The following is a 49301-nucleotide window of genomic DNA, read 5'->3' as shown; positions in this document are numbered from 1 at the left end:
GCGCGCCCGGCTCGCCTCTGGGCCCGGCGGGCCCGGCGGCGCCTCTCGGTCCGGCCGCGCCGGTCCAGCCGCGCGGGCCTGCCGGCCCGGCCGGTCCGCGCGGCCCCTCCAGCCTCTGACGCTCCCAGCGGTCGAAGTCGCGCACGGCGAGCGAGCCGTCGCGGACCTTCGACGAGGTGACGGCGTCGTCGCGCAGCTGCGCCGTCCCGACGCTGTCGCGTGGCAGCTGGACGGCCGCGTACGAGACGCCGCCGAGCGCCACGAACAGCGCGATCGTCGCGACGACGTTGGCATAGCTGAGACGGCGCGCGAGCATGCGCGGCAGACCCCTCATCGACTCCTCCTCGGTTGGCGACGTGTGGCGGGCCTCCCGATCCCATCCATGCGCCAGCATATGGAGTGACGATCAACCGGTGCGCAGTTGAACGCTGGGCGCGCTCGTGTGGGCGGCGTGTCAACGGGTCACAGCGGGTGTCGCGCCGTTTCGTCCCCCGACTCCCTATACTCCTGCGACCCATGCCCCGTATCTGTCATGTCTGCAACAAGGGTCCCGCGTTCGGCAACAGCCGAAGCCACTCGAGAGTGGCCACGAAGCGGCGGTTCGACCCGAATCTCCAGCGGATTCGCATCAACGACGACGGCACGGCCCGTCGCGTCTACGTCTGCACGCGCTGCCTGAAGGCCGGCAAGGTCATCAAGGCGTAGGGGCCGGCAAGCCCGGCTCCCGCCTGTGTCCGACCCCAGCCTCCTTCGTTTTCGAGCTGTCGTAGACGCCGCGCTCGCGCAGCTCGAGTCGCGGCGTGACGAGGTCAACGACCTCAACGTCTTCCCGGTCGCCGACGGCGACACCGGCGACAACATGGCGCTCACGCTGCGCGCCGTGCTGCAGGAGATCGACCGCCTCGCGGCGGCCGAGCAGGACCGCACGATCGACGAGATCGGCCGCGATGAGATCGTCGCATCGGTCGCCCGCGCCGCGCTGCTCGGGGCACGCGGCAACAGCGGCGTCATCCTCTCCCAGCTGATCCGCGGCGCCGCCGAGGAGCTCGCGAGCCGCCCCGGCGAGCTGGTCGACCCCGTTCTGATCGGCGCGGCGATGGCCCGCGCCGCCGAACAGGCCTACGGCTCCGTGCGCGAGCCGGCGGAGGGCACGATCCTGACTGTCGTGCGCGAGATGGCGCACCGGATCGCGACCGAGCTGGCCCACATGCCGCAGACGCGGCTGGACCCCGACTCCGCGCCCGACCAGCAGGACGCGCTGATCGCCGACGTGCTCGAACGGGCGCTCGACGCCGGCCAGCAGTCGGTCGCGCGCGGGCCGGAGCTGCTGCCGATCCTGCGTGAGGCCGGCGTCGTCGACGCCGGCGGCTACGGCCTCACGGTCCTCTTCGCCGGCGTCGTCGCGGCGCTGCGCGGCACCGACCCGCCGGAGCTGGAGCACCATCGCGCGGCGCGCGTGACGCGTCCGCAGCACGAATCCTCGACGTACCGCTACTGCACGAACTTCGCCGTCACCGGCAACGGCCTCGACGCGCGCGCCTTCGTCCCGGCGCTGGAGGCGATCGGCGACTCCGTGCTCGTTGTCGGCGACGCGCAGACACTGAAGGTCCACGTCCACACCGACGATCCCGACGCCGCCACCGGCGCCTTCGCCACGGCCGGCTCGATCTCTCACCTCGACGTCGCCGACATGCACGCGCAGGTCGAGGAGCGCGCCGACCGCCTCGCCGCCGCGGCCGCCGAGGCGACCGACGGCGCCGTGCCCGCGACCGCGCGCCCGACGGCGCCGTGCGGCGTGCTCGCGGTCGTCTCCGGCGACGGCATCCGCCGGCTCTACGAGGGCCTCGGGATCCACGTGCTCGACGGCGGCGCGACGCTCAACCCGTCGACCTATGACCTGCTGGCCGGCATCCACGCCGTCGCCGCCGAGCAGGTCGTCGTGCTGCCGAACAGCTCCAACGTCTTCATGGCGGCCGAGAGAGCGGCCGAGCTGTCGGAGAAGCAGGTCGCCGTCGTGCGCTCGCGCTCGCAGCAGGCCGGGCTGGCCGCGGCGGTCGCGCTCGACCCCGCGCGCGACGCCGCCGGCAACGCGCAGGCGATGGAGGCGGCGCTGGAGCGCGTGCGCACGGGCGCGGTCGCGCCGGCGGCGCGCGACGACGCCGGCGGCCGCTTCCGCGCCGGCGAGGCGATCGGCTTCCTCGGCGACGAGCTGGTCGCGTGGGGCGAACCGGCCGCGACGCTGCGCAGCGTGCTCGCCGGGCTCGGGGAGCACGCAGAGCTGATCACCTGCATCGTCGGCGACGGCGCCCCGCTCTCAGACGGCGACGTCAGCGAGCTGGCGAGCGTCGCGGGCGACCGCATAGAGCTGGACCTGCAGCCCGGCGGCCAGCCGAGCTACTGGTGGCTGCTGTCGGCGGAGTGACAGCCGAGCAGCGCGGCGCGCGTGCGCGCCGGCAGGCCGCGCGGCCGCGCTCTGCATGCCGCTCTCCGCGTCGCGAAGCGGCGCACCTCCTGCCAACCGTCGTCGCGGTCCTCGCGCACGAGGATCGCCCACGGCAGCTCGGGACAGCCCGGCGTCTCGATCCGGCGCAGCGACCCCCACGCGGAGCGCTTCGCCACCAGCGCGCTGAAGCAGGTCCAGCGCGGCTGCATGATCTCGACGGCGATCCGGTGCGTCTGCGCCTCGCTCGCCCGCTGCACGGGGCTCTGCGCTCCGGCGGCGAGCGCGACGGCGGCGGTGAGCGCGAGCAGCATCGGGCGAGTATGACGCTCGCTGCCGCGTGAGCCCGCGCGCCGCGACCGGCCGCGCCGCAGCGACGCCGCCCGCATCGCCATAGTTGTCGGCGCCGCCATGACGTTCAGACCGACCGCCTTCGCGAGCGCCGAGCCGCTCGACGACGCCCAGCTGCGCGCGGCGCCCGTGCGCCTGCCGCGCCCTTCGCGCCTGTCCGAGCCGCTTGACGCGCCCGGTCCCAGAGCGCAGAGAGCGCTGGAGACGCTCGGCGTCACGACCGTCGGCGAGCTGCTGAGCCACCTCCCGCGCGCCCGTGGCGAGGCGCGCACGGTCGAGGGACTGGTCGAGGAGGAGACGGCGACGATCCTCGTCGAGGTCCGCTCGATCACGTCGCGGCCGGTCCGCCGCCGCGGGATGCGGCCGCTGGTCGAGGCCGTCGTCGCTGATCAGACCGGCCCGCTGAAGGTGACCTTCTTCAACCAGCCGTGGCTCGTCGAGCGCTACCGCCCGGGGATGCGCCTGATGCTGACCGGCCGGCTCGGTCAGCGCTCCTTCAAGGTCTCCGCGCACGCGCCGACGACGCAGCAGGTCGCCGGCGTCGACCAGATCGCCCAGTACCCGGCCAGCGAGGGGATCAGCTCGGTCCAGCTGCTTGCGCTGGCGCAGGAGCACCGCGACGCGATCGACGACACGGTCGAGCCGCTGCCGGCGCGCGTGCGGCTCGCCGACGCGCTCCCGGACCGCCACGACGCGCTCACCGCCGTCCACTTCCCGACCGCCGAGCGCGATCCGGTCGACGGGCGGCGCCGGCTCGCCTACGACGAGCTGCTGCTGCTGCAGCTCGGCCTGCTGCGGCGCCGCGCCCAGCGCGAGCGCTCCTCCAGAGCGCCACGGCTCGACGGCCCGCGTGAGCTGAGCGCGCGCTGGCTCGAATCAGGCCTCCCGTTCGCGCCGACCGGCGACCAGCAGCGCGCGATGGAGGAGATCGAGCAGGACCTCGCGCGCGACCACGCGATGCAGCGCCTGCTGATGGGCGAGGTCGGCTCCGGCAAGACCGTCGTCGCGCTGTTCGCGCTGCTGCGCGCGGTCGAGCAGGGCTGGCAGGGCGCGCTGATGGCGCCGACCGAGACGCTCGCCGAGCAGCACTTCGCGACGATCCAGGGGCTGATGGGCGGCGACGCGCTGCAGATCGGCCTGCTGACCGGCTCGACGCCCGCCGCGCGCCGCAGAGACCTGCTCGGCAAGCTCGCCAGCGGCGAGCTGTCGCTGCTGGTCGGCACGCACGCGCTGATCGAGGAGGCCGTCGTCTTCGCTCGTCTCGGCGTCGTCGTCGTCGACGAGCAGCACCGCTTCGGCGTGCGCCAGCGGGCCGCGCTCGACGCGAAGGCGCCCGCCGGGCTGACGCCGCACGTGCTGCACATGACCGCAACGCCGATCCCGCGCACGCTCGCGCTCGTCGAGCACGGCGACCTCGACCACACGGCGTTGAGAGAGCTGCCGCGCGGCCGTCAGCCGATCGAGACGCACGTCGCCGGCGGCGAGCGCGCCCGCGAGCGCGCCTACGAGCGGATCCGCGAGGAGCTGCGCGAGGGGCGCCAGGCGTTCGTCGTCTGCCCGCTGGTGGGGGAGTCGGAGGCGCTGCAGGCGCGCGCCGCCACGGAAGAGTTCGAGCGGCTGCGCAGAACGGAGTTCAAGCAGTTCCGCGTCGTGCTGATGCACGGCCAGATGCGGCCGAGAGAGAAGCAGGAGGCGATGGCCGAGTTCGCCGCCGGCGGCGCCGACGTGCTCGTCGCGACCTCCGTGATCGAGGTCGGGATCGACGTCCCGAACGCGACCGTGATGCTGGTCGAGGACGCCGAGCGCTACGGGATCTCACAGCTGCACCAGCTGCGCGGCCGCATCGGGCGCGGCGCACACAAGTCGCTCTGCCTGCTGTTCGGGCCGCAGGACTCGGCGCGGCTGAGAGCGCTCGCGGCCCACGGCGACGGCTTCCGCCTCGCCCAGATCGACCTGGAGCTGCGGCGCGAGGGGGAGATCGTCGGCGTCCGCCAGCACGGCGAGGCCGCCTACAAGATCGCGATCCTGCCCGACGACGCCGACCTGCTGGAGCGCGCCCATGCCCGCGCCGAGCAGCTGCTGGCGGCCGACCCAGACCTCCAGGCGCCCGAGCACGCGCTGCTCAGAGACGCGCTGGCCGCCGTCTTCGGGCCCGACGCGATGGCCCCGCTGGCTGCCTGACGATGCGCATCGTCGCCGGCCTCTACCGCGGCCGCCGCATCGCCGCCCCGCCGGGCGACGAGACCCGGCCGACGAGCGACCGCGTGCGCGAATCGCTCTTCTCGATCCTCGGCCCGCTCGATGGCGCGCGCGTGCTCGACCTCTTCGCCGGCTCAGGCGCGCTCGGCCTCGAAGCGCTCTCGCGCGGCGCCGCGCACGTCACCTTCGTCGACGGCGCCAACCCCGCGATCAGAGCCGTAAGGGCAAATCTGGAGGCGCTCGGGGTGGCCCGCGAGGCGGCAGCGGTGCGGCGCCAGGATGCCCGTGCATTCGTGCGTGCAGCACGAACGGCGGGTCACCAATACGATCTCGTCCTTCTCGACCCTCCATACCGCCTCGCGCCCGAGCTGGGACGCGAGCTCTCGCCGGCGCTCGCGGAGCTGATCGCCGCAGGCGGCAGGATCGTGTGCGAGAGCGACCGTCGCGCGCCGCTCGGGTTGGAGCTGCCCATGACCGACGAACGCCGATACGGCGACACACTCATTCGCATCCATGAACTCGACTAACCGCATAGCCGTCTGCCCGGGCTCCTACGACCCGGTCACCAATGGCCACCTGGACGTCATATCGCGCGCCTCGCGAGTCTTCGACGAGGTCGTCGTCAGTGTCGTGAACCTGCCGATCCGCAAGGGCAGAACGCTCTTCACGGCGGAGGAGCGGATCAGTTTCATCGAACGCGCGACCGAGCATCTCGACAACGTGCGCGCCGAGGCCTTCAGCAACCTGGTCGTCGACTTCGCCAGAGGTATTGGCGCGACGGCGATCGTCAAGGGGCTGCGCGCGATCTCCGACTTCGAGTACGAGTTGGAGATGCACCAGCTCAACCGCCGCCAGGCGCCGAACATCGAGTCCGTGTATCTCATGGCCTCGTCGCAGTACAGTTTCCTCAGCTCCTCCGGCGTGAAGGAGCTTGCGACGTTCGGTGGGAACATCGACGATCTTGTCCCCGACTATGTGGCCGTGCGCTTGAAGGAAGAACTCAGCCGGTGACGAAACAGAGGTTCCGATGGATGTCCTGGTCCTGATCGACAAGCTGGACGACCTCGTCCACAACGCGAAGCCTGTGCCGCTGACCGACCAGGTCCGCGTGGACAAGGAGGAGATCTACGATCTCCTCGACCAGATGCGTGCCACGATCCCGGAAGAGATCAAGCAGGCGCGCTGGATCGTCAAGGAGCGTCAGGAGATGCTCGCCGAGGCCAAGCGCGAGGCCGAGCGGATCCTCAGAGAGGCGCGCGAGCGCCAGGATCGCCTGATCTCCGAAGAGGAGGTCACCAAGCAGGCCGAGCGCGGCGCCGAGGACATCATCGAGGACGCCCGCGCCCGCGAGCGCGAGATCCGGCTCGGCGCAGAGGACTACGCCGACGAGATCCTCAACACGCTCGAGGTCAACCTGTCGAAGTTCATCGCGGCCGTGCAGCGTGGCCGTGAGCGCCTGCAGGGCAAGGACGAGCCGGCGGAAGTCGGCTAGAGCGAACCTGTCTGAGCGATGTCCGCGTCGATCGAGATCCTCGACACGGACATCACCGCGCTGGTCGTCGACGCGATCGCCAACGCCGCCAACACGCAGCTGCAGCACGGCGGCGGCGTCGCGGCCGCGATCTCGAAGGCCGGCGGGCCGTGGGTCCAGCACGAGAGCGACGCGATCGCGCCGATCGGGCTGGGCGAGGCGGCCGAGACCGGCGGCGGCCGGCTGCCGGCGAAGTGGATCATCCACGCCGCCACGATGGAGCTCGGCGGCCCGACCTCGGCTGAGGTGATCCGCGCGGCCACCGCGGCGACGCTGATCCGCGCCGAGGAGCTGGGCGTGCGCTCGCTGGCATTGGTCGCCTTCGGCACCGGCGTCGGCGGCTTCTCGCTGGAGGAGGCGGCGCGGATCGAGCTGGAGGAGGTCTTCCGCCACCTGGAGGAGACGCCGACCAGCTCGCTGGAGCGGATCGTCTTCGCCGTCCGCGGCGGCGACGCCCACGCCGCCTTCAGCGCGGCGCTGGATCGCTGACGCGCCGCGCCGCCCGCCCGCCCGCCCGCGCGCTCGGCTCGCGCGCTGACGCGCCCTCTCCTGACCGCCGGCCTCATGCCGCCGCCCGCCGCGCCGATAGTCCTGGATGCGAGGGCTGCAACGGCGGTTGCGTTCTGTCCGCGGCCCGCGCAACGCTCACTCGATGTCCGCGATCTGGCTCCTCATCGGTCTTCTGCTCGGCGCTGCCGCCGTGCTGCTGGCGCTGCGCTCACGCGCGGCGACCGCGCGCCGCGCCGAGAGCGTCGAGGCGATCGTGGCCCCGCTGCACGACTCGCTCAGACGCGTCGACGAGCAGCTCGCGGCGCTCGACCGCGACCGCGCCGTCCAGCGCGGCGCGCTGCAGCAGCAGCTGCGCGAGCTGGTCTCCGCGCAGGAGCGCCTGCGCGGCGAGACCGCCGGGTTGAGCGCCGCGCTGCGCCAGCCGCAGGCGCGCGGGCGCTGGGGCGAGCTGCAGCTCAGACGGGTCGCCGAGCTGGCGGGCATGCTCGGCCACTGCGACTTCAGCGAGCAGCGCAGCGTCGCCGCCGACGACGGCCTGCTGCGACCGGACCTGATCGTCCACCTGCCCGGTGGCAAGCAGGTCGTCGTCGACGCGAAGGCACCGTTGCACGCCTTCCTCAACGCCTACGAGGCGACCGACGAGACGACCCGCACGCACGAGCTGGCGCAGCATGCGCGGCTGCTGCGCGAGCACGTCCGCAAGCTGTCGGCGAAGGCGTACTGGGCGCAGTTCGACAGCGCGCCCGACTTCGTCGTGCTGTTCCTGCCCGGCGAGCACTTCTGGACGGCGGCGCTCGAAGCCGATCCGTCGCTGCTGGAGAGCGGCGTCGAGGACGGCGTCCTGATCGCGACGCCGACGACGCTGATCGCGCTGCTGCGCGCGGTCGCGTACGGCTGGCAGCAGGAGACGGTCGCGCAGTCCGCGCGCGAGATCGCGACGCTCGGCCGCGATCTGCACCGCCGCCTCGGGACCTTCGCCGCTCACCTCGACAGAGTCGGCGCGCGGCTGCGTGGCGCCGTCGGCGCCTACAACGACGCCGTCGGCTCGTTCGACAGCCGCGTGCTGCCGAGCGCGCGGCGCTTCTCCGACCACGGCGTCATCGGGGTCGAGCAGGAGCTGGCGCCGCTGACGCCGGTCGACCTGACCGCGCGCGAGCTGCACGCGCCGGAGCTGCGGGAGCCGTCGCACCGCATCGCCACCGACGATCGCCTCTTCGCCGATGCCCACGGAGCGCTCGATGCCCGACGCTGACCGCAGATCGCTGGCGGAGCGGCTGCGGCTGCGCCGCACGACGGCCGGCGCCTGGCAGGAGACGCCCGCCGCCGTCCCGATCGACGACGCGCTCGCCGCCGCCGCGCTCGCGCGCGAGGCGCTGACGCCGTTCGGCTACAAGCGCCCGGCGAGAGAGCTGCTGGAGCAGTTCGGCGGCGACACGCCCGACGCCCCCCGCCGCGCGACCGCGGCGCTGGCCCTTGCCGGCGTCGCCGCCGACCCGCCGCTGGAGGGCGCCGAGCCGTTCCAGTGGATCCAGCTCCGCCGCGCCGCCGCCTCGACGCCAGCCGCCACGCCTGCACCCGCCGCCACCCCCGCCGCGCTCGCACCCACCGCCACCCCCGATGCGCGTGAATCTGTGGTTGCTCAGCAACCACAGCTTCACGCGCATCCCGCACAAGCGCCACCGGAAGAGCCGCCGATCCCACCGCGCCGCACCTCCTGGGCGATCCGCACGGCGGCCAAGCACGCGCCGACCGGCCCCGTCACGCGCGAGCGCAGAGTCGCGGCCGGCGCGCTGGGGCTCGGGGCGCTGCTGGTCGTGATGATCGCGGCCGTCGTCCTGCGCAGCGTCGTCGGAGACGGCGGCGGCACCGCCGACGCGCTCCCGACGACGACCACGGCCGCCGCTGTCGTCGCCGCGCCGGCGCCGAAGACCACGCCCGTCAGGCCATCGCGTCCCGCAGCGACGACGCCAGGCACCAGAACATCGCCCGGCACCAGCACCGCCCCCGCGCTGCCGCCGACGATCACGGCGCCGACGCCCGCGCCCAGACCCCGGCCGCGGACCGTGCGGCTGGTGATCGCGCCGACCGAGCCCTCCTACGTCTGCATCGCCGACGGCGACACGAGCGCGACGCTCTTCGAGGGGATGCTGACCGGCCGTTACGCGGTCACCAGACCGAGTCTGATCCTGCGCGTCGGCGTCGCGACCGCGCGGATAGGGGTCGACGGCAGACGGCTGACGATCAACAGCGCTCCGAGCGCCTACCGGCTGACCCCCGGAGGGGTCGCGGGCCTGCCGGACGACAGACCGGTTTGCGGAGCTTGACCAAAATCGCTGGACGCGCCGCCGACCAATAGGGTTCGGCGGCGCATGACGCGACTCGGCAGCGTGATCTCCGACGCCGGCGGCATTCGTGCCCCGCGCGACCGCGCCGCCCAGTTGCGCGCGGAGCTGCTGGACGCGTTCACCGACGGTGCGCATGAGCTGGAGCAGGCGCGCTCCGGCTATCCGCCGGCGGCGCCGGTGCCGGTCGCGATAGCGGCCGAGAAGGAGCGGCTGCTGGCGGTCGCCCCGGTCACGCCGGCGCTGCGGGCCGACCCCGACGCCGTCGTCGAGCGGGCGTGGGTGCTTGTCGCGGCGCTCGTCGGCGCGATCGTCGAGGGGGCGGAGGCGATGGCGCCCGGCGACCCGCGCGACCTCGCGCTGCACGTCGGCAGCTGGGAGGGCTGGCTGGCGCTCTCCTTCCCGCTCAGCGGCGGCGACCTGTTCGAGCACGTCGAGTTCGCGGTCGAGTTCTTCCCCGACCAGCTCGAAGCGGTCGACCGGCTGAGAGCGGCGGCGTACGGCGTGCCGGCCGCCGCGCTGGCCGACGTCGAGGACCTGCGCCCGCCGATCGGCGAGCTGCACCCGCTGCGGATCGCCGAGGCGGTCGCGCGCTTCGGCGGCCACCCGGCCGACGCCGCGTCGCTGCGCGAGCACGACGAGGACGTGATCGGCGTGCTCGACCCGACCTCCGACGTCGCCCGCCCGCACGACGACGCCGACCGCGGCCGTCGCGTCGCCCGCCGCATCCTTCAGCGCCTGATGGGTATGGGGAAGTGGGGTGGGTACCACACCGAGATCAGCCATCTGGCCCGCGGCTTCGCCGGCCACGACCGCGCGCTCGCGCTCGCGATCGGCGAGCGCCTGCTCGACGCCGGCCTGCTGCTGGAGAAGCCGAGCGTCGGTCAGCGCCACGTCTTCCTCAACCCGCGCCGCGCCGCCGAGATCCACGCGCTCGTCGAGCGCGGCGAGACGCCGCGCGGGCTGGAGCTGCCGTGAGCGCGCGGCCTGCGCGGGCCCCGATCGGCGCTCCGCTGTGACGGTGAACATGACGCCTGCGTCACAAACTGACACGCGCCCCTCACCGTTCGTGGTTGGATACGCAACGTGTTGAGAGAGATCCCGCATCAGGCGTTCATCGCCAAGACCCTGTTCAGCTCGGGGCTGCTCGGCCCGACGCGGCCCGACCGGCTCGCGAAGGTCGGCGTCGCGCTCAAGCGCTGGGGCACGACCTCGGCCGGCGCCTTCGCCGTCGCCGCCGCCCGCACGCCCGACCAGCCGGCGATCGTCGACGAGCTCGGCACGCTCAGCTACGGCGAGCTGCACCGCCGCGCGAACGCGCTCGCCAGCTCCTTCAAGGCCCAGGGGCTCGGCCCCGGCGACGCGATCGCCGTCATGTGCCGCAACCACCGCGGCTTCATAGACGCCTCGGTCGCGACCGCGCGCCTCGGCGCGAACGTGATCTACCTCAACACCGCCTTCGCCGCTCCGCAGCTGGCCGAGGTGATCGAGCGCGAGAGAGCGGCCGCGATCGTCTACGACGAGGAGTTCGCCAACATCGTCGAGCCGGTCCGCGCCGGCCGCAAGAGCTTCATCGCCTGGCATGACGGCGAGAGCGTCAACGGCGACCTGCTGCTGGAGGACCTGATCGCCGCCGGCGACCCGGCCGGCGTCGCGACGCCGAGAGAGCCCGGGCGCGTGATCATCCTCACCTCCGGCACGACCGGCGCCCCGAAGGGCGCCAAGCGCAGCGCCGCCGGCCTCGGCGCCGCCGCCGCGCTGCTGTCGAAGATGCCGCTGAGAGCGCGCGAGACGACGCTCGTCGCGGCGCCGATCTTCCACACCTGGGGGCTGGCGCACTTCACGCTCGGGGTGCCGCTGGCCTCGACGATCGTGCTGCGCCGCAGGTTCGACCCGGAGGGGACGCTGCGCGCGATCGCGCGCCACAGAGCGACGGCGCTGGCGGTCGTGCCGGTGATGCTGCAGCGGATCCTCGAGCTGCCCGACGACGTCTTCGCGAAGTACGACACCTCCTCGCTGCGCGTGATCGCCGCCAGCGGCTCGGCGCTGCCGGGTCCGCTCGCGACGCGCGTGATGGACCGCTTCGGCGACGTGCTCTACAACACCTACGGCTCGACCGAGGTGGCGTGGGCGACGATCGCGACGCCCGAGGACATGCGCGCCGCGCCCGGCACCGCGGGCCGCCCGCCGCACGGCACGCGCGTGCGGCTGCTCGACGAGGAGGGGAGAGACGTCCCCGCCGGCGAGACCGGCCGCATCTTCGTCGGCAACGAGCTGCCGTTCGAGGGCTACACGGGCGGCGGCGGCAAGGAGATCATCGACGGCCTGATGTCCTCCGGCGACGTCGGCCACTTCGACAGCGCCGGGCGCCTGTTCGTCGACGGCCGCGACGACGACATGATCATAAGCGGCGGGGAGAACCTCTTCCCGTCGGAGGTCGAGGACCTGCTCGCCGGCCACGCGAAGGTGCGCGAGGTCGCGGTCGTCGGTGTCGCCGACGAGGAGTGGGGCCAGCGGCTGAAGGCGGTCGTGGCGCTGAGAGCCGAGGGCGAGTGCACCGCCGAGGAGCTGCAGGCGTACGTGAGAGCGAACCTCGCCGGCTTCAAGGTCCCGCGCGAGATCGTCTTCGTCGACGAGCTGCCGCGCAACGCGACAGGCAAAGTCCTGAAGCGCGAACTCCGCTAGACCACCGCGCGGCTAACATCGAAGGCATGTCCGAACGTGCCGAAAACAGCTTCGACCTCGCGCCGCTGCGCCTCTCCTCCGGGGAGGCGAGCGTGGTCGAGCTCGAGGTCGCGATCCCCGAGTTCGACCTCAGCGGCCAGGTCTACGAGGTGCGGCCGCCGGTGCTGCCGGTGAGGCTCGACGTCTCGCGCACGACCGGCAACGGCTACGCGCTGCGGCTGCGTTTCGTGGCAGAGATGGCCGGCCCGTGCATGCGCTGCCTGGAGCCCTCGGCGAACAGCTTCAAGGTCGATGCGCGCGAGGTCGAGCAGCCGGGCGCCAGAGACGAGGAGCTCGACAGCCCCTACGTCGACGACGAGGTCGTCGACGTCGGCCAGTGGACCAACGACGCGCTGGCGCTGACGCTGCCCGCCCAGCTGCTCTGCAGAGCCGACTGCGCCGGCCTCTGCGCCAAGTGCGGCGAGAACCTCAACGACTCGCCCGACCACGCTCACGCGGCCGAGCCCGACCCGCGCTGGGCGAAGCTGCGCGAGCTGGAGCTGTAGGCGCGCCCTGATCGACCGGTGCGCGGCGCGTCAGCGCGCCGCGACCCTCCGGCCTGGTACATTCTCCCGCTCTATGGCCGTCCCGAAGCAGAAGCAATCCCACGCGCGCACGAACAAGCGCCGCTCACAGCACAAGATCACGGCGCCGTCGACGCAGGCGTGCCCGCAGTGCCACAGCCCCCGGCGGCCGCATCGCGTCTGCCCGGTCTGCGGCACGTACGCCGGTCGTGACATCGTCACGACCGCCGGCGACACCGACGCCTGATCAACGCGCGAGCCGTGCCTCCGATCACGGTCGCCGTCGATGCGAACGGTGCCGACCTCGGACCTTCCGAGGTCGCGGCCGGTGCTGCCATCGCAGCCGAACGCGGCACACGCGTGCTGCTGTTCGGTCCTGCCGCTGAGATCGGCGACGTACCCGAAGGCGTCGAGGTCGTCGATGCGCCCCGCTCGATCGCGAAGGCGCCCGATCCGGCACTGGCCGTGCGCGGCACGCCCGACGCGTCGATCGTGCTCGCCACGAAGGCAGTCGCCGAAGGCCGCGCCGACGCGCTCGTCTCCGGCGGCTCGACCGGCGCCGCTCTGGCCGCCGGCCTCTTCAACATCCGCCGCGCCCGCGGCATCTACCGGCCAGCGCTCGCGCTGCCGATGCCGGTCCCGGGCGCGCCCGTGCTGCTGCTCGACGTCGGCGCCTCGGTCGAGGTCCGCCCCGAGCACCTCGTCCAGTTCGCCTTCATGGGCGCGGCCTTCGCCCAGTCGGTGATGGGCGTCGAGGCGCCGCGGATCGGCCTGCTCTCCAACGGCGAGGAGCCCGGCAAGGGCACCCCCGACGTGACCGCCGCCCATGCCCGCCTGGTCGAGACCGGCGGCCGCATCAACTTCATCGGCAACGTCGAGGGGACGCAGGTGACCGAGGGCGTCGCCGACGTCGTCGTGATGGACGGCTTCACCGGCAACGTCACGCTGAAGCTGATCGAGGGCGTCTCCAGCAAGCTGATGCGCTCGATCAGAGAGACCGCGATGCAGACGCCGCGCGGCCGTCTCGGCGGGCTGCTGCTGCGCAAGCCGCTGAAGTCGCTGCGCGAGACGCTCGACCCCGAGCTGGCCGGCGGCGCCTACATGCTCGGCCTGCGCCGCACCGGCGTCGTCGCGCACGGCCGCTTCACGCGCACCGGCTTCGCACGCGCGATCGAGGTCGCCGAGCGGGCGGTCAGAGAGGACGTCGTCAGTCGCACGCTGACCGCCCTCGACGCGGCCGGCGCGCTGCGGCAGGCGCCGTCGTCCGACGCCCCGGCTAGCGTCCAGTCGTCATGACCCGCGAGGAGATTCTCACCCTGATCCGCAACCACCTGGCCGACGAGCTCGCGATCGAGCCCGCCCGGGTCCAGGAGGAGACGCGCTTCCGCGAGGACCTCGAGGCCGACTCGCTCGACCTCTACACGCTCGTGCAGGAGCTGGAGGACACCTACGGCGTGAAGATGTCCGACGAGCAGGCGGCAGGGATCCTCTCGGTCGGCCAGGCGGTCGACTTCGTGCTCTCCTCAGGGGTCGCGGACCGCGGATCCGGGGCCTGAGCGCTGCGCCTGCTCGCTGAACTGCTCGACCGGCTGCCAGACGACCTGGCGCGCCAGGTCTTCACCCACTCGTCGTGGACTGACAGACGCTCAGACTCCTACGAGCGGCTCGCCTTCCTCGGCGACAGCGTCCTCGGCCTCGCCGTCACGACGCACCTCTACCCGCGCCTGGAGGCCGAGCGCTACGGCGCCGGCCGGCTGACGAAGATCCGCGCCCAGGCGGTCTCGGGCAGATCGTGCATGGAGGTCGCCGAGCGGCTCGGCGTGCCCGAGCGGCTGCGCACCGCCGCGCCTGACGGCGTCGGTCAGAACGCCGAGGCGCTCGTGCGGACCGAGCGGGTGCTCGCGTCGGTGATCGAGGCCGTGATCGGCGCCGTCTACCTCAGCAACGGCTACGACGTGACCGCCGACGCGGTCGTCGAGGCGTTCGAGCCCGAGATCTCACGCGCGCTGGAGCATCCGGTCGACTTCAAGTCGGCGCTCCAGGAGAGATTGGCCAGGCGCGGCGACGTCGTCGCCTATTCGGTCTCCTCCGAGGAGGGCCCGCCGCACGACCGCATCTTCCAGGTCGTCGCCGAGGTCGCGGGCAGAGAGGTCGGCAGCGGACGCGGCCGCAGCAAGAAGGACGCCGAGCAGGAGGCGGCCCGCGCGGCCTTGGACGCGATGGGAGCATAGGAACCGCCGATGCACCTCAAATCGCTCACGCTGAAGGGCTTCAAGTCGTTCCCCGACCGCACCAAGCTGGCGTTCGGGCCCGGCGTCAGCGTCGTCGTCGGCCCCAACGGCTCGGGCAAGTCGAACGTGACCGACGCGGTTCTGTGGGCGATGGGCGAGCAGTCGCCGCTGGCGATCCGCGGCCAGTCGATGCAGGACGTCATCTTCGGCGGCGGCCACGGCCGCAAGGCGAGTCAGTCGGCCGAGGTCGAGCTGGTGCTCGACAACTCAGACGGCACGCTCGACATGGAGTTTGCGGAGGTCTCGATCCTGCGCAGACTCGACCGCTCCGGCGACGGTGAATACCGCCTCAACGGCGCCCGCTGCCGTCTCGCCGACGTGCTGGAGGTGCTCTCCGACACCGGCCTCGGCAAGGAGTCGCATTCGGTCATCTCGCAGGGCCGCGTGGAGGCGATCGTCACCTCCAAGCCGAAGGATCGCCGCCTGCTGATCGAGGAGGCGGCCGGCCTCGGCAAGCACCGCAAGCGTCGTCGCCGCGCCCAGCTGAAGCTCGCCAGGACGCAGGACAACCTCGACCGCGCGCTCGACGTCGAGCGGGAGGCGCGCTCGCGGCTGCGGCCGCTCAAGCGCCAGGCGGAGGCGGCCGAGCTGCACGAGCGGATCGAGCGCCAGTCGCTGGAGGCGCGCTGGGAGCTGGGCCGCGTCGCCGCGCGCGCGACGCGGCTGGAGCTGGCGCAGGCCGAGGAAGCCGTCGCCGCCGCCCGCACCCGCCGCGACGAGGCCGAGCAGGCATTGAGCGCCGTCGCCAGACGCCGCGAGGAGGCCGAGCAGGCGCTGCAGGCGCGCAGCGAGCAGCGAGAGGAGCTGTCGGGCCGCGCCTACCGCGCCCGCAGCGCCAACGAGCGCGTCGGAATGCGGCTGGAGGCGGTGCGCGCGACGGCGCAGTCGCTGAACGAGCGGATCGTCCGTCACGAGGCCGAGCTGGTCGCGCTGCGCGAGCAGGCCGCGGCCGACGTGATCGACCCGGAGGCGGCCGGCCGCGTCAGATCGCTGCAGGAGGAGCTGGAGCGGCTCGAACGCGACCGCAGAACCGAGCTGGAGCGCGAGCTGGCCGAGCTGGAGGCGAGACGATCGACGGCCGCCGCCGAGGTGCAGCGGCTGCGCGCGGTCGTCGAGGAGCGCAGAGCGGTGCTCTCGGCGGCCGAGCAGAGAGCCGACGCCGCCCGCGCGGCTCGGCGCGAGGCTGAGAAGGTCGTCGATCTCGCCCGCCGTGAGGCCGCCAGAGTCGGCGGCCAGCTGGCGGCGGCCAACCAGTTCCTGCGCTCGCAGGCCGGCGCCCCCGGCGGCGCACCCGCGCTCGCCGACAGACTGGAGGTCGACGGCGGCTTCGAGCTGGCGCTCGCCGCCGCGCTCGACGGCCGCCTGCGCGCCGCCGTCGTCGCCGACCGCGCTCAGGGGATCGCGCTGCTGGAGAGAGCCGGCCGCGACGGCGGCTCCGCGCTCGTGGCGCGACCCGCCGCCGCGGACGCTGCCGCCGCCACGCCCGCCGACGCCACGACCGCCGCCTCCGCCGATGCCGCCTCGCCTGCCGCCGACGCCGCCCCGCCCTGCGACGGCGCCGAGCGCCTGCTCGACCACGTCCGCGGCCCCGCCGAGACGCTCGCGATCGCGACGCCGCTGCTGCGCGACACGTGGGTGGTCGAGGACGTGACGGCCGTTCCCGAGCAGTTCGCCGGGATCGCCGTGACGGCCGACGGGCGCGTCTGGAACGGCGCGCTGCGGGTCCTGCGCCAGGTCCCCGGCGGCGGCGAGGAGCGCGTCCTGGCCGAGCGCAACCGCCGCGACGCGCTGATCGCCGAGAGCGAGAGAGCCGCGGCGGCAGAGCAGGAGGCGCTGCAGGCCGTCGAGGCCGCCTCGACCGGCATCGGTGCCTTCGACGCGACCCGCGACGAGGCCGAGAGAGCGCTGCGCGAGAGCGTCCGCGCGACCGACGAGGCGGTCGAGTCCGAGCATCGTGCGCGGCTGCTGATCGAGCAGCGGCGCAAGGCCGAGGACGCCGGCCCGGGCGCGATCCGCCGCGCCCAGATCGAGGCCGAGCTGGCGGCCGAGCGCCGTCTCGCCGAGCGGGCCGAGCGCGAGCGGGCGGAGCGCAGCGGGCGGATCGCCCAAGCCGAGGCGCGCCTCGCCGGCGAGCAGGCGGTCGTCCCGCAGGCCGAGCGGCTGGTCGAGGTCTTCGCCGAGCTGGCGAGCGCGATCGCCGCTCGTGTCGAGCTCTTCGACGCCGAGCTGGCCGCCCACCGCGCCGCCGGCGAGCACGTCGCCGTCGAGCTGCGCTCCTGCGCCCGCGAGGAGGCCGAGCTGCAAGGGCGGCTCAAGCGCGACGGCGAGGCGGTCACGTCCTCCGAGGTCCGCGCGCAGCAGGCGCGCGACCGCTCGCAGGACGCCGAGGCGGAGCTGACGGCGCTCGCCGAGCGGCTCGGGCTCGCCCCGGAGCCGGCCGAGCAGCCGCTGCCCGACGAGGAGCGCGCGGCGCTGGCGCAGCGGATCGAGAGACTGGCGAAGCGGCGCGACCAGCTCGGCCCCGTCAACCCGCTCGCGAAGGACGAGTACGACGAGGCGATGGCGCACGTCGAGGAGCTGGAGCGCCAGCGCAACGACCTCGAGTCGGCGCTGCGCGAGCTGAACACGCTGATCAGAGACACCGACCGGCAGATCCGCGAGACCTTCGAGGAGACCTTCAACGCCGCCGCGAGAAACTTCGAGGAGCTGGCGCAGCAGGTCTTCCCCGGCGGTCGCGGCAGATTGCGGCTGGTGCGCGAGGACGCCGGCCCGCGGCCGGTGATCGGCGGCGTCAGCGACGACGCGAGCGAGGCCGAGGCAGCCGCCGACGCGGCCGAGACCGACGCCGACGTCGACGAGCGCGATGACGAGGACCTGCACGGCGTCGAGATCGAGATCACGCCGGCCGGCAAGTCGATGAAGCGGCTGACGCTGCTCTCCGGCGGCGAGAAGTCGATGACCGCGCTCGCCTTCCTCTTCTCGGTCTTCCTCGCCAAGCCGTGCCCGTTCTACATCCTCGACGAGGTCGAGGCGGCGCTCGACGATCTCAACATCGACCGCTTCCTGAGACTGCTGCGCAGCTACCGCGACCGCGCGCAGTTCATCGTCGTCACGCACCAGAAGCGCACGATGGAGGCGGCCGACAGCCTCTACGGCGTCTCGATGGGGGGCGACGGCATATCGAAGGTGATCTCGCGCAGACTGCCGCCGGAGCAGGCGGCGGAGGCGGAGACCGCGGGCTCGGCCGCCTAGCCGAGCGCTTTCTCGAACCAGTGGGTGGCGAAGGGATTGCCGTTGTAGTCGGCGATCTCGACGTACCCGGTCGCGTGGTAGAGCGCGACCGCCTCGGGCTGCACGGCGTTCGTGTCGAGCCGCACCCGCGCGTGGCCGAGCTCGCGCGCCAGCGCCTCCAGCTCGCCGAGGATCGTCCGCGCGATCCCGCGCCGCCGCGCTCCCGGCACGACGTACATCCGCTTCACCTCGCCGAGCCCGGTCGCCAGCGTCCGCACGCCGCCGCAGGCGACCGCGACGCCGCGATCCTCCGCGAGCAGGAAGGCGCCGCCCGGCGGCTCCAGCTCGTGCGGCTCGACCCAGCTCGCCGGCCGCCGCCCGACCGGCGGCTCGACCGGCGAGAACGGCCGCCCGCGCCCGACCAGCTCGGCGCCGTAGGCGCGCAGCAGCCGGGTGGCCTCGGGCGCGCCGGGGCTGGCGCGCCGTATGCGGATGGGGGAGGTCTGCACATTGGTATCGTCGCCGATCCTCATGGCACGCGACTGGCAGGACCTCTTCATCATCCGCGACGGCGCCTCCGTGGCGACCCTCGACGACGAGCCGCAGGCGGCCGAGAAGCGCCGCGGCTTCTTCAGACGGCTGCGCGAGAACATGCGCAAGACGCGCGAGGCGCTCACGAGCGAGATCACCTCGACGCTGTTCGAGGATCTCGACGAGGAGACCTGGGAGCGGCTGGAGGAGGCGCTGATCGCCGCGGACGTCGGAGCCCGCACCACCGCCGAGATCGTCGAGCAGTTGGAGCAGGAGGCATCCAGCGGCGAGCTGTCCGGCGGCGAGCAGCTGACCGCCCGCCTGCAGGAGCTGCTGGCGAACGTCGCGCGCGTCGGCGAGCCGCGGATCGACCTGACGCCGGCGCCGACGGTGCTGCTGGTCGTCGGCGTCAACGGCACCGGCAAGACGACCTCGGTCGGCAAGCTCGCCTGGCACCTGCGCAAGGAGCTGGGGCAGAAGGTCGTGCTCGGCGCCGCCGACACCTTCCGCGCCGCCGCCGTCGAGCAGCTGGAGGAGTGGTCGCGCCGTGCCGACGTGCGGTTCGTCAAGGGGCCGCCGGACTCTGACCCCGGCTCGGTCGCCTACGAGGCCGTCGCGACCGGCGTGCGCGAGGGCGCTGACGTCGTGATCGTCGACACCGCCGGCCGCCTGCACACGCAGGACAACCTGATGGCCGAGCTGGCGAAGGTCCGCCGCGTGATCTCCAAGCAGCTGCCGGACGCGCCGCACGAGACGCTGATCACCGTCGACGCGACGACCGGCCAGAACGGCCTGCGCCAGGCGAAGCTGTTCGCCGAGGCGGTCGACGTCAGCGGGATCGTGCTGACGAAGCTCGACGGCACCGCGAAGGGCGGCATCGCCCTGGCGATCGCGCGCGAGCTGGGGATCCCGGTGAAGATGATCGGGATCGGCGAGAGCCTCGAGGACCTGCGCCCGTTCGATCCCGACGACTTCGCGCGCGCGCTGCTGTCCTGACGCGGCCCCACGCGCTTCGCCGACGCCTGCGCGCCCGGTAAGCTCGCGCCGACAATGGACGACTGGGTCATCTGGGTCATCCTCGCGGTCGTCTTCGGCGCCGGCGAGATCATGACGACGAGCTTCTTCCTCGCGCCGTTCGGCATCGGCGCCATCGCGGCGGCGATCGTCGCCGGTGTCGGCGCCGGCGTCGGCATCTCGGCGGCCGTCTTCATCCTCGTCTCGGTGCTGATGCTGCTGTTCGTGCGGCCGATCGCGCGCGCCCACCTGAAGACGCCGGCGCAGATCCGCACCGGCACGGCGGCCCTGATCGGGCGCCGCGCGATGGTGCTGGAGCGGATCAGCAACGACGACGCGGTCGGCTCGGTGCGGATCGACGGCGAGGTGTGGACCGCGCGCGCCTACGACGAGGACGAGGTGATCGAGGCGGGGAGACCCGTCACGGTCGTGGAGATCAAGGGCGCCACGGCGCTCGTATCCGAATGAGCAGGCGCCTGCGGTCGCGGGTCGCGGAACCAACCGAGTAGGGGAGATCACCACACATGGCCGGCCTCATCGTTCTTGCCGTCATCGCCTTGTTCATCTTGTTCGTGGCGGCGAAGACCATACGGATCATCCCGCAGGCGCGGGCGGGCGTCGTCGAGCGGCTCGGCCGCTACAGCCGCACGCTCAACCCCGGCCTGACGATCGTGGTGCCGTTCATCGACAAGGTCAAGCCGCTGATCGACCTGCGTGAGCAGGTCATCACGTTCGCGCCCCAGCCGGTGATCACCGAGGACAACCTCGTCGTGCAGATCGACACGGTCCTCTACTTCACGATCACCGATCCGAAGTCGGTCACCTACGAGGTCGCCAACCCGCTGCAGGCGATCGAGCAGCTGACGGTGACGACGCTGCGCAACGTGATCGGCGGCATGACGCTCGAGGACGCGCTCACCAGCCGCGACAACATCAACTCCCAGCTGCGCGTCGTGCTCGACGAGGCGACCGGCAGATGGGGGATCCGGATCGCCCGCGTCGAGCTGAAGTCGATCGACCCGCCCGGCTCGATCCAGGAGGCGATGGAGAAGCAGATGCGCGCCGAGCGCGACCGTCGCGCCACGATCCTTCAGGCCGAGGGCGTCAAGCAGTCGCAGATCCTCACCGCGCAGGGCGACCAGCAGTCGGCGGTCCTGCGCGCGCAGGGCGAGCGCGAGGCGGCGATCCTCAGAGCCGAGGGTGAGGCGAGAGCGATTCAGACGGTCTTCACGGCGATCCACGAGGGCCGGCCCGACCGCGAGCTGCTCAGCTACCAGTACCTGCAGATGCTGCCGAAGCTGGCTGACGGCCAGGCGAGCAAGGTGTTCGTGATCCCGTCCGAGTTCACGCAGGCGCTCGGCGGTCTCGGCAGCGCGATCGGGAGCGCGATCGGCGGCCCTGTCCCGCCGGCGCCCCCGGCGCCGCCGGCCGACAACGGCCGCGCCGCCGAGCCCGACGGTCCGCGCGCGCTCCCGGAGCCGCCGAAGCCGACGGATCCGCCGGCCGCCTGAGCCGCCGAAGCCGACCGCTCTCTCCAGCCGTCGCCCTGCGGCCCGGGTTTCCCGCCCGGGCTGGGCGCCGGCCAGGTAGATTCTGAGCTACATGTTCGACTCACTCGCCGAGAAGCTGCAGGCCACGCTCGCGGACGTCCGCGGGCGCGGCACCCTGACCGAGGACGACGTCAACGCGGCGATGCGCGAGATCCGCCTCGCGCTGCTGGAGGCCGACGTCAACTTCAAGGTCGTGAAGAGATTCACGAACGCGGTCAAGGAGCGGGCGCTCGGCAGCGACGTGATCGGGCAGCTGAACCCCGGCCAGCAGGTCGTCAAGATCGTCAACGACGAGCTGTCGGAGCTGATGGGCGGCGAGTCGGTCGAGCTGAAGTTCTCCTCCAGCCCGCCGACGGTGATCCTGATGGCCGGCCTGCAGGGCTCCGGCAAGACGACGGCGACCGCCAAGCTGGCGCGCTACCTGAGAGAGCAGCACAGATCGTCGGTCGCGGTCGCGGCCTGCGACGTCTACCGCCCGGCGGCCGTCGAGCAGCTGATCACGGTCGGCAGACAGGCCGGTGCGGAGGTCTACGAGAGAGGCACCGACGCCGATCCGGTCGAGATCGCGAAGTGGGCCCACGAGCGCGCCACCCGCGAGGGCAAGGACGTGCTGATCGTCGACACCGCCGGCCGCCTGCACGTCGACGAGAACCTGATGAAGGAGCTCGCCGAGATCAAGCGCGTCACGAACCCGACCGACGTGCTGCTCGTGGTCGACGCGATGACCGGTCAGGACGCGGTCAACGTGGCGGAGCAGTTCGCCGAGGTCGTGCAGTTCGACGGCGTCGTGATGAGCAAGCTCGACGGCGACGCCCGCGGCGGCGCCGCGCTGTCGGTCAAGTCGGTCACCGGCAAGCCGATCCTGTTCGCCTCCACGGGCGAGAAGCTCGACAACTTCGAGCGCTTCCATCCGGACCGGATGGCGCAGCGGATCCTCGGCATGGGCGACGTGATGACGCTCATCGAGAAGGCCGAGTCGCAGTTCGACGAGGCGCAGGCGAAGGAGCTCGAGCGCAAGATCCGCAAGTCGGAGTTCGGCCTCGACGACTTCCTCGACCAGCTCAGACAGGTCCGCAAGCTCGGCCCGCTGCAGTCGCTGCTGGGGATGATGCCGGGCCTCGGCGGCCACCAGCTGCGCAACCTGAGAGTCGACGAGCGCGAGTTCGACCGCATCCAGGCGATCATCACCTCGATGACGCCGGAGGAGCGCCGCAATCCCGAGATCATCAAGGGCTCGCGGCGGATCCGGATCGCGAGAGGCTCGGGCACCAACGTCCAGGCCGTGAAGGCGCTGATCAGACAGTTCTCGCAGATGCAGAAGCTGATGAAGTCGATGCAGTCGGGCAAGATGCCCGACATCGGCGCGCTGATGCGGCAGGCGCGCTGAGCGCGCGCCACGCCGCGCACCTGCTGTTGAAGCCCGCGTCTCGGCGCGCGCAGCCGCACCTTGAAGCCCGCGCCTCGGCGCGCGCAGCCGCACCTTGAAGCCCGCGCCTCGGCGCGCGCAGCCGCACCCGGCGAGCGGGATTCCGCTACCCTCCCTCGTCGGCTTCGACTCAATCTCCGAAAGGGAATCGTGGCAGTACGACTCCGGCTGACCCGCGTGGGCGCCAAGAAGAACCCGATCTGGCGCATCGTCGCCGCTGATCAGCGCTCCAAGCGCGACGGCCGTGTGCTCGAGACGATCGGTCACTACAACGCCCAGACCGAGCCGTCGACGATCGTCCTCGACGAGGAGAAGGTCCGCGCCTGGCTGGCGAAGGGCGCTCAGCCGAGCGGCACGGTCGCGAAGCTCCTGAAGACCCAGGGCATCACGGGTCCGACGGCCTAGTGACGTCCCTCCGCGGCGCGCGTTCAGCATGAGAGAGCTGCTCGAGTACCTCGCCAGACAGCTGGTCGACCACCCCGACGAGGTCGAGGTCGACGAGTTCGAGGAAGAGGACGGCACGCTCGTGCTGGAGCTTGCCGTCGCCGAGGACGACTACGGCAAGGTGATCGGGCGCGGTGGTCGTACGGCCAACGCGCTGCGCCTCGTCGTGAAGGCAGCCGCGGTGAAGGACAATCGCCGCGTCCTGGTCGACATCGTCGACTGATCTCGATGGACCATGAGCGATCGGCCGCGCAGTCGCCGGCCGCCGCCGGCGGAGCCGGCGAAGAGTGGCTGCTGGCCGGCCGCGTCGGCAGACCCCATGGGCTCGACGGCAGCGTCCACGTGACGCAGCCGCGTGCCGCCTTGCTCGACGCCGTTGAACTGCTGGTGGTCGACGGTCGCGGCGAGCAGATCGTCCGCCGCGCCGGCACCGCCGCGAGACCGATCATCCGGCTCGCCTCGTGCACGTCGCGCACCGCCGCCGAGGCGCTGCGCGGCAGAGACCTGCTGGTCTCCAGAGCCGACGCGCCGCCGCTGGAGGAGGACGAGTGGTGGCCGGAGGAGATCGAGGGCTGCCGTGTCCACGACGGTGACCGCGAGGTCGGCATCGTGCGCACGCTCCGTCCGCTGCCCTCCTGCGAGGTGCTGGAGATCGCCCGCGACGGCGGCGGCGAGGACCTGCTCGTCCCGCTGATCCGCGACGCCGTCCGCAGCGTCGACGTCGAGGCGCGCCGCATCGAGATCGACCTCGCCTTCCTCGGCGAGGACGAGCCTGCCTCCTGATGCAGCTCGACGTCTTCACCCTCTTCCCGCAGTGGTTCGAGTGGTTCCGCACGCAGCGCCACGTCGAGAACGCCCAGCGGCTCGGCCACGAGCTGGCGTGCGTCAACTACCGCGACACGACGCCGCTCAGCGGCGGGCAGGTCGATGACACCCCCTTCGGCGGCGGTGCCGGAATGGTGCTGCGCGTCGACGTCGTCGAGGCGGCGATGCGCGCCCGCTACGACTGTGATCCGCTCGAGCTGCGCAAGCGGCGCCGGGTGATCGTGCTGACCCCGGGCGGGCGGCAGCTGGACGACCCGCTCGTCGACGAGCTGGCGGCGGAACAGGAGCTGACGCTGCTGTGCGGCCGCTACGAGGGCTTCGACGAACGGATCGTCGAGCACTTCGCGACCGACGCGATCTCGATCGGCCGCTACGTGCTGGCCGGCGGCGAGCTGGCCGCGATGGTCGTCGCCGACGCGGTGCTGCGCAAGCTGCCGGGCGCGCTCGGTCACGTCGACTCCGCCCATGAGGAGTCGTTCAGCGCGGCGCTCGAGGGTGCTCCGGAGTACCCGCACTACACCCGCCCTGCCGAGTACCGCGGTTGGAGAGTCCCTGAGATCCTGCTCTCCGGCCACCACCAGCGCGTGCGCGACTGGCGCCTGGAGCAGAGCCGCGCCCGCGCGGCTGCCGCAAAGGCCGGCGGCGCTGCCGCCGGTGCCGACCAGTCAGAGACTTCGTGAGGGGCGCGCATCACGCGGCCTCTCCGTCCGCTACCATTCCCGATCCGCGACGGCCGCGAGGGCCCCGCCAATTACTCTTGCCATGAGCACTGTTATCGAAAATCTTGAGCGCGAGCAGCTTCGACGCGCGCCGAAGTTCGACGCGGGCGACCGAGTCCGTGTCCACTTCCAGGTCATCGAGGGCACGCGTCGTCGTACGCAGGTCTTCGAGGGCGTGGTCATCAAGCGCCAGGGTCATGGCGTCCGCGAGACGTTCACCGTCCGCAAGCAGTCGTTCGGCGTCGGCGTGGAGCGTACGTTCCCCGTCCACTCGCCGAAGATCGAGAAGATCGAGGTTGCTGCCCGCGGTGACGTGCGTCGCGCGAAGCTCTACTACCTGCGCGGCCGCATCGGCAAGCGCGCTCGCGTTCGCGAGCGTCGCTCGATCGGACCGGAGGAGGTCGTCGACCGCGACCTGCTCTACACGCCAGGCGCCGTCGAGGAGGAGATCGCTCCCGAGGAGGCCGTGCTGGCCACCGAGGGTGCGCCCGCCGAGACCGACACGCCTGTCGCCGAGTCTGCTCCGGCCGAGGAGACCGCCGCGGAGACCGCGGCCGCTCCCGCGGCTGAGGCGTCGTCCGAGACCACGGGCGACGAGGCTGACGGCTCTGATGAGCCGAAGGCCAAGGCCGACTCCGAGTAACAACCGGTGCGGAGAAAGCCGAAGTCGGCCTCCGGCTCGCTGCTGGAGCTGGTCTTCATCGTGGCCGTCGCACTCGGCCTCGCGCTCGGAATCCAGGCGTTCATCGTCAAGCCTTACCGGATTCCGAGCGGCTCGATGGAGCCGACCCTCGCGGTTGGCGAGCGTGTGCTCGTCAACCGCATCGGCAACAACTTCTCCGATCCGAAGGTGGGGGACATACTCGTCTTCCACCCGCCGAAGGGCGCGGACGTCAACGAGTGCGGGATCCCGGGCCAAGGTCCGTTCTACGACGGGCCGCAGAGCCGGATCCCCTGCTCGCGCTCGACGTCGACCGCCTCTGATCAGAACTTCATCAAGCGCGTCGTCGGCGAACCCGGGGACCGCATCGCGATCAGAGACGGTCACGTCGTCCGCAACGGCAGAGTCCAGGAGGACTCTTTCATCAAGGACTGCGGTCAGGGCGCCGACTGCAACCTCGGGACGATCACGATCCCGAAGGACCAGTACTTCATGATGGGCGACAACCGCGGCGAGTCGGACGACAGCCGCTACTGGGGCCCGATCAAGCGCGACTGGGTCATCGGCGGGGCATTCGCCAGCTACTGGCCGCCCAAGCGCATCGGCCCGCTGTGAGCCGGTGCCGCCCCGGCACCTGAACCGCTTCGCCGCCTGCGTCTCACTGCCGGCCGCAAGCCAGGCTCCCGCCTCTCGCACGTCTCTCGGCCGCTCGTTGCGAACTTCGGCGAGGCGTTCCGCCGCCGTGGTCGTGCATGATGGGATCACGCGATGCACGATGCGCCCGCACCCGCAGAGATGACCGCGACGCCGACCCCGGCACCGCGTAGAAGACGCCGCCCGAGCCCACCGGGGCGCAGACTGTTCGCGTTCGACCGTGACCTCGGCGCGCGCTTCGTCGCAGGCGCCGACGAGGCGGGCCGCGGCTGCCTGGCCGGCCCGCTCGTCGCCGCCGCGGTCCTGTTCGACTACGAACGGCTGTCGCGCGCGGACCTGCGCGCGCTCAGCGCGCTGAACGACTCCAAGCAGCAGACCGAGCAGCGTCGCAACGAGCTGTTCCCCGTGATCCTGCGCGTCGCCACGCGAGTGGCGGTGATCTCCCGCTGCGCCCCGGGCATCGACCGGCGCGGACTGCACGTGACCAACCTCGCCGCGCTCCACGACGCGCTCGCGCGTGTCGCACGCGATGGCTGCATCTGCTTGAGCGACGGCTTTCCGGTCGCCGACCTCGGACACCCGCAGCAGGCGGTCGTCGGCGGCGACGCCCGCAGCGCCGCGATCGCCGCCGCCTCCGTGATCGCGAAGGTGACGCGAGACCGCTTCATGCACCGTGCCGACGCGGCCCATCCCGGTTGGGAGTTCGCCTCGCACGTCGGTTACGCCACCAGAGAGCACCGCGCGGCGATCGAACGGCTCGGGATCACGCCGCTGCACCGGCTGTCGTTCCAGTCGGCCGCCTATCAGCAGCTCGCGCTCTGAGCCGCGGTCGCGCGCGACCATCAGAACGCTCCCTCGAGGTGCTCGAGCGCGACGAGGCCGCCTGACGCGTCGAGCGTCACGCCGACCGCGTCGAAGCGCAGCTCGGGGCTGTACGACCGCCCTGGCTGATCGTTGAGCCAGGTGAGCGCCATCCGCCGCAGCCGGCGACGTTGGGCCTCACGCAGACCCTCGAACGGCGAGGTCGCGCCGGCGCGGCGCGTCTTGACCTCGCAGAAGACGATGCGATCGGCGTCGCAGGCGACGACGTCCAACTCCCCGTAGCGCGTGCGGTAGTTGCGATCGAGGACGACGAAGCCGCGACGCTCCAGGTGCTCGACCGCGAGCTGCTCGCCGCGGCGTCCGAGGCGGTGGCGGGGATCGTTGGACATGGCCGCAACCGTACGCCCGGCGGCTCATCTGTTTCACCCCGTGATTGCAACGATTTGCAGGAGGAATTGTGAAATCTCTCCGCTGCGCAGAATTGTTGCAATCCGCGTCCCACGTGCAACACCTGACTCCGTAGCGTGCCGGGCATGCTCAGCCGTGTCGCCACGTTCGCCATCGACGGGATCGACCCGCGGCCCGTCTGGGTCGAGGTCGACATCCGGCCCGGCCTGCCGGCCTTCTGCGTCGTCGGGATGGCGGGCAAGGCGGTGCGCGAGGCGCGCGACCGGGTTCGCGCGGCGATCCTCAACAGCGGTTTCGAGTTCCCGGCTCGGCGGATCACCGCCAACCTCGCGCCTGCGAGCCTGCCGAAGGTCGGTCCCGGTTTCGACGCCGGCCTGGCCGTCGGTCTGCTCGCCGCCAGCGGGCAGTGCGCGGCCGAGGAGCTGCACCGCTGGGCGATCTTCGGCGAGCTGTCGCTCGGCGGCGAGCTGCGTCCCTGCCGCGGCGCGCTCGCGGCCGCGGAGGGAGCCCGGCGCAGTGGCCTCGCAGGCCTGATCGTCCCGCGCGAGCGCGCGGCCGAGGCGGCGCTGGTCGAGGGGATCGAGGTCGCGGCGGTCGACAGCCTGCGCGCCGCGGCGGCGGTGCTCGCGGGCGGTGAGCGCCAGCGGCCGCCCGCACCGGAGGCCGTCGCCGCACCCGCGCCCGAGGAGGAGCTGGACCTCTCCGACGTGCGCGGCCACGACCTGCCGCTGCGCGCGCTCGAGATCGCCGCTGCCGGCGGTCACAACCTGCTGATGGAGGGGCCGCCGGGCAGCGGCAAGACGATGCTCGCCCGGCGTCTGCCGTCGCTGCTGCCGCCGTTGACCAGAGACGAAGCGCTTGAGGTGACCCGGATCCACAGCGTCGCCGGCATCCATCGCCACCCCGGCCTCGTCCGGCTGCGGCCGTTCCGCGGCCCGCACCACACGATCTCGGCCTCCGGACTCGTCGGCGGTGGTCAGGTGCCGGTTCCGGGCGAGGCGAGCCTCGCCCACCGCGGCGTGCTGTTCCTCGACGAGCTGTCGGAGTTCCCGCGGCCAAGCCTGGAGGCGCTGCGGCAGCCGTTGGAAGATGGTCATGTCACGATCGTGCGCGGCCAGCGTGCGCTGCTGTTCCCGACGCGCTTCACGCTCGTCGCCGCGACCAACCCCTGTCCATGCGGCTTCGCCGGCAGCGATCGCGCCTGTTCGTGCGGCGAGGCTGAGCTGGCGCGACACCGCCGCCGCCTGAGCGGCCCGCTGCTCGATCGGCTGGACCTGCTGATGACGGTTGAGCGGCCGACCGCCGCGGACCTGCGGGCGCCTGCCCGCGCCTCGTCGGAGCTTCTGCGCGCGAGAGTGCTCGCCGCCCGCGAGCGGCAGCAGCGGCGACTGATGGGCACGTCCGCGAGCTGCAACGGTCAGCTCGACGCACGGCTCGTGCGCTCACACGTGGAGGTCGAGGGAGCGGCCGAGCGGGCGCTCGGGCGCGCCTACGATTCCGGTGCGCTCAGCGCGCGCGGGCATGACCGCGTGCTGCGGGTCGCATGCACGATCGCCGACCTCGACGCGCGCGACCGGGTGCAGCTTGACGACGTGATGCAGGCGCTGGCGCTGCGCCTGCACGATGCGAGACAGGCGGTAGCGGCATGAGACAGGTGGAAGGGGCGCGCGACCTGGCGGCGATGGCTGGTGCGGGCGGAGCGAGCGAGGTGGCGTGCGACGGTTGTCTGCGGCGCTCGTGGCTGATCGCGCGGCTGTCCGGCAACATCGAGCTGGCGTGGGCCGCTCGCAGACCGTTGCCGGCGGTCCTGTCGCTCGCTGATGGGGAGCTGATCGCCGCGCTCGCCGGCGAGCAGCGCAGACGGGTCGAGCAGGAGTACGAGCGCTTTGACGCCGGCGCAGCCCTGCAGCGCTGCGCCGATCGTGCGATCACCGCGGTCTGCCGCTGCGACCAGCGCTACCCGACGCGGCTGTCCGAGCTGACAGACGCACCGGCGGTGCTGCACGTGCTCGGCGATGCGGCGCGGTTCGTGGAGCTGACCGGGGCGGACTGCGCCGGGATTGTCGGCGCGCGGCGAGCGACGCCATACGGACTGGAGCAGGCGCGCGGTCTCGGCCGCGGACTGGCGAGCGCAGGTGTGACGGTCGTCAGCGGGATGGCGCTCGGGATCGACTCGGCCGCGCACACGGGTGCGCTGGACGTCGGCGGCGCGACGGTGGCGGTGCTCGCCGGAGGGCCGGAGCGTGCCTATCCGGCGAGCAAGCGGCAGCTGCACGCCCAGATCGCCGCGACTGGCGCGGTCATGTCGGAGATGCCGCCGGGGACGGCGGCCCGGCGCTGGGGCTTCCCCGCGCGCAACCGTGTCATCGCGGCGCTCGGTCAGCTGACCGTCGTGGTCGAGGCTGGGGAGCGGTCGGGCTCGCTGATCACGGCCGCGCTCTGCCTCGATCTGGGACGCGACGTCGCCGCGGTGCCGGGCCTGGTGACGTCGACGGCGTCGGCGGGGACGAACGCGTTGATCGCCGACGGCGCGCGCCTGGTGCGCGGGGCGGGTGACGTGCTGGAGCTGCTGTACGGCGCGGCTGCGCCGGTGCTCTCGGACATCGCGGCCCGTTCGGGAGCGCTGCCAGCCGATCTGGGCGAGCTGCTGGAGCGGGTTGGTCGCGGTCGCGACACGGTCGCGGCGTTGACGGCCGATGGACTGGGGCTGGACGCGGTGCTCGCCGGGTTGGCGCAGCTGGAGCTGCGCGGACGGGTGCGTCGCGGCGCGGGAGGGCGCTATGTCTGCTGCGCGTGAGAGGTGGCGGGGACCCGCGGGCGCTCTGCGCGCCAAACGTCCTAAGCTGCTCGCCGTGACAGCGAGAACGATCCCCGCGGTGCTCTCGATCGCGGGCTCCGACTCCGGCGGCGGCGCCGGGATCCAGGCCGACCTGAAGGCGTTCGCCGCCTGCGGCGTGCACGGCATGACGGCGATCACGGCGCTGACGGCGCAGAACACGGTGGGGGTCGACGCGGTCCTGGCGATCGATCCCGAGATGATCGTCGCGCAGGTGCGGGCGGTGGCGCGCGACATCGGCGTCGATGCGGTCAAGATCGGGATGCTCGGAACGGCGGTGACGATCGAGGCGGTGGTGCGGGCGCTCGACGAGCTGCCCGACGGGACGCCGGTGGTGCTCGACCCGGTGATGGTCTCCGAGTCGGGTGCGCCGCTGCTGGAGCCCGATGCGCGCACGGCGCTGGTCGAGACGCTGCTGCCGCGCGTGACCGTCACCACCCCGAACGTGCCCGAGGCGCGTGTGATCGCCGCCGCCGGCGATGACAGCGACGCGCCGGAGCTGGCGCGCGCGATCCACGCGCTCGGCCCGCGCTACGTCGTCGTCACCGGCGGCCACCGCGAGCAGGCGACCGACGTGCTGTTCGACGGCGAGACGACGATCGAGATCCCCGGCGAGCGCTACCCGGACGGCGCCGCCCACGGCTCTGGCTGCACCCACTCCTCCGCGCTGGCGGCCCATCTCGCGCTCGGGCTGTCGATCGCCGACGCCGCGCGCGCCGCGAAGCAGGTCGCCGCGCGCGCCGTGCGCGACGGGCTGCGCGAGATCGGCAGAGGCGCCGGGCCGGTCGATGCGCTCGGCATCCGCGCCCGCCCGCCTGTCTGGACGCGCTGAGGGGCGCCGGCCGCGGCGAGGGGCGCCGGCCGCGCTGAGACGCGCTGAGACGCGCCACGACGCCCCGCCACGCACCGATCGTAAGCGCGACATAAACGCTCTGGCATAATCCGCCCATGAAGTTCCTGCGCATGAGACCGGGGCACGGAGAGGTGCTGATCGCCGAGGGCGACGTCGACGTGCAGGAACAGGAACAGGAGCTGGTCGCGGAGTTTCGCCGCCAGCTCGACAGCGGGATGTGGGCGGCGGTGCCGCTCGTCGACCGCGCGGGCCGGCGCGAAGCGCAGATGGCGCGCAGCTTCGAAGAGATCCCGCGCGACGCCGAGCGCGTCATCTTCTTCCCACGCGCCTCCGGCGGGCAGTAGGCGGGCCGGCCGGTGGTCCTCGCTCTCGCCGCCACCGGGATCGTCATCCTCGCTCTGCTCGGCGAGGTCGTGCTGCCGCGGATCGAGCAGGCGATCGGCCACCATCGCGCCCGCCGCCGGCGCCTCCCGCAGGTCGCCGAGTTCGACGTCGATCCCGGCCGTGAGCGGCGCGCCGAGGCGCGCGCCCGCCAACTGCTGAAGTCGTGCGTCAACGACGAGGACTGGGAGATGTACCGCGACCTCGGCTTCATCCGCGTGTGGGGCACCAGAGGTCGCGACGCGGCGCGCGACGAGCCCTACGGCTACCTCGTCTACCCGCACAAGCCGATCCTCGCCTACGTCCCGCAGACCGGCCGCCTGCTGAACGAGTACTGCGTCGAGTTCCCCGACCAGACGCGCCCCTACGGCAGCGCCAGACTGCCCGACTCCGACGACGTGCTCGCCAAGTGGATGGCGCTCACCGGCGACGAGCGGCGGCTGATCGGCTCCTCCAACATGCACCTGCCGGGCCGCCAGATCGACCCCCGCCAGGTCAAGCGTGACCTGTGGCGTCTGCGGCAGTGGGAGCGTGCCCGCGCTCGCGCCGCCGACCGTCCCGGCGGCGGTGGGGAAGGACCCAGCGGCGACGATGGCGGCTCGACACGGGACAGTAGAGTCCCGATGTCGTGAGCCAGGAACCGTTCGACCTCAAGCACCGCAGCCGCGCCCTGACCGAGGGCCCGCACCGCGCCGCGGCACGCTCCTATCTCCACGGGATCGGCTACTCGGCCGAGGACCTCGCGAAGCCGATCGTCGGTGTCGCGCACTCGTGGATCGAGACGATGCCGTGCAACTTCAACAACCGCGTGCTCGCGGCGAGAGTGAAGGAAGGGATCCGTGCGGCCGGCGGCACGCCGATGGAGCTGAACACGATCGCGATCTCCGACGGCATCACGATGGGCACCTCGGGAATGCGCGCGTCGCTCGTCTCACGTGAGCTGATCGCCGACTCGATCGAGCTGGTCGCCAGCGCCCACCACTTCGACGCGATCGTCGTGATCAGCGGCTGTGACAAGACGATCCCGGGCACCGTGATGGCGCTCGCGCGTCTCGACATCCCCTCGCTGATGCTCTACGGCGGCTCGATCCGCCCCGGCGTCTACAAAGGCGAAGAGGTGACGATCCTCAACGTCTTCGAGGCCGTCGGCGCCCACGCCGTCGGCAGAATCAGCGACGAGGAGCTGCACGCGCTCGAAGAGGCCGCTTCGCCCGGCGCCGGCGCCTGCGCCGGCCAGTTCACCGCCAACACGATGGCGATGGCCTTCGAGGTGCTCGGAATCTCGCCCGCCGGCTCCGCGATGGTGCCCGCCGAGGACGGCAGAAAGCGCGAGGTCGCCTTCCAGGTCGGCGAGCTGGTGATGGACGTGCTCAGACGCGGCCTGCGTCCCAGCGACGTGATCACCAAGCAAGCGCTCGAGAACGCGATCGCCGCCGTCGCGATGAGCGGCGGCTCGACCAACGCCGTCCTGCACCTGCTGGCGGTCGCCAAGGAGATGGGCGTTCCGCTCAAGATCGACGAGTTCGACCGCATCAGCGAAGCCACGCCGATGCTCTGCGACCTCGCCCCGGGCGGCAGATACAACGCCACCGACCTCTACGCCGCCGGCGGCGTCCCCGTCGTCTTCAAGCGCCTGAGAGAGCACGGCAGACTGCACGCCGACGCGATCACGGTCACCGGCCAGACCGCCGGCGAGATCGCCGCCGCCGCGCAGGAGACGCCCGGACAGGTCGTCGTGCGGCCGCTCGAGGAGCCGCTGAAGGCCACTGGCGGCTTCGCGATCATGAGAGGCAACGTCGCGCCCGACGGCAGCGTCATCAAGCTCGCCGGCCACGAGCGCCGCTTCCACGTCGGCCCCGCGAAGGTCTTCGACGGCGAGGAGGCGGCGATGAGAGCCGTGCTCGCGAGCGAGATCGAGGCCGACGACATCGTCGTGATCCGCAACGAAGGTCCGGCCGGCGGCCCCGGCATGCGCGAGATGCTCGCCGTCACCGCCGCGATCATCGGCGAGGGCCTCGGCGACAGCGTCGCGCTGATCACCGACGGCCGCTTCTCCGGCGCCAGCCACGGCTTCATGGCCGGTCACATCGCGCCCGAGTCGGTCCACGGTGGCCCGATCGCGGCGCTCAAGACCGGCGACACGATCACGATCGATGTCGACAACCGCCGCATCGACGTCGACCTGACGGACGCCCAGATCGAGGAGCGGCTGCGCGTGTACGAGGTCCCGCCGCGCCACGACCACAACGTCGACGTGGCGATCCGCAAGTACGCCAAGCTCGTCGGCAACGCCTCCGAGGGCGCCGTCACGCACTGAGGCGAGAGCGCCTACTCGCCGAGGAAGCTCGCCAGCAGCCCGTTGAAGATCAGCGGGCGCTCGAGCATCGGCACGTGGCCGGTGTGGGGCAGGATCACCTTGCGCGAGCCCGTGATCAGGCGCTCGAAGCGGTGGGCGTCGGCGAGCGGGACGACCTTGTCGTCGGCGCCCCAGACGATCAGCGTCGGGCAGGCGATCTGCTCCAGCCGGTCGCGCACGTTGTAGCTCAGCAGCGAGTCGAGCGCGGGCAGGAAGCCCGCTCTGCCGGACCCTTCCATCAGCTCGTAGGCCAGCGGCGCCGGCAGCCGCTCCGGATGGCGGGCGACGAACCGCAGCACGAGCCGCCGCAGCCCCGGCCGGCGCGCGAACGGCTCGTGGCGGGAGGCGCCCCACGCCGTCACGATCGCCAGCCCGCGCGCAGCGGTCAGCGCCGGCGCGCGGTTGACGCGGTCGCCGGAGATCCCGGCCGCCGCGACCAGCACCAGCCGCTCGACCCGCCGCGGCAGCGCCAGCGCCAGCTCGATCGCGACGAAGCCGCCCATCGAGTTGCCGACGACGGTGACCGGCCCCGCGACGTCGAGGGCGTCGAGCAGCTGGTCGAGGAAGCCGGCGTAGCCGGCCATCGAGACCTCGCGCGCGGGCAGCTCGGAGGCGCCGAAGCCCGGCAGGTCGACGGCGATCACGCGGTGGGAGGCCGCGAACGCGGGCAGCTGCTCCAGCCAGTTCTGCCAGCAGCCGGAGAGACCGTGGACGAACAGCAGCGGCGGCCCGGAGCCCAGCTCCACGACGTTCGCCCAGCGACCGTCGACGCGCACCCAGCGCTGGTGCTCGCGCCAGTCGACGTCGAGCCACGCCGAGCGCGGCCCCGCCGCCGCACGGGGCGATGTCAAGCCGTCCCTGGCTGCCGTCACGTGCGCCATCGCCCGTCTACCCTAACTGTCAATGCGCATCGCCATCGACATCGACTCGACCCTCCATGACTACTGGGACGTCTTCGCGAAGCTCGCGCGCAAGCGCTTCGGCGTCGCGCTCACCTACGAGGACCAGATCACCTACGACATCGACCGGCTCCGTCCCGAGCAGGTCGCGGCGCTGACGGCGGAGAGCCACGCGGCCGTCCACGTGCTCGGCGCGAGACCGTACGAGGGTGCCGTCGAGGTCGTCAGCGCCTGGCACGATGCCGGCCACTTCATCCACATCACCAGCCACCGCGCGCAGGACGCGCACGAGGCGACCGCCCGCTGGCTCGACGAGATCGGGCTGCCGCACGACGAGCTGTACTGCTCCTTCGACAAGGTCACGCGCTGCACCGAGATCGAGATCGACGTGCTGATCGACGACAGCCCGGCGAACATCCTGCGGGCGCAGGAGGAGCGGATCGTCCCCGCGACGATCCTGCACCCGTGGAATCGCGAGCTGTGCGAGGAGGAGGGCGTGATCTGCGCCGCCGACTGGCACCAGCTGGCGGAGCGGCTCACCCCGGTCCTGGCCGGTACGAGGCCCGTCCGCGGCTAGGGCGCGACGCGCCGCGCTGGCGCGTCGGCACTCCGCAACTGCGCAGCTTCGCCGAGAAAAGCTGTGCATCACGGCTCTTCCGACCGGAGCGCCCGTAGAATCCGGCGCTGGGAGACCGGGTGCGAAGTCGTCGATTCCTCATCGTCGCCGGGCTGGTCGCCGTCCTGCTGGTCGGGGCGGTGGGAGCCTACGCGTACGACCACAGCCAGCGCGACACGATCGCCGACGGCGTCGTCGTCGGCGGCGTCGAGCTCGGCGGGCTGAAGCCCGCGGCGGCGCGCGACAAGCTCGCCGACGAGCTGCACCGCCGGCTCGCGAGACCGGTCGTCGTCACGTTCGAGAGAAAGCGGTACGTGCTCTCCCCGCGCGTCGCCCGCGTGCGCGCGCAGTACAGAGCGATGGTCGGCGACGCGCTCGCGGTCAGCCGCGAGGGATCGATCTTCGCGCGCGTCAGCCGCTCGGTGACCGGCGGCACCGTCGACGAGCGCGTGCGCGCGCGGATCGCCTTCGACGACCGCGCGGTCGACCGCTTCGTCGCCGAGACAGTCAGAGCGCTCGACCGGCCGCCGAAGGACGCGACCGTCAGCTTCTCCGGCAGCTCGCTCGGCGAGGTCGAGGGGCAGGACGGCGTCACCGTCGACGCCCGCCGGCTGCGGCGCGCGGTCGCGCGCGAGCTGGGCACCGTCGGCGGCTCGCGCACGATCGAGGCGCAGGCGGAGGTCGTCAGACCGAAGGTCTCGACCGCGCAGCTGGCACAGGAGTACCCGACGGTGATCACCGTCGACCGCGCGAACTTCAAGCTCTACCTGTGGAAGGACCTGAGAGTCGCGAAGGAGTACACCGTCGCGATCGGCGCGGTCGGCCTCGACACGCCGGAGGGTCTCTACGCGATCCAGAACAAGGCGGTCGACCCGGTCTGGAGCGTGCCGAACAGCGCCTGGGCCGGCGACCTCGCCGGCACGACCGTGCCGCCGGGCCCGTCGAACCCGATCAAGGCTCGCTGGATGGGGATATTCGACGGCGCCGGGATACACGGCACCGACGCCGTCTACTCGCTCGGCACCGCCGCGTCGCACGGCTGCGTGCGGATGGCGATCCCCGACGTCGTCGAGCTGTATGACCTGACGCCCGTCGACACGCCGATCTACATCGCCTGAGCTGATCCGTTCGTGGGCCCCGCGCGCAGCTCTTCCACAGAGATTTCTTTCCAACCTTGGTTCAGCAAAGAGGCATGATGGTCGCTGTGGCGAATAGCGAGAGCGCCGATGAAGATCCCACGTGTCTCCTTCCGCATGACGGCGTACCACAAGGTGGTCGCATCATCCGTACCCTGGATGCGAAACCATGGGCGCTCAGGCCCGTCGGTGTCGGTCATCAACCCGGCTTCGACGAGCTGTCTACGGGTGGCGATCTGACCGGTGTCTGTATCGATGAAGAACAAGGCCATGACCACGCAGCCTAGCGGCGAGACCGTCGCCGACGGCTGGCGCCGCGCCCTGCTGCTGCAGGAGCAGGACCTGCGCCGTCGTGGGGCCGCGGAGAAGACGCGCCACGCCTACGCCGTCGACGGCGGGCAGTTCGTGCGCTGGGCGACCGGCCATGGTCTGACCCCGGCCGCGATCACGCCGCGCGCGCTGCGCCGCTACGCCGCCGGTCTGACTGCTGACGGCCAGGCGCCGACGACGGTCGCCCGCAAGCTCGCCTCGCTGCGCTCGCTCTTCCGCACGCTCGTCGAGCACGGCGAGCTGCAGCAGAACCCCGCCGACCTGCTGTCGGCGCCGCGCAAGGGCTCGCGCCTGCCGTACGTGCTGAAGCCCTCCGAGGTCGCCGCGCTGCTCGACCGCATCCCCGCCGACACGGCGCTCTCGCTGCGCGACCGCGCGCTGTTCGAGCTGGCCTACGCGTCCGGCCTGCGCGCCGAGGAGCTGGTCACGCTCGACGTCGCCTCGATCGAGTTCGACGGGGAGCGCGTCCGTGTCGAGGGCAAGGGCTCCAAGACGCGGATCGTCCCGACGGGCGAACCGGCGCTGGCGGCGATCGCCCGCTACATCGAGAAGGCGCGCCCCGCGTTGGCGACGCCCGAGAGCGACGGCGCACTCTTCCTCTCAAAGTCCGGACGGCGCCTGTCGACCTCCGACGTGCGCCGCCGGCTGCGCGTCTGGGCACGGCAGGCGGCCGGCGTCTCGACGGCCGGCGGGGTCTCCCCGCACGCGCTCCGGCACAGTTTCGCGACCCATCTCCTGGACAACGGGGCGGACCTCCGGTCGATCCAAGAGCTGCTCGGACATGCGAGCATCTCGACGACTCAGGTCTACACTCGGGTAGAGTCCGCGAGGCTGAGGTCGGCATACGCAAACAGCCATCCTCGGGCGTAGGCGGAGGGGGCGGCGCTGGAAACAAACGTCAAAGCGATCGAGCTCAAGGATCTCTGGCGCCGCTACAAAGCGAGCGGCGACGGGCGTGCCCGTGAGCGACTGGTCGTTGCCTATTCACCGTTGGTGAAGTACGTCGCTGGCCGCATGGCCTCCGGCTTGCCCGCCCACGTGGAAGAGGCGGATCTCATCTCCTATGGACTGATCGGCCTGATCTCGGCGATCGAGCGTTTCGACCTCGGCCGCGAGATCAAGTTCGAGACGTACGCGATCCCCCGCATCCGCGGCGCGATCATCGACGAGCTGCGCTCGCTCGACTGGGTTCCCCGGTCGGTGCGCGCGCGTGCCCGCGAGATCGAGCGCGCCAACGCGAAGCTGGAGCACAAGCTGCAGCGCGCGCCGACGGACGAGGAGATGGCGAACGAGCTCGACATGACGATGGACGAGTTCCAGGACGCGCTGATCCAGATCTCGAACTCGACGATCGCCGCGCTCGACGAGCTGTGGACCGTGTCGGACGCCAGCGGCGACCAGATATCGCTGCTCGACACGCTGCAGGACCCGGACGCGCCCGATCCCGAGAAGATCGTCGACGCGAGCGAGCTGAAGGACCGCGTGGCGGACGCGATCGCGCGCCTGCCCGAGCGGGAGAAGCTCGTGATCGCGCTCTACTACTACGAGAACCTGACGCTGCGCGAGATCGGCGAGGTGCTCGGCGTGACCGAGTCACGGATCTCGCAGCTGCACACGAAGGCCGTTCTGCGCCTCCGCTCTCGCCTGCAGAGCGAAGACGCCGAAGCCGGTCTCTGAAACCTGGCGTGACCGCGCGGTGACCAGCCTCTAGGCGAGGCTGGTCACCGGAGGTAGTGTCCGATCAACTCGAGCAGAGGAGATCGGGCATGCACAAGTCCGCCGGCAGGATCCGGAACGTCGCCCTCGTCGGTCACCGCGGCAGCGGCAAGACCTCCCTGCACGAAGCGCTGCTCTACACCGCCGGCGCCGTCAACCGGCTCGGCAAGGTCACCGACGGTACGACGTTCTCCGACGCCGATCCGGACGAGAAGGCCCGCCAGATGTCGATCTCCGCGTCGCTGGCGTCGTTCGAATGGCAGGACCGCAAGGTCAACCTGATCGACACGCCCGGCGAGCCGAGCTTCGTCGCCGACGCGCTCGGCTCGCTGCGCGTCTGCGAGTCGGCGATCTTCGTCGTCAACGCCGTCATGGGCGTCGAGGTCTCGACGACGCGCCTGTGGTCGCGCGCGGCTGAGCTGGACCTCGCGCGGTTGGTCTTCGTCAACATGCTCGACCGCGAGCGCGCCGACTTCTTTCGCACGCTGGAGAGCCTGAAGGCCGCCTTCGGCCCGCACGTCGTCGCGACCGAGATCCCGATCGGGCGCGAGCACGACGTCGCCGGCGTGATCGACCTCGTCGACATGAAGGCGTACTCCTACGACGGCGACGGCCGCGACAACTGCCGCGAGATCCCGATCCCGGCAGAGCTGGCCGACGAGGCGCAGAGCTACCGCGAGAGACTGATGGACGAGGTCGCCGAGAACTCCGACGCGCTGATGGAGCGCTACCTCGACGGCGCCGAGATCTCGCACCAGGAGATCGTCGACGCGCTCAAGGAGGGGACCAACCACGGCGCGCTCTTCCCCGTCACGTGCGGCGTCGCGACGCGCAATCTCGCGACCAACCGGCTGCTCGACGCGATCGTCGAGGACCTGCCGTCGCCGGTCAAGCACGGCGGGCTGGAGGTCGCGGGGATGACGCTCGAGCCGGTCGAGGAGGCCGACCTCTACGCCTACGTCTTCAAGACGCGCGCCGATCCCTTTGCCGGCCGCATCAACCTCTTCCGCGTCTACCAGGGCGTGATGGCGCACGACAGCCACGTGCTGAACACGCGCGCCCACGCGAAGGAGCGGATCGGGCAGCTGCTCGCGTTCGGCGGCAGAGAGACCGCCCACGTCGACGAGTTCGGGCCGGGCGACATCGGCGCCGTCGCGAAGCTGAAGGAGACGACCGCCGGCGACTGGCTGGCGGCGCGCGACGAGCCGATCTCGATGCCGTCGATCCCGCTGCCGGCGCCCGTGATGGCGTTCGCGATCGAGCCGAAGACGAAGGGCGACGAGGACAAGGTCTTCACCGCGCTGCGGCGGCTGCAGGAGGAGGACCCGACGATCGACCTCCACCGCGACCAGCAGACCGGCGAGCAGATCGTCGCCGGCCTCTCGCAGATCCATGTCGAGGTCGTGATCGCGCGGCTGCGGGAGCGCTTCGGCGCCGAGGTGACGCTGAAGCCGCCGCGCGTGCCGTATCAGGAGACGATCCGCGCGCAGGCGAAGGCGCACGGCCGCCACAAGAAGCAGAGCGGCGGCCGCGGGCAGTTCGGCGACTGCAGAATCGAGATCGAGCCGTTGAGCGCGGGGGAGGGCTTCGAGTTCGTCAACGCGATCAGAGGCGGCGCGATCCCGGGCGGCTTCATCCCCGCCGTCGAGAAGGGCGTGCTGGAGGCGATGGAGCACGGCACCGTCGCCGGCTATCCGGTCAAGGACGTGCGCGTGCGGCTCGTCGACGGCTCCTACCACTCGGTCGACTCCTCCGAGATGGCGTTCAAGGTCGCCGGCGCGCACGCGATGAGAGACGCGCTGGAGCATGCGCGGCCGGTGCTGCTGGAGCCGATCATGCTCGTCGCGGTGCTGGCGCCGGAGGCGTCGGTCGGCGACGTGATCGGAGACCTCAACAGCCGCCGCGGGCGGCCGCTGGGAATGGAGCCGAACGCCGGCATGACCGAGGTCAGAGCCGAGGTGCCGATGGCCGAGATGCTCTCCTACGCGCCAGATCTGCGCGCGATCACCGGAGGGCAGGGCGAGTTCTCGATGGAGTTCCTGCGCTATGAGGAGGTGCCGCCGCACCTTGCCGGGAGAGTCGTCGAGCAGGTGCGCGAGCAGGAGGCGGCGCACGCGTAGACGCCGGAGGTCGGCCGCGGGTCGCTATCCTCACCGACCTCATGGCGACGAAGGACATCCGGACCACGCAGGCGCACGTCTCGTGCGACGTCTGCGGCCGGACGCTGTTGCGCGGTGAACGCGCGGAGACCTATCTCGTCGGGGGAACCCGTCGCGAGGTCTGCGAGCTGTGCCAGCCGCGCGCGCTGCACGAAGGGTGGGTGCGCGAGGGCGCGGCGCTGGAGCGCGGCACGCGCCCGGCCTCCGGCGAGCGCCGTCGCTCGCTGTTCAGCCGCCTCAAGCGGCCGCGGCCCGACGACGGCGCCGCGCCCAACGGCGGCAGCCGCGGCCACGACGAGCCGCGCGACGCCTCTCCGGCGCGCTCCTCCTCCCGCGTCGAGCGGCTGGAGCCGCAGCGCGAGCTGCGCCAGGTGCGCGCGGTGCCGACCAACGTCGAGCAGCGCACCGCGACCGCGATCGAGCGCTTCAACCAGAGCGAGCACCCGCGCACGATCGCGGGCGTCGCCCGCTCGCTCGGCGCGCCGGTCGTCGTCGCGCGCGCGCTCGAGGAGCCGGCGAGCATCGTCACGATCGTCGTCTCGTGGGAGCTGTGCTGGTACCGCTACGAGGTCGACCTCGACGGCGGCGCCGTCCGCAGCGCCGGTCAGGGCTACGAGCTCGAGGAGCTGGAGCCGGCCGACCGCGTCGAGGCCAACGCCGTCGCGGACGAGTACGGCGCGCTCACGCCGGCGTGAGCTGGCACGACGTGGCGTCCTGCCGTTGCATTAGCATGCGCTCACTTGGTCGTCGATGACCGGCGAGGACCGTTGATCTATTGCGTAGTGCCCGCTGAGCTCGCTGAGGAGCTCTTCGACAAGCTGACGGCGTACTACGCCGACGATGACAACGTGACGGTGATCGTCGATCGCCGCAGAGGTGAGCGCCGCGAGCGCGACTCCAGCGGTGACGGTGAGTTCGTCCGCACGGTCCGCGACCGGCGACGCCGCGGCGCCTCCGAGCAGCTGCCGCTGGGGCCGGCCGTGCACATCGACGGGAGCGTGTGAGGCTCGTCCTGCACGTCGACGGCGGGGCCCGCGGCAACCCTGGGCCCGCCGCGATCGGCGTCGTCGTCTCGACGCCGGAGGGGGAGACGGTCGAGCAGGTCGCCGAGGCGATCGGCGAGGCGACCAACAACGTCGCCGAGTACCGCGCGCTGCTGCGCGGCCTGGAGGCGGCGCGTGCGCTCGGCGCGCGCGAGGTCGAGGTCGTCGGCGACTCCGAGCTGGTCGCACGGCAGGTCAGCGGCGACTACCGCGTCAAGCATCCGGCGCTGAGACCGCTGCACGCGGCGGCGCTCGAGGCGCTCGCCGGCTTCGACGCGTGGACGATCCGCACGGTCCCGCGCGCGCAGAACGCCGCCGCCGACGCGCTCGTCAACAGCGCGTTGGACGGGTAGCGCCGGTCCGCCCGCTTGCCGCGGGCGGTCTCAGCAAGCGGGCGCGCGGGTACCCCTTCCGTGCCGCTGAGATGTCAGAAAGGGGTGGTCCATGTCCGAGCAGTGCGCGCAGGCGAGCCATCAGACGATTCGCCTCAGCAAGGGCAAACACGCTGCGCCGACCGAAGGCGCCTGCGTGATGGAGCTTGCGTCGATGCTCGCCGGCGAGCCGTTCAGCGACCGTCCGGCTTCGGCCTGCCCGGTCGTCGGCGGCTTCCTGCGGGCCTACAACGACCGCGTCGACGACGAGCGCCGCCAGGACCTCTACCGCTATGCCGCCGAGGTCGTCGGCACGCGCGGCAGCGCCGAGGTCGAACGTGCGCGTGAGCGCCGGTGCCTCGAATGGGCCGACGACCGCAAGCGCGAGCGGGCCCGTCCGCTGCGCTGGGTCACGCGCGCCTCGCCGGCGGTCGTCGACCGGCGGCTCGGGCTCGACGCCGCCGGCACCTTCGCCGCCCGCTCGATCCGCCGCCACACCGACCGCACCCACGCGGCCGCCCTGGCGCTGATCGACGAGCTGATCGAGATGGGGCCGCACCGCGGGGCGAGCGCCGCCGCCGACGGCAGTGGCACAGCCGGCGCGGCGACGGCCTCCTCCTCCGGGACGACGACCGTCTGAGCCGTCAGACGCGCGACGACGTCGCGGTCGGCCGAAGGGTCAGGCCGCGACGCCGTTGGGCGCCAGCACGCTGAGATCCTCCGGTGGGTCGCCGGTCAGCAGCCAGTGGCCGTCGTCGTCGCGCCGCAGCAGCTCGCGCTCGGTCAGGGTGCCGAGCGCCGAGGTGACCGACGGACGCTGCGCCCCCACCAGCAGCGCGAGCTGCCTGTGGGTCAGCGCGAGCGGCACGAGCACGCCGTCGGAGGTGACCTTGCCGTAGCGGTCGGCGAGGTGCCAGAAGAAGGCGAGCAGCCGCACGTCGACGCGCTTGAGGCTGTGGATGCTGACCATCACGGCGAGGTCCTGCGCGCGCTCGTTGGCGCGCGCGACCAGCGCGGTGATCAGCGGGGGCCAGTGAGCGACGACGCGCAGGAAGTGCTGGTCGAGCACGGCGAAGCGCATCGGCTCGATCACCTGCCAGTCGACGTCGTGGCGCATCGGCGCGTCCTGGCCGGTCTCATCCCATGGCCGCAGGATCGTGCCGGGGCCGATCAGCTCGCCGCAGCGGGCTTCCGCGACCGTCACGTCGCGGATCAGCAGGCCGTCGAGCACGAGCAGGCCGAGCTCGACGTCGGGCATCGGCTGGGCTCCTGGATCCCAAGGGCCTGTGGGAACTTCGGCGATCGCTGCGACCGCGTGCTGACGGCAACGGGCGCGATCGGTCTCCTCCAGGACGCTTCGCAGACCTGCGTCGTGATCGAGCACGTAGACGAAGCGGTCGCCGGAACGGGTTGTATCGCTGACACTCATCCAGTTCCTGCAGTACCCGTTCAGGGCGATTCGCTCTCCCGGATTTCCGTTCCGAGCTCCGATCGCGGGCGTCGCCGGCACCGCGCAGGGCCGGCGACGCCCGTGAGCACGGGCGATTACGGCTTGATGATCGGCTTGATGATGCTGGGCTTGATGATGCTCATGCGGTTTCCACCTCCTCTCTGTGGTGGCCGTGGGTGGCGGTCGTCACGCCGCGCGGCTCGCGACATACACGAGCTTCGTGTGGGTCTCCTCGTCGGCCTCCGGGTGCAGGAGGCCGCCGGGGGACTGACCCAGCACGGCTCGGCAGGCGAGGCCGGCTGACGCCAAGGCTGTGCGGACGGTCGACTCGGGGTGGTGGCGCTGAACGTGGCGGCTGACGGCCGCCGCGCTGACCAGCTCGATCGAGGCGGCGCAGAGCGCGCCGGGCACGATCGGCCCGGTCGTCTCTCCGCGCCAGATCGCGTCCGCGAGCGGTCGCTCGAAGGTGGCGCGCGCGCTGAAGCCGTCGCGGTACGTCGCCAGCGTGTTCGCGTCGAACACGTAGACGCCATCCGGGGCCAGGCGACGCGCGACGCTCGCGAAGGCGGCGGCGAGGTCGTCGGCCTCGAGCAGGTAGTTGACGGCGTCGTCGAGGCACGTGACGAGGTCAACCGCGCCAAGTTTTGGCAGCGCTCGCATGTCCGCGACGAGCACGCGGGAGGGCTCGATGCGACCGGTCGCGCGTGCTCGCGCGACCATCGCGGGAGAGAGGTCACAGGCCCACACGTCGTATCCGCGACGCAGCAAGGGGGCGAAGCTCTTGCCGGTGCCGCAGGCGACGTCGAGGGCCCGGCGGCCGCGCACGCCATGGTCGCGCGCGAGCGTTTCGAGGCGGTCGACCCAACCGTCGTGGTCGTACGCATCGGTGAAGCGGTCATAGACCGGCGCCAATCGCTCATAGGCGATCAAGGCGGCTGAGGGGGAGGCGGTCGTCGTCATGACCACCAAGACCCTCTGAACGCTCACAACCGTTTCATACAGTTCGCGAATCTTTCGGAAACCTCGATATTTGCGGGTGTGGCTGGAGCAATCGCGGGGGTCCGCGAGCATCCGCCGGGAGACACGGGGTGGGATTGGGAGCGCATGCGGGCGGCTGCGACACGAGAGGCCCGGCGGTACCTCCCGGCATCGCACGACGTCGATGACGTGGTCCAGGAAGCGCTCATGCGAGCGTGGCGACGACGCGCGAGCTGCCGCTCGGAGGAGCGCATTCCGTGGATGCGTCAGATCGCGCGCAACGAGGCGCTCAGGCTGCTCGACAAGCGGCGTCTGCGCTCCGAGCGGGAGCTGCTCGACGACGAGACGATCCTCGCCACGGTCGCCGACGACCGGGCTGAGCAGCAGCGCGAGGACCTGCTGCGCAAGCTCCAGGTGGGCGAGGTCGTCGGCCGCCTCTCCGTTGATGACCGGAGGTTGCTTGCTCTACGCTATTCCGAAGATTTGAGTCAACCCCAGGTGGCGCGGATGCTCGGCATCCCGGAAGGAACCGTCAAGGTTCGTCTCCACCGACTCCGAGGACGCCTGCGGAAGGATCTCGAGACGAGCCGATGAAGCCGTACAGCGACATCACCGACCCACGCCTGATCAAGGCGCTTGCCCATCCGCTGCGGATCCGCATCCTCGCGATCCTGGAGGAGCGCGAGCTGGCCAGCCCCAACGAGCTGTCGGAGCTGCTCGGAGTGTCGCTCGGCGTCATGAGCTACCACGTGCGCCGCCTGCACGCGCTCGGCTTCCTCGAACTGGTCAGACGGACTCCGCGACGCGGCGCGATAGAGCACCACTACCGCGCGAAGGCACGTCCGAAGGTCTCCGACGAGGGCTGGGCCGAGACCCCGTCGATCGTCAAGCGCGCGATGGTCGGCGCCTCGCTCGAGCAGGTCACCGGCTACGTCTCCGCGGCGGCCTCCAGAGGCGGCTTCGACGGCGACGACGCGCACCTCAGCCGCAGCGTCATCACGCTCGACGAGCGCGGCTGGAAGGAGCTCGCGAGAGAGATGGCGAAGACGCTCGCCTCGATCGAGAGAATCGAGGCCGAGAGCGCCGAGCGCCTGCGCGAGGCCGGCGAGCAGGGCGAGACGAGAACGACCGGCATCGTGCTGATGATGTTCGAGGCCGAAGGCGTTCCCGAGCATCCCGCGGCCGCCGGGGCCGCCGGCGAGGGCCACCTCGGCCGTCGCTCCAGCCGCCGCCCGCGGCCGCTGCACGCGGCCGCCGCCGGCAGCGAGCTGGACTGAGGCGCCGGCCCGCCAGCCGCTGCACCGTGCAGCGGCCGGCGAGCCGAGCGGGCTTCAGCCCTTGACGCGGTAGATCGCGCCGGTCACGTCGCCGGCGTAGACCCAGCCGCCGTTGGTGCCGAGCGCGACGACGGGCGCCGCGAAGCCGTTCAGCAGCGGCGTCGTCTTGTCGCCGCCCGCGAGCGGGACGGAGACGACCTGCGGGCCTCTGCCCGTGCCCGTGAAGAGCGCGAGGTAGACCTTCTGGCCGATCACGCCGATGCCCATCGGCGAGCTGTGCGCCGGCAGCAGCGACAGCGGTCTGGCGAAGTCGGCGCACGCCGCCGGCTTGCTCCAGTTGCAGCTCGGGAAGCCGTAGTCGTCGCCGTCAGCCGGTGCGATCACGTAGTCCGGCGGCTGCTTTCTGCCGAGGTTCTCCTGGCCGAGCGCGGTCGCCAGCGGCGTGTCGGCGCCGGGCGCGAACGTCAGCATCCACGGCTGGCGCAGGCCGGTCGCGTAGCTTCTGAGGTCTCTGCCGTCGGTCGTGAGCGTGACGATCGACTGCGCGAATGGCGCGTCGACCTTCTTGCTGTCGCCCTTCTCCGCCATCGAGACGCCGGCGTAGATGAGGCCGTCGGGGCCGATCGCGATCCCGTTGAAGCCGGTGAAGCCCTTCGGGCCGGTGAAGATCGTCTTGAAGCCGCCGGAGAAGGTCTTGCCGTTCCAGCCTCTGGCCGCGACGATCGTCGGGCCGGAGGAGGCGTAGAGCGTGCCGCCCGAGAAGGCCAGGCCGAAGACCATTCTCGGCGACCCCTTCACACGCGTCGCTCTGCCGCCCGCGAGCGTGTAGATGCCGCCGGGGGCGGAGCCGTCCTCGGCGCCGGCGCCGGCGACGAAGACCGTGCCTCTCCCGAACGCGAACTGGGTCGGCGTCGGGACGCCCTGCGCGACGGTCGTGACCTTCTTGCCGCCGGTCGCCTTCGGCGGGGGCGGCGGGCCCTGGGCTCTTCTGGCGGCCGACGCCGTGCCGGCGCCGAGCGGCGCGAGCGCGAGCGTGAGCACCGCGGCGCACGCGATCCGCGAACGTTTCATGCAGTTCCTCCTGGTGGGAAGTCCGTGGTGGGGCGAAGCCTAGGAACGGTGACCGCTCGGCACATCAGGGGCATCCCCCAATGTGCCCCCGGGACTCAGACCTTCGGCCCCGTACCCGGCCCGCCGCAACGGTTATGCCGGTGCGGGCTCGGCGGCCGGCGCGGCCGGCTCCGGCGGGGCCGAGGCGCGCAGCTTGAGGCCGACGATCGGGAAGATCGCCGTCGAGCAGATCGCCGCGACGATCAGGCTGGCGGCGGTCGAGGAGTGCATGTGGCCCTCCTCGACCGCGATCGTCGTGATCGCGACGACCAGCGGCAGCTCGGTCGCGGAGAAGAAGGCGAGCGCGGCACGATCGCGCGCGGCCAGCACGCGGCGGTAGAGCACGAGCGCCGGGACGCCGCGGACGATCAGGAACAGCACGACGAACATCGGCACCTTGAGGAACTGGACCGGATCGTCGATCAGCGCGCCGAGGTCGACGTTGATGCCGGAGGCGACGAAGAAGAAGGGGATCAGGAAGCCGTAGCCGACGGCGGTCAGCTTCGACTCCAGCACCTCGACCTCGCGGCCGCGCAGCGCCAGCCGCAGGATCACGCCGGCGACGAAGCCGCCCAGCAGCAGGTCGAGGCCGAGTGAGGCGGCCAGCGCGGCGAGCGCGAAGACGATCACGACGGTGACGCGGATCGCCAGCTGGCTGCTCGTCTCCAGCGTGCGCTCGACGAGGTCCCAGCCCTTGCCGACCGAGCGCACCGCGATCACGCCCGCCAGCACCGCGACGATCACGAAGGCGATCAGGATCAGCGCATTCTCGATCGCGGTCTTCGTCGAGAAGACGAGCGTGATCAGCAGGATCGGGCCGAACTCGCCCATCGCGCCGGCGCCGAGCAGGTAGGTGCCGAAGCGGGTCTTCAGCTCACCGGCGTCGCGCAGGATCGGGATCAGCGTGCCGATCGCCGTCGTCGCCATCGCCGAGCCGACGAACAGCAGCGACAGCACGATGCCCGCCGCCGCCAGCAGCCCGCCGAGCGCGTACGCGAGCACCAGCGAGAGCAGCCAGCCGAGCCCGGCCAGCTTCAGCGGCTGCCCCTTGATCCGCTGGAAGTCGATCTCGTAGCCGGCGAAGAAGAACAGCATGCCGAGGCCGAGGTTGGAGAAGAAGTCGACGAACGGGTCGGCCTCGGCGATCCCGAGCACCTCGGGGCCGATCACGATCCCCAGCACCAGCTCCAGCACGACGACGGGGACGACGAGCTTCGTCGCGACCATCCCCGCGATCACGGCCGCGAGCGCCGCCACGGCGACGATCGCGAGAAAAGAGCCTGCGTCTACTCCGGTGGCGTCCACGGGCGCGGCACTCTACCCCGTGGTGAGGCGTCAGTCGACGTGGGCGAGCGCCTGACGCGCCAGTTCCAGCACGCCGTCGCGGCTGCCGGCGACGGCCATGAAGCGGCCGCTGTGGCAGAAGCGGGCGTCGGCGACGCCGGTCACCTCGGCCAGCTCGGCGTCGGAGCGGCCGGCCCACGGCTCCGGCAGATCCTTGCGGTTGGTGAACTCGCCGAGCACGCGCGGGACCGCCTGCAGGCCCCAGTCCTGCTCGCGCGGGTAGACGACGTAGAGCGCGTCCGGCGCGCTCGGCACCAGCTCGCGGTGCCACGGCATGCCGCGGTCCAGCTCGATCAGGCGCGGGTCGTCGGCGCGCGCGATCGCCGCGCGCACGAGCGCGGCGGCGCTGACCTGCGCGATCGCGGAGGCCAGCTCGCGCGCGAGGATCCCGGTCGCGAACTCCAGCGCGGCGTCGAAGGCGCGCCGCTTGCCGGCGCTGGAGGCGTCCTCGTCCCAGTTCGGGTTGAAGGCCGCGATCGCGTGCGAGACCGTCATCGCCTGCACGTCGCCGATCAGCGGGCTGCTGATCGTCTGTCCGGTGTCGTTGGCGTCGACGCTCTGCACGAGCACCTCGTCGATCCGACGGGCGACCTCGTCGTCGCCGCCCGCGACGCGCGCGCCGAACTCGCGCCAGACGAGGCCGAAGGAGGCGTAGCGGATGCCGTTGGCGCGCTCTCCGGCGCCGCCGCGCTGATGGTGGTCGAAGTCGCCCGTGGCGGGGTCGTTGCGCTGGCCGACGTCGACGCGCAGGTCGGCGGCGGCGAGCAGCTCGGGATCGCGCGTGCGCACGATCTCCAGCGGCCCGCGGGCGGGCTCCGCTCTCGTGAGCAGGGTCAGCGCGGCGAGCGCGAAGACGTCGTCGGCGTGGAAGGAACCGGAGTGGGTGGCGACTCTCATCGCCCGTCACGGTAGGGCATGGGGCGGAGGGAGGGCGCGTCGAACGAGCGGTTGGGCATGGGGCGGAGGGGCGCGTCGAGCGGGGGCTAGGGGCGGACGGCGGCGCCGTCGACGGTGACCGCGCCGCGCAGCACGCGCAGCTCGACGAGGCCGGCGCGGGCGCGGCGGGCGCCGACGAGCGAGCGCGGCGTGCTGCCGCGCGCCGCGCCGACCGCGAACGTCTCGCCGCGGCCGCCGTCGCTCAGCCGCACCTCGGCGGCTGGGCCGCCGCGCAGCAGCACGACCGGCCGCCCGGCGGGCAGCCGCACGCGCAGCAGCGCGCCGCGCCCACCGCGCGAGACCGTCCGGTGCC

Annotated in this window: 55 protein-coding genes and 2 pseudogenes; 45 read left to right on the top strand and 12 right to left on the bottom strand. The window is 72.1% G+C overall.

The window, feature by feature from the left end:
- Nucleotides 1-334 (bottom strand): annotated as a pseudogene (locus R7226_RS16310) (hypothetical protein); the annotation flags it as partial.
- A 182-nt stretch (nt 335-516) separates the two neighbouring features.
- Between R7226_RS16310 and rpmB the strand changes: the two are divergent.
- Nucleotides 517-705, top strand: a complete 189-nt coding sequence (rpmB, locus tag R7226_RS16305) for a 50S ribosomal protein L28 (RefSeq protein WP_318598253.1) — start codon at nt 517-519, stop codon at nt 703-705.
- A gap of 25 nt (nt 706-730) precedes the next feature.
- Nucleotides 731-2422 (top strand): DAK2 domain-containing protein, encoded by a 1692-nt coding sequence (locus R7226_RS16300; protein ID WP_318598252.1) that lies wholly within the window; start codon nt 731-733, stop codon nt 2420-2422.
- On the opposite strand, the gene R7226_RS16295 is transcribed toward R7226_RS16300, so the two are convergent.
- A complete protein-coding gene (locus R7226_RS16295) occupies nt 2395-2754 on the bottom strand; it encodes a hypothetical protein (RefSeq protein ID WP_318598251.1) in 360 nt (119 codons plus the stop codon). The two genes, R7226_RS16300 and R7226_RS16295, sit on opposite strands and share 28 nt — an antisense overlap.
- A 97-nt stretch (nt 2755-2851) precedes the next feature.
- On the opposite strand from R7226_RS16295, the gene recG reads away from it, so the two are divergent.
- The 15 genes from recG (at nt 2852) to R7226_RS16220 (ending at nt 18164) form a co-directional block, all read left to right on the top strand.
- Nucleotides 2852-4972 carry an ATP-dependent DNA helicase RecG gene (recG, locus tag R7226_RS16290; RefSeq protein ID WP_318598250.1) on the top strand — a complete coding sequence of 707 codons (2121 nt, stop codon included), beginning with the start codon at nt 2852-2854 and terminating at the stop codon, nt 4970-4972.
- 2 nt (nt 4973-4974) lie between these two features.
- Entirely contained in the window at nt 4975-5517 is a 543-nt protein-coding gene (gene rsmD, locus R7226_RS16285; protein ID WP_318598249.1) for a 16S rRNA (guanine(966)-N(2))-methyltransferase RsmD, read from the top strand.
- Nucleotides 5504-6001, top strand: a complete 498-nt coding sequence (gene coaD, locus R7226_RS16280) for a pantetheine-phosphate adenylyltransferase (protein ID WP_318598248.1) — start codon at nt 5504-5506, stop codon at nt 5999-6001. The genes rsmD and coaD overlap by 14 nt, the downstream gene beginning before the upstream one ends.
- A gap of 16 nt (nt 6002-6017) precedes the next feature.
- Entirely contained in the window at nt 6018-6482 is a 465-nt protein-coding gene (locus R7226_RS16275; protein ID WP_304723935.1) for an ATPase, read from the top strand.
- Between the two features lie 18 nt (nt 6483-6500).
- Nucleotides 6501-7010, top strand: a complete 510-nt coding sequence (locus R7226_RS16270; RefSeq protein WP_318598247.1) for a macro domain-containing protein — start codon at nt 6501-6503, stop codon at nt 7008-7010.
- A 163-nt stretch (nt 7011-7173) separates the two neighbouring features.
- Nucleotides 7174-8283, top strand: a complete 1110-nt coding sequence (locus tag R7226_RS16265; RefSeq protein WP_318598246.1) for a DNA recombination protein RmuC — start codon at nt 7174-7176, stop codon at nt 8281-8283.
- Nucleotides 8270-9355, top strand: coding sequence for a hypothetical protein (locus R7226_RS16260; protein ID WP_318598245.1), 1086 nt, complete (start codon nt 8270-8272; stop codon nt 9353-9355). Before R7226_RS16265 ends, R7226_RS16260 begins: the two co-directional genes overlap by 14 nt.
- Nucleotides 9356-9400: 45 nt before the next feature.
- Complete coding sequence (locus R7226_RS16255; RefSeq protein ID WP_318598244.1) at nt 9401-10351, top strand: hypothetical protein; 951 nt, start codon at nt 9401-9403, stop codon at nt 10349-10351.
- 108 nt (nt 10352-10459) lie between these two features.
- Nucleotides 10460-12058: an AMP-binding protein gene (locus R7226_RS16250; protein WP_318598243.1), complete on the top strand. Its 1599-nt coding sequence runs from the start codon at nt 10460-10462 to the stop codon at nt 12056-12058.
- A gap of 26 nt (nt 12059-12084) precedes the next feature.
- On the top strand, nt 12085-12603 hold the full coding sequence (locus tag R7226_RS16245; protein WP_318598242.1) for a YceD family protein: 519 nt from the start codon (nt 12085-12087) through the stop codon (nt 12601-12603).
- Nucleotides 12604-12676: 73 nt separating this feature from the next.
- On the top strand, nt 12677-12868 hold the full coding sequence (gene rpmF, locus R7226_RS16240; protein ID WP_318598241.1) for a 50S ribosomal protein L32: 192 nt from the start codon (nt 12677-12679) through the stop codon (nt 12866-12868).
- Nucleotides 12869-12882: 14 nt separating this feature from the next.
- Nucleotides 12883-13917 carry a phosphate acyltransferase PlsX gene (gene plsX / locus R7226_RS16235; protein ID WP_318598240.1) on the top strand — a complete coding sequence of 345 codons (1035 nt, stop codon included), beginning with the start codon at nt 12883-12885 and terminating at the stop codon, nt 13915-13917.
- A complete protein-coding gene (locus R7226_RS16230; RefSeq protein WP_318598239.1) occupies nt 13914-14177 on the top strand; it encodes an acyl carrier protein in 264 nt (87 codons plus the stop codon). Before plsX ends, R7226_RS16230 begins: the two co-directional genes overlap by 4 nt.
- Before the next feature lie 3 nt (nt 14178-14180).
- Entirely contained in the window at nt 14181-14852 is a 672-nt protein-coding gene (locus R7226_RS16225) for a ribonuclease III family protein (RefSeq protein ID WP_318598255.1), read from the top strand.
- Between the two features lie 9 nt (nt 14853-14861).
- A complete protein-coding gene (locus R7226_RS16220; protein ID WP_318598238.1) occupies nt 14862-18164 on the top strand; it encodes a chromosome segregation SMC family protein in 3303 nt (1100 codons plus the stop codon).
- Here the strand turns inward: R7226_RS16220 and R7226_RS16215 are convergent.
- On the bottom strand, nt 18161-18652 hold the full coding sequence (locus R7226_RS16215; protein ID WP_318598237.1) for a GNAT family N-acetyltransferase: 492 nt from the start codon (nt 18650-18652) through the stop codon (nt 18161-18163). The genes R7226_RS16220 and R7226_RS16215 overlap by 4 nt on opposite strands.
- 22 nt (nt 18653-18674) lie before the next feature.
- On the opposite strand from R7226_RS16215, the gene ftsY reads away from it, so the two are divergent.
- The 11 genes and pseudogenes from ftsY (at nt 18675) to R7226_RS16160 (ending at nt 26789) form a co-directional block, all read left to right on the top strand.
- Nucleotides 18675-19670: a signal recognition particle-docking protein FtsY gene (gene ftsY, locus R7226_RS16210; RefSeq protein ID WP_318598236.1), complete on the top strand. Its 996-nt coding sequence runs from the start codon at nt 18675-18677 to the stop codon at nt 19668-19670.
- A 54-nt stretch (nt 19671-19724) separates the two neighbouring features.
- Entirely contained in the window at nt 19725-20156 is a 432-nt protein-coding gene (locus tag R7226_RS16205; RefSeq protein WP_318598235.1) for an NfeD family protein, read from the top strand.
- Nucleotides 20157-20212: 56 nt separating this feature from the next.
- The gene (locus R7226_RS16200; protein ID WP_404827860.1) at nt 20213-21199 is read left to right on the top strand and encodes an SPFH domain-containing protein; all 987 of its coding nucleotides are present in this window, start codon (nt 20213-20215) and stop codon (nt 21197-21199) included.
- Between the two features lie 91 nt (nt 21200-21290).
- Nucleotides 21291-22625 (top strand): signal recognition particle protein, encoded by a 1335-nt coding sequence (gene ffh / locus R7226_RS16195; protein WP_318598233.1) that lies wholly within the window; start codon nt 21291-21293, stop codon nt 22623-22625.
- A gap of 189 nt (nt 22626-22814) precedes the next feature.
- Nucleotides 22815-23069 (top strand): 30S ribosomal protein S16, encoded by a 255-nt coding sequence (gene rpsP / locus R7226_RS16190; RefSeq protein WP_318598232.1) that lies wholly within the window; start codon nt 22815-22817, stop codon nt 23067-23069.
- A gap of 28 nt (nt 23070-23097) precedes the next feature.
- On the top strand, nt 23098-23331 hold the full coding sequence (locus R7226_RS16185; protein ID WP_318598230.1) for a KH domain-containing protein: 234 nt from the start codon (nt 23098-23100) through the stop codon (nt 23329-23331).
- 5 nt (nt 23332-23336) lie between these two features.
- Complete coding sequence (rimM, locus tag R7226_RS16180; protein ID WP_318598228.1) at nt 23337-23891, top strand: ribosome maturation factor RimM; 555 nt, start codon at nt 23337-23339, stop codon at nt 23889-23891.
- Complete coding sequence (gene trmD, locus R7226_RS16175) at nt 23891-24613, top strand: tRNA (guanosine(37)-N1)-methyltransferase TrmD (protein ID WP_318598227.1); 723 nt, start codon at nt 23891-23893, stop codon at nt 24611-24613. Before rimM ends, trmD begins: the two co-directional genes overlap by 1 nt.
- Before the next feature lie 82 nt (nt 24614-24695).
- Nucleotides 24696-25037, top strand: a pseudogene (gene rplS / locus R7226_RS16170) (50S ribosomal protein L19); the annotation flags it as partial.
- 264 nt (nt 25038-25301) lie between these two features.
- Nucleotides 25302-25928: a signal peptidase I gene (gene lepB / locus R7226_RS16165; RefSeq protein ID WP_318598226.1), complete on the top strand. Its 627-nt coding sequence runs from the start codon at nt 25302-25304 to the stop codon at nt 25926-25928.
- A gap of 153 nt (nt 25929-26081) precedes the next feature.
- Nucleotides 26082-26789, top strand: coding sequence for a ribonuclease HII (locus tag R7226_RS16160; protein ID WP_318598225.1), 708 nt, complete (start codon nt 26082-26084; stop codon nt 26787-26789).
- A gap of 20 nt (nt 26790-26809) precedes the next feature.
- Here R7226_RS16160 and R7226_RS16155 read toward each other — a convergent pair whose 3' ends face one another.
- Complete coding sequence (locus R7226_RS16155) at nt 26810-27178, bottom strand: YraN family protein (RefSeq protein WP_318598224.1); 369 nt, start codon at nt 27176-27178, stop codon at nt 26810-26812.
- A gap of 144 nt (nt 27179-27322) precedes the next feature.
- Here R7226_RS16155 and R7226_RS16150 point away from each other — a divergent pair, with 144 nt between their 5' ends.
- The 6 genes from R7226_RS16150 to ilvD all read left to right on the top strand — a co-directional run bounded on the left by R7226_RS16150 (nt 27323) and on the right by ilvD (nt 33584).
- Nucleotides 27323-28846 (top strand): YifB family Mg chelatase-like AAA ATPase, encoded by a 1524-nt coding sequence (locus R7226_RS16150; RefSeq protein ID WP_318598223.1) that lies wholly within the window; start codon nt 27323-27325, stop codon nt 28844-28846.
- A complete protein-coding gene (gene dprA, locus R7226_RS16145) occupies nt 28843-29994 on the top strand; it encodes a DNA-processing protein DprA (protein ID WP_318598222.1) in 1152 nt (383 codons plus the stop codon). The genes R7226_RS16150 and dprA overlap by 4 nt, the downstream gene beginning before the upstream one ends.
- A 55-nt stretch (nt 29995-30049) precedes the next feature.
- Nucleotides 30050-30865 (top strand): bifunctional hydroxymethylpyrimidine kinase/phosphomethylpyrimidine kinase, encoded by an 816-nt coding sequence (thiD, locus tag R7226_RS16140; protein ID WP_318598221.1) that lies wholly within the window; start codon nt 30050-30052, stop codon nt 30863-30865.
- Nucleotides 30866-30981: 116 nt separating this feature from the next.
- Nucleotides 30982-31230 (top strand): hypothetical protein, encoded by a 249-nt coding sequence (locus R7226_RS16135; RefSeq protein WP_318598220.1) that lies wholly within the window; start codon nt 30982-30984, stop codon nt 31228-31230.
- Nucleotides 31231-31242: 12 nt separating this feature from the next.
- Nucleotides 31243-31899, top strand: a complete 657-nt coding sequence (locus R7226_RS16130; protein ID WP_318598219.1) for a hypothetical protein — start codon at nt 31243-31245, stop codon at nt 31897-31899.
- Entirely contained in the window at nt 31896-33584 is a 1689-nt protein-coding gene (ilvD, locus tag R7226_RS16125; RefSeq protein ID WP_318598218.1) for a dihydroxy-acid dehydratase, read from the top strand. Before R7226_RS16130 ends, ilvD begins: the two co-directional genes overlap by 4 nt.
- Before the next feature lie 11 nt (nt 33585-33595).
- On the opposite strand, the gene R7226_RS16120 is transcribed toward ilvD, so the two are convergent.
- On the bottom strand, nt 33596-34474 hold the full coding sequence (locus tag R7226_RS16120) for an alpha/beta fold hydrolase (protein ID WP_318598217.1): 879 nt from the start codon (nt 34472-34474) through the stop codon (nt 33596-33598).
- A 52-nt stretch (nt 34475-34526) separates the two neighbouring features.
- Here R7226_RS16120 and R7226_RS16115 point away from each other — a divergent pair, with 52 nt between their 5' ends.
- Both R7226_RS16115 and R7226_RS16110 read left to right on the top strand, forming a co-directional pair.
- Nucleotides 34527-35099, top strand: a complete 573-nt coding sequence (locus tag R7226_RS16115; RefSeq protein WP_318598216.1) for a 5' nucleotidase, NT5C type — start codon at nt 34527-34529, stop codon at nt 35097-35099.
- A 119-nt stretch (nt 35100-35218) separates the two neighbouring features.
- Nucleotides 35219-36256 carry a L,D-transpeptidase family protein gene (locus R7226_RS16110; RefSeq protein WP_318598215.1) on the top strand — a complete coding sequence of 346 codons (1038 nt, stop codon included), beginning with the start codon at nt 35219-35221 and terminating at the stop codon, nt 36254-36256.
- Here the strand turns inward: R7226_RS16110 and R7226_RS16105 are convergent.
- The gene (locus tag R7226_RS16105; protein ID WP_318598214.1) at nt 36244-36546 is read right to left on the bottom strand and encodes a hypothetical protein; all 303 of its coding nucleotides are present in this window, start codon (nt 36544-36546) and stop codon (nt 36244-36246) included. The genes R7226_RS16110 and R7226_RS16105 overlap by 13 nt on opposite strands.
- On the opposite strand from R7226_RS16105, the gene R7226_RS16100 reads away from it, so the two are divergent.
- From R7226_RS16100 to R7226_RS16070, 7 genes are all read left to right on the top strand, one after another.
- Nucleotides 36545-37474 (top strand): tyrosine recombinase XerC, encoded by a 930-nt coding sequence (locus tag R7226_RS16100; RefSeq protein ID WP_318598213.1) that lies wholly within the window; start codon nt 36545-36547, stop codon nt 37472-37474. The genes R7226_RS16105 and R7226_RS16100 overlap by 2 nt on opposite strands.
- A gap of 15 nt (nt 37475-37489) precedes the next feature.
- Nucleotides 37490-38281 (top strand): RNA polymerase sigma factor WhiG, encoded by a 792-nt coding sequence (whiG, locus tag R7226_RS16095; RefSeq protein ID WP_318598254.1) that lies wholly within the window; start codon nt 37490-37492, stop codon nt 38279-38281.
- Nucleotides 38282-38370: 89 nt separating this feature from the next.
- Nucleotides 38371-40440, top strand: a complete 2070-nt coding sequence (gene fusA, locus R7226_RS16090; RefSeq protein WP_318598212.1) for an elongation factor G — start codon at nt 38371-38373, stop codon at nt 40438-40440.
- Between the two features lie 41 nt (nt 40441-40481).
- Entirely contained in the window at nt 40482-41174 is a 693-nt protein-coding gene (locus R7226_RS16085; RefSeq protein ID WP_318598211.1) for a hypothetical protein, read from the top strand.
- 87 nt (nt 41175-41261) lie between these two features.
- Nucleotides 41262-41483, top strand: a complete 222-nt coding sequence (locus tag R7226_RS16080) for a hypothetical protein (RefSeq protein ID WP_318598210.1) — start codon at nt 41262-41264, stop codon at nt 41481-41483.
- Nucleotides 41480-41875 (top strand): ribonuclease HI family protein, encoded by a 396-nt coding sequence (locus R7226_RS16075; protein WP_318598209.1) that lies wholly within the window; start codon nt 41480-41482, stop codon nt 41873-41875. The genes R7226_RS16080 and R7226_RS16075 overlap by 4 nt, the downstream gene beginning before the upstream one ends.
- Before the next feature lie 91 nt (nt 41876-41966).
- Nucleotides 41967-42533 (top strand): hypothetical protein, encoded by a 567-nt coding sequence (locus R7226_RS16070; protein ID WP_318598208.1) that lies wholly within the window; start codon nt 41967-41969, stop codon nt 42531-42533.
- Nucleotides 42534-42572: 39 nt separating this feature from the next.
- Here R7226_RS16070 and R7226_RS16065 read toward each other — a convergent pair whose 3' ends face one another.
- Both R7226_RS16065 and R7226_RS16060 read right to left on the bottom strand, forming a co-directional pair.
- Nucleotides 42573-43151 carry a Crp/Fnr family transcriptional regulator gene (locus R7226_RS16065; RefSeq protein ID WP_318598207.1) on the bottom strand — a complete coding sequence of 193 codons (579 nt, stop codon included), beginning with the start codon at nt 43149-43151 and terminating at the stop codon, nt 42573-42575.
- A 378-nt stretch (nt 43152-43529) separates the two neighbouring features.
- Nucleotides 43530-44414, bottom strand: coding sequence for a class I SAM-dependent DNA methyltransferase (locus tag R7226_RS16060; RefSeq protein WP_318598206.1), 885 nt, complete (start codon nt 44412-44414; stop codon nt 43530-43532).
- A gap of 33 nt (nt 44415-44447) precedes the next feature.
- On the opposite strand from R7226_RS16060, the gene R7226_RS16055 reads away from it, so the two are divergent.
- Together R7226_RS16055 and R7226_RS16050 are read left to right on the top strand one after the other, a co-directional pair.
- The gene (locus R7226_RS16055) at nt 44448-44915 is read left to right on the top strand and encodes an RNA polymerase sigma factor (RefSeq protein ID WP_318598205.1); all 468 of its coding nucleotides are present in this window, start codon (nt 44448-44450) and stop codon (nt 44913-44915) included.
- Nucleotides 44912-45598 carry an ArsR/SmtB family transcription factor gene (locus R7226_RS16050; RefSeq protein ID WP_318598203.1) on the top strand — a complete coding sequence of 229 codons (687 nt, stop codon included), beginning with the start codon at nt 44912-44914 and terminating at the stop codon, nt 45596-45598. Before R7226_RS16055 ends, R7226_RS16050 begins: the two co-directional genes overlap by 4 nt.
- Nucleotides 45599-45652: 54 nt before the next feature.
- On the opposite strand, the gene R7226_RS16045 is transcribed toward R7226_RS16050, so the two are convergent.
- The 4 genes from R7226_RS16045 to R7226_RS16030 all read right to left on the bottom strand — a co-directional run.
- Nucleotides 45653-46669, bottom strand: a complete 1017-nt coding sequence (locus R7226_RS16045) for a PQQ-dependent sugar dehydrogenase (RefSeq protein WP_318598202.1) — start codon at nt 46667-46669, stop codon at nt 45653-45655.
- 132 nt (nt 46670-46801) lie between these two features.
- On the bottom strand, nt 46802-48013 hold the full coding sequence (locus R7226_RS16040) for a cation:proton antiporter (protein WP_318598201.1): 1212 nt from the start codon (nt 48011-48013) through the stop codon (nt 46802-46804).
- A 30-nt stretch (nt 48014-48043) separates the two neighbouring features.
- Nucleotides 48044-48949, bottom strand: a complete 906-nt coding sequence (locus R7226_RS16035) for an MYG1 family protein (protein WP_318598200.1) — start codon at nt 48947-48949, stop codon at nt 48044-48046.
- 86 nt (nt 48950-49035) lie between these two features.
- Nucleotides 49036-49301: hypothetical protein (locus R7226_RS16030; RefSeq protein ID WP_318598199.1), on the bottom strand; the 266-nt coding region annotated here is incomplete at its 5' end.

It is taken from the genome of Conexibacter stalactiti, from assembly GCF_033542075.1.
Classification (GTDB): domain Bacteria; phylum Actinomycetota; class Thermoleophilia; order Solirubrobacterales; family Solirubrobacteraceae; genus Conexibacter; species Conexibacter stalactiti.
The sequence above is the reverse complement of the archived record's forward strand: the minus strand, read 5'-3'. Positions and strand labels throughout refer to the sequence as shown.

Coding starts and splice junctions, on each gene's coding strand:
- rpmB (WP_318598253.1), top strand. CDS start 517: ATGCCCCGTATCTGTCATGTCTGCAACAAGGGTCCCGCGTTCGGCAAC.
- R7226_RS16295 (WP_318598251.1), bottom strand. CDS start 2,754: ATGCTGCTCGCGCTCACCGCCGCCGTCGCGCTCGCCGCCGGAGCGCAG.
- recG (WP_318598250.1), top strand. CDS start 2,852: ATGACGTTCAGACCGACCGCCTTCGCGAGCGCCGAGCCGCTCGACGAC.
- rsmD (WP_318598249.1), top strand. CDS start 4,975: ATGCGCATCGTCGCCGGCCTCTACCGCGGCCGCCGCATCGCCGCCCCG.
- coaD (WP_318598248.1), top strand. CDS start 5,504: ATGAACTCGACTAACCGCATAGCCGTCTGCCCGGGCTCCTACGACCCG.
- R7226_RS16275 (WP_304723935.1), top strand. CDS start 6,018: ATGGATGTCCTGGTCCTGATCGACAAGCTGGACGACCTCGTCCACAAC.
- R7226_RS16270 (WP_318598247.1), top strand. CDS start 6,501: ATGTCCGCGTCGATCGAGATCCTCGACACGGACATCACCGCGCTGGTC.
- R7226_RS16265 (WP_318598246.1), top strand. CDS start 7,174: ATGTCCGCGATCTGGCTCCTCATCGGTCTTCTGCTCGGCGCTGCCGCC.
- R7226_RS16260 (WP_318598245.1), top strand. CDS start 8,270: ATGCCCGACGCTGACCGCAGATCGCTGGCGGAGCGGCTGCGGCTGCGC.
- R7226_RS16255 (WP_318598244.1), top strand. CDS start 9,401: ATGACGCGACTCGGCAGCGTGATCTCCGACGCCGGCGGCATTCGTGCC.
- R7226_RS16245 (WP_318598242.1), top strand. CDS start 12,085: ATGTCCGAACGTGCCGAAAACAGCTTCGACCTCGCGCCGCTGCGCCTC.
- rpmF (WP_318598241.1), top strand. CDS start 12,677: ATGGCCGTCCCGAAGCAGAAGCAATCCCACGCGCGCACGAACAAGCGC.
- R7226_RS16230 (WP_318598239.1), top strand. CDS start 13,914: ATGACCCGCGAGGAGATTCTCACCCTGATCCGCAACCACCTGGCCGAC.
- R7226_RS16220 (WP_318598238.1), top strand. CDS start 14,862: ATGCACCTCAAATCGCTCACGCTGAAGGGCTTCAAGTCGTTCCCCGAC.
- ftsY (WP_318598236.1), top strand. CDS start 18,675: ATGGCACGCGACTGGCAGGACCTCTTCATCATCCGCGACGGCGCCTCC.
- R7226_RS16205 (WP_318598235.1), top strand. CDS start 19,725: ATGGACGACTGGGTCATCTGGGTCATCCTCGCGGTCGTCTTCGGCGCC.
- R7226_RS16200 (WP_404827860.1), top strand. CDS start 20,213: ATGGCCGGCCTCATCGTTCTTGCCGTCATCGCCTTGTTCATCTTGTTC.
- ffh (WP_318598233.1), top strand. CDS start 21,291: ATGTTCGACTCACTCGCCGAGAAGCTGCAGGCCACGCTCGCGGACGTC.
- R7226_RS16185 (WP_318598230.1), top strand. CDS start 23,098: ATGAGAGAGCTGCTCGAGTACCTCGCCAGACAGCTGGTCGACCACCCC.
- rimM (WP_318598228.1), top strand. CDS start 23,337: ATGGACCATGAGCGATCGGCCGCGCAGTCGCCGGCCGCCGCCGGCGGA.
- trmD (WP_318598227.1), top strand. CDS start 23,891: ATGCAGCTCGACGTCTTCACCCTCTTCCCGCAGTGGTTCGAGTGGTTC.
- R7226_RS16160 (WP_318598225.1), top strand. CDS start 26,082: ATGCACGATGCGCCCGCACCCGCAGAGATGACCGCGACGCCGACCCCG.
- R7226_RS16155 (WP_318598224.1), bottom strand. CDS start 27,178: ATGTCCAACGATCCCCGCCACCGCCTCGGACGCCGCGGCGAGCAGCTC.
- R7226_RS16150 (WP_318598223.1), top strand. CDS start 27,323: ATGCTCAGCCGTGTCGCCACGTTCGCCATCGACGGGATCGACCCGCGG.
- dprA (WP_318598222.1), top strand. CDS start 28,843: ATGAGACAGGTGGAAGGGGCGCGCGACCTGGCGGCGATGGCTGGTGCG.
- R7226_RS16135 (WP_318598220.1), top strand. CDS start 30,982: ATGAAGTTCCTGCGCATGAGACCGGGGCACGGAGAGGTGCTGATCGCC.
- R7226_RS16115 (WP_318598216.1), top strand. CDS start 34,527: ATGCGCATCGCCATCGACATCGACTCGACCCTCCATGACTACTGGGAC.
- R7226_RS16100 (WP_318598213.1), top strand. CDS start 36,545: ATGACCACGCAGCCTAGCGGCGAGACCGTCGCCGACGGCTGGCGCCGC.
- R7226_RS16105 (WP_318598214.1), bottom strand. CDS start 36,546: ATGGCCTTGTTCTTCATCGATACAGACACCGGTCAGATCGCCACCCGT.
- fusA (WP_318598212.1), top strand. CDS start 38,371: ATGCACAAGTCCGCCGGCAGGATCCGGAACGTCGCCCTCGTCGGTCAC.
- R7226_RS16085 (WP_318598211.1), top strand. CDS start 40,482: ATGGCGACGAAGGACATCCGGACCACGCAGGCGCACGTCTCGTGCGAC.
- R7226_RS16070 (WP_318598208.1), top strand. CDS start 41,967: ATGTCCGAGCAGTGCGCGCAGGCGAGCCATCAGACGATTCGCCTCAGC.
- R7226_RS16065 (WP_318598207.1), bottom strand. CDS start 43,151: ATGCCCGACGTCGAGCTCGGCCTGCTCGTGCTCGACGGCCTGCTGATC.
- R7226_RS16060 (WP_318598206.1), bottom strand. CDS start 44,414: ATGCTCGCGGACCCCCGCGATTGCTCCAGCCACACCCGCAAATATCGA.
- R7226_RS16055 (WP_318598205.1), top strand. CDS start 44,448: ATGCGGGCGGCTGCGACACGAGAGGCCCGGCGGTACCTCCCGGCATCG.
- R7226_RS16050 (WP_318598203.1), top strand. CDS start 44,912: ATGAAGCCGTACAGCGACATCACCGACCCACGCCTGATCAAGGCGCTT.
- R7226_RS16045 (WP_318598202.1), bottom strand. CDS start 46,669: ATGAAACGTTCGCGGATCGCGTGCGCCGCGGTGCTCACGCTCGCGCTC.
- R7226_RS16035 (WP_318598200.1), bottom strand. CDS start 48,949: ATGAGAGTCGCCACCCACTCCGGTTCCTTCCACGCCGACGACGTCTTC.